The 55,909-nt window shown below is 69.5% G+C and carries 54 protein-coding genes and 1 pseudogene (2 of these 55 cut by a window edge); 34 read left to right on the plus strand and 21 right to left on the minus strand.

The window, feature by feature from the left end; genetic code table 11:
* Positions 1 to 525: the 3' portion of a hypothetical protein gene (locus APR04_RS22185; protein WP_253874382.1), read on the plus strand. It extends 246 nt beyond the left edge of the window; the window shows 525 of its 771 coding nt (coding positions 247-771); its start codon lies off the left edge, out of view; it ends in the stop codon at positions 523 to 525.
* Between the two features lie 35 nt (positions 526 to 560).
* Here the strand turns inward: APR04_RS22185 and APR04_RS22190 are convergent, their stop codons facing one another.
* Entirely contained in the window at positions 561 to 1,310 is a 750-nt protein-coding gene (locus APR04_RS22190) for an MBL fold metallo-hydrolase (RefSeq protein ID WP_301312842.1), read from the minus strand.
* Between the two features lie 351 nt (positions 1,311 to 1,661).
* On the opposite strand from APR04_RS22190, the gene lnt reads away from it, so the two are divergent.
* Entirely contained in the window at positions 1,662 to 3,329 is a 1,668-nt protein-coding gene (gene lnt, locus APR04_RS22195) for an apolipoprotein N-acyltransferase (protein ID WP_308292386.1), read from the plus strand.
* Positions 3,330 to 3,402: 73 nt separating this feature from the next.
* On the opposite strand, the gene APR04_RS22200 is transcribed toward lnt, so the two are convergent.
* The gene (locus APR04_RS22200; RefSeq protein WP_253874384.1) at positions 3,403 to 4,008 is read right to left on the minus strand and encodes an acyl-CoA-like ligand-binding transcription factor; all 606 of its coding nucleotides are present in this window, start codon (positions 4,006 to 4,008) and stop codon (positions 3,403 to 3,405) included.
* A gap of 78 nt (positions 4,009 to 4,086) precedes the next feature.
* Between APR04_RS22200 and APR04_RS22205 the strand changes: the two genes are divergently transcribed.
* From APR04_RS22205 to APR04_RS22230, 6 genes are all read left to right on the plus strand, one after another.
* Complete coding sequence (locus tag APR04_RS22205) at positions 4,087 to 4,947, plus strand: SDR family NAD(P)-dependent oxidoreductase (RefSeq protein WP_253874386.1); 861 nt, start codon at positions 4,087 to 4,089, stop codon at positions 4,945 to 4,947.
* A 138-nt stretch (positions 4,948 to 5,085) separates the two neighbouring features.
* Positions 5,086 to 6,396 carry a cytochrome P450 family protein gene (locus tag APR04_RS22210; protein ID WP_253874389.1) on the plus strand — a complete coding sequence of 437 codons (1,311 nt, stop codon included), beginning with the start codon at positions 5,086 to 5,088 and terminating at the stop codon, positions 6,394 to 6,396.
* A 68-nt stretch (positions 6,397 to 6,464) separates the two neighbouring features.
* Complete coding sequence (locus APR04_RS22215; RefSeq protein ID WP_253874391.1) at positions 6,465 to 7,679, plus strand: sulfotransferase family protein; 1,215 nt, start codon at positions 6,465 to 6,467, stop codon at positions 7,677 to 7,679.
* 130 nt (positions 7,680 to 7,809) lie between these two features.
* A complete protein-coding gene (locus tag APR04_RS22220; protein WP_253874394.1) occupies positions 7,810 to 8,265 on the plus strand; it encodes a GNAT family N-acetyltransferase in 456 nt (151 codons plus the stop codon).
* A 430-nt stretch (positions 8,266 to 8,695) separates the two neighbouring features.
* A complete protein-coding gene (locus tag APR04_RS22225) occupies positions 8,696 to 12,076 on the plus strand; it encodes a glycosyl hydrolase (RefSeq protein WP_253874396.1) in 3,381 nt (1,126 codons plus the stop codon).
* Positions 12,077 to 12,135: 59 nt separating this feature from the next.
* A complete protein-coding gene (locus APR04_RS22230) occupies positions 12,136 to 15,510 on the plus strand; it encodes a glycosyl hydrolase (RefSeq protein WP_253874399.1) in 3,375 nt (1,124 codons plus the stop codon).
* A 274-nt stretch (positions 15,511 to 15,784) separates the two neighbouring features.
* Here APR04_RS22230 and APR04_RS22235 read toward each other — a convergent pair whose 3' ends face one another.
* The 4 genes from APR04_RS22235 to APR04_RS22255 all read right to left on the minus strand — a co-directional run bounded on the left by APR04_RS22235 (position 15,785) and on the right by APR04_RS22255 (position 20,612).
* Entirely contained in the window at positions 15,785 to 18,145 is a 2,361-nt protein-coding gene (locus APR04_RS22235; protein ID WP_253874402.1) for an alpha/beta hydrolase-fold protein, read from the minus strand.
* Positions 18,146 to 18,271: 126 nt separating this feature from the next.
* A complete protein-coding gene (locus APR04_RS22240; protein ID WP_253874404.1) occupies positions 18,272 to 18,832 on the minus strand; it encodes a hypothetical protein in 561 nt (186 codons plus the stop codon).
* Positions 18,833 to 18,918: 86 nt separating this feature from the next.
* A complete protein-coding gene (locus APR04_RS31125; RefSeq protein WP_308292387.1) occupies positions 18,919 to 19,857 on the minus strand; it encodes a cold-shock protein in 939 nt (312 codons plus the stop codon).
* A gap of 155 nt (positions 19,858 to 20,012) precedes the next feature.
* Positions 20,013 to 20,612 (minus strand): TetR/AcrR family transcriptional regulator, encoded by a 600-nt coding sequence (locus tag APR04_RS22255; protein WP_253874406.1) that lies wholly within the window; start codon positions 20,610 to 20,612, stop codon positions 20,013 to 20,015.
* A 65-nt stretch (positions 20,613 to 20,677) separates the two neighbouring features.
* On the opposite strand from APR04_RS22255, the gene APR04_RS22260 reads away from it, so the two are divergent.
* The 8 genes from APR04_RS22260 to APR04_RS22295 all read left to right on the plus strand — a co-directional run bounded on the left by APR04_RS22260 (position 20,678) and on the right by APR04_RS22295 (position 26,887).
* The gene (locus APR04_RS22260) at positions 20,678 to 21,604 is read left to right on the plus strand and encodes an oxidoreductase (RefSeq protein ID WP_253874408.1); all 927 of its coding nucleotides are present in this window, start codon (positions 20,678 to 20,680) and stop codon (positions 21,602 to 21,604) included.
* Positions 21,601 to 22,080 (plus strand): nuclear transport factor 2 family protein, encoded by a 480-nt coding sequence (locus APR04_RS22265; protein ID WP_253874410.1) that lies wholly within the window; start codon positions 21,601 to 21,603, stop codon positions 22,078 to 22,080. The genes APR04_RS22260 and APR04_RS22265 overlap by 4 nt, the downstream gene beginning before the upstream one ends.
* 302 nt (positions 22,081 to 22,382) lie before the next feature.
* A complete protein-coding gene (locus tag APR04_RS22270; protein ID WP_253874412.1) occupies positions 22,383 to 23,402 on the plus strand; it encodes a sugar phosphate isomerase/epimerase family protein in 1,020 nt (339 codons plus the stop codon).
* 600 nt (positions 23,403 to 24,002) lie between these two features.
* Entirely contained in the window at positions 24,003 to 24,323 is a 321-nt protein-coding gene (locus tag APR04_RS22275; RefSeq protein WP_253874414.1) for a hypothetical protein, read from the plus strand.
* Positions 24,320 to 24,601 carry a hypothetical protein gene (locus tag APR04_RS22280; protein WP_253874416.1) on the plus strand — a complete coding sequence of 94 codons (282 nt, stop codon included), beginning with the start codon at positions 24,320 to 24,322 and terminating at the stop codon, positions 24,599 to 24,601. The genes APR04_RS22275 and APR04_RS22280 overlap by 4 nt, the downstream gene beginning before the upstream one ends.
* A complete protein-coding gene (locus APR04_RS22285) occupies positions 24,598 to 25,218 on the plus strand; it encodes a TetR/AcrR family transcriptional regulator (protein WP_253874418.1) in 621 nt (206 codons plus the stop codon). The genes APR04_RS22280 and APR04_RS22285 overlap by 4 nt, the downstream gene beginning before the upstream one ends.
* A 58-nt stretch (positions 25,219 to 25,276) precedes the next feature.
* Positions 25,277 to 25,831 carry a PH-like domain-containing protein gene (locus APR04_RS22290; protein ID WP_253874420.1) on the plus strand — a complete coding sequence of 185 codons (555 nt, stop codon included), beginning with the start codon at positions 25,277 to 25,279 and terminating at the stop codon, positions 25,829 to 25,831.
* A gap of 123 nt (positions 25,832 to 25,954) precedes the next feature.
* Positions 25,955 to 26,887 (plus strand): nucleoside hydrolase, encoded by a 933-nt coding sequence (locus tag APR04_RS22295; RefSeq protein WP_253874421.1) that lies wholly within the window; start codon positions 25,955 to 25,957, stop codon positions 26,885 to 26,887.
* Here APR04_RS22295 and APR04_RS22300 read toward each other — a convergent pair.
* Positions 26,875 to 27,933 (minus strand): LacI family DNA-binding transcriptional regulator, encoded by a 1,059-nt coding sequence (locus tag APR04_RS22300; RefSeq protein WP_253874422.1) that lies wholly within the window; start codon positions 27,931 to 27,933, stop codon positions 26,875 to 26,877. The genes APR04_RS22295 and APR04_RS22300 overlap by 13 nt on opposite strands.
* Before the next feature lie 128 nt (positions 27,934 to 28,061).
* Here APR04_RS22300 and uriT point away from each other — a divergent pair, with 128 nt between their 5' ends.
* A complete protein-coding gene (gene uriT / locus APR04_RS22305) occupies positions 28,062 to 29,507 on the plus strand; it encodes a uridine transporter UriT (RefSeq protein WP_253874423.1) in 1,446 nt (481 codons plus the stop codon).
* A complete protein-coding gene (locus APR04_RS22310; RefSeq protein ID WP_253874424.1) occupies positions 29,504 to 30,451 on the plus strand; it encodes a ribokinase in 948 nt (315 codons plus the stop codon). Before uriT ends, APR04_RS22310 begins: the two co-directional genes overlap by 4 nt.
* A 34-nt stretch (positions 30,452 to 30,485) precedes the next feature.
* On the opposite strand, the gene APR04_RS31130 is transcribed toward APR04_RS22310, so the two are convergent.
* The gene (locus APR04_RS31130) at positions 30,486 to 31,436 is read right to left on the minus strand and encodes an AraC family transcriptional regulator (protein WP_253874429.1); all 951 of its coding nucleotides are present in this window, start codon (positions 31,434 to 31,436) and stop codon (positions 30,486 to 30,488) included.
* A gap of 119 nt (positions 31,437 to 31,555) precedes the next feature.
* On the opposite strand from APR04_RS31130, the pseudogene APR04_RS22320 reads away from it, so the two are divergent.
* Together APR04_RS22320 and APR04_RS22325 are read left to right on the plus strand one after the other, a co-directional pair.
* Positions 31,556 to 31,640, plus strand: a pseudogene (locus APR04_RS22320) (short-chain dehydrogenase); the annotation flags it as partial.
* Positions 31,641 to 31,670: 30 nt separating this feature from the next.
* Entirely contained in the window at positions 31,671 to 31,991 is a 321-nt protein-coding gene (locus APR04_RS22325; RefSeq protein WP_253874431.1) for an SDR family oxidoreductase, read from the plus strand.
* A 37-nt stretch (positions 31,992 to 32,028) separates the two neighbouring features.
* On the opposite strand, the gene APR04_RS22330 is transcribed toward APR04_RS22325, so the two are convergent.
* The 4 genes from APR04_RS22330 to APR04_RS22345 form a co-directional block, all read right to left on the minus strand.
* The gene (locus tag APR04_RS22330) at positions 32,029 to 32,538 is read right to left on the minus strand and encodes a small multidrug efflux protein (protein ID WP_253874433.1); all 510 of its coding nucleotides are present in this window, start codon (positions 32,536 to 32,538) and stop codon (positions 32,029 to 32,031) included.
* Between the two features lie 181 nt (positions 32,539 to 32,719).
* Positions 32,720 to 33,211 carry an SRPBCC family protein gene (locus APR04_RS22335; RefSeq protein ID WP_253874435.1) on the minus strand — a complete coding sequence of 164 codons (492 nt, stop codon included), beginning with the start codon at positions 33,209 to 33,211 and terminating at the stop codon, positions 32,720 to 32,722.
* Positions 33,208 to 33,858 carry an SRPBCC family protein gene (locus APR04_RS22340; protein WP_253874443.1) on the minus strand — a complete coding sequence of 217 codons (651 nt, stop codon included), beginning with the start codon at positions 33,856 to 33,858 and terminating at the stop codon, positions 33,208 to 33,210. Before APR04_RS22340 ends, APR04_RS22335 begins: the two co-directional genes overlap by 4 nt.
* Before the next feature lies 1 nt (position 33,859).
* On the minus strand, positions 33,860 to 34,228 hold the full coding sequence (locus APR04_RS22345; protein ID WP_253874454.1) for an ArsR/SmtB family transcription factor: 369 nt from the start codon (positions 34,226 to 34,228) through the stop codon (positions 33,860 to 33,862).
* A gap of 347 nt (positions 34,229 to 34,575) precedes the next feature.
* Between APR04_RS22345 and APR04_RS22350 the strand changes: the two genes are divergently transcribed.
* The 3 genes from APR04_RS22350 to APR04_RS22360 all read left to right on the plus strand — a co-directional run bounded on the left by APR04_RS22350 (position 34,576) and on the right by APR04_RS22360 (position 36,713).
* On the plus strand, positions 34,576 to 35,367 hold the full coding sequence (locus APR04_RS22350) for a MerR family transcriptional regulator (RefSeq protein ID WP_253874456.1): 792 nt from the start codon (positions 34,576 to 34,578) through the stop codon (positions 35,365 to 35,367).
* On the plus strand, positions 35,364 to 36,116 hold the full coding sequence (locus APR04_RS22355) for a GOLPH3/VPS74 family protein (protein WP_253874458.1): 753 nt from the start codon (positions 35,364 to 35,366) through the stop codon (positions 36,114 to 36,116). Before APR04_RS22350 ends, APR04_RS22355 begins: the two co-directional genes overlap by 4 nt.
* A gap of 192 nt (positions 36,117 to 36,308) precedes the next feature.
* Positions 36,309 to 36,713 carry a nuclear transport factor 2 family protein gene (locus APR04_RS22360; RefSeq protein WP_253874460.1) on the plus strand — a complete coding sequence of 135 codons (405 nt, stop codon included), beginning with the start codon at positions 36,309 to 36,311 and terminating at the stop codon, positions 36,711 to 36,713.
* Between the two features lie 133 nt (positions 36,714 to 36,846).
* Here the strand turns inward: APR04_RS22360 and pdxR are convergent, their stop codons facing one another.
* Positions 36,847 to 38,298, minus strand: coding sequence for a MocR-like pyridoxine biosynthesis transcription factor PdxR (pdxR, locus tag APR04_RS22365; RefSeq protein ID WP_253874462.1), 1,452 nt, complete (start codon positions 38,296 to 38,298; stop codon positions 36,847 to 36,849).
* An 84-nt stretch (positions 38,299 to 38,382) separates the two neighbouring features.
* On the opposite strand from pdxR, the gene APR04_RS22370 reads away from it, so the two are divergent.
* Positions 38,383 to 39,222: a DMT family transporter gene (locus APR04_RS22370; protein ID WP_253874464.1), complete on the plus strand. Its 840-nt coding sequence runs from the start codon at positions 38,383 to 38,385 to the stop codon at positions 39,220 to 39,222.
* 119 nt (positions 39,223 to 39,341) lie between these two features.
* On the plus strand, positions 39,342 to 40,193 hold the full coding sequence (locus APR04_RS22375; protein ID WP_253874466.1) for an MBL fold metallo-hydrolase: 852 nt from the start codon (positions 39,342 to 39,344) through the stop codon (positions 40,191 to 40,193).
* Between the two features lie 437 nt (positions 40,194 to 40,630).
* On the opposite strand, the gene APR04_RS22380 is transcribed toward APR04_RS22375, so the two are convergent.
* Positions 40,631 to 41,221: a helix-turn-helix domain-containing protein gene (locus APR04_RS22380; RefSeq protein WP_253874468.1), complete on the minus strand. Its 591-nt coding sequence runs from the start codon at positions 41,219 to 41,221 to the stop codon at positions 40,631 to 40,633.
* 110 nt (positions 41,222 to 41,331) lie between these two features.
* Between APR04_RS22380 and APR04_RS22385 the strand changes: the two genes are divergently transcribed.
* Positions 41,332 to 42,570, plus strand: a complete 1,239-nt coding sequence (locus APR04_RS22385; RefSeq protein WP_253874470.1) for a DUF1684 domain-containing protein — start codon at positions 41,332 to 41,334, stop codon at positions 42,568 to 42,570.
* 99 nt (positions 42,571 to 42,669) lie between these two features.
* On the opposite strand, the gene APR04_RS22390 is transcribed toward APR04_RS22385, so the two are convergent.
* Complete coding sequence (locus tag APR04_RS22390) at positions 42,670 to 43,542, minus strand: hypothetical protein (protein ID WP_253874472.1); 873 nt, start codon at positions 43,540 to 43,542, stop codon at positions 42,670 to 42,672.
* Positions 43,543 to 43,835: 293 nt separating this feature from the next.
* On the opposite strand from APR04_RS22390, the gene APR04_RS22395 reads away from it, so the two are divergent.
* The 4 genes from APR04_RS22395 (at position 43,836) to APR04_RS22405 (ending at position 45,597) form a co-directional block, all read left to right on the plus strand.
* On the plus strand, positions 43,836 to 44,552 hold the full coding sequence (locus APR04_RS22395) for a haloacid dehalogenase type II (RefSeq protein ID WP_253874481.1): 717 nt from the start codon (positions 43,836 to 43,838) through the stop codon (positions 44,550 to 44,552).
* 15 nt (positions 44,553 to 44,567) lie between these two features.
* Entirely contained in the window at positions 44,568 to 44,690 is a 123-nt protein-coding gene (locus tag APR04_RS30695; protein ID WP_301312844.1) for a hypothetical protein, read from the plus strand.
* A gap of 74 nt (positions 44,691 to 44,764) precedes the next feature.
* Complete coding sequence (locus tag APR04_RS22400; protein WP_253874484.1) at positions 44,765 to 45,343, plus strand: RNA polymerase sigma factor; 579 nt, start codon at positions 44,765 to 44,767, stop codon at positions 45,341 to 45,343.
* 8 nt (positions 45,344 to 45,351) lie between these two features.
* Entirely contained in the window at positions 45,352 to 45,597 is a 246-nt protein-coding gene (locus APR04_RS22405; RefSeq protein ID WP_253874486.1) for an anti-sigma factor family protein, read from the plus strand.
* Between the two features lie 2 nt (positions 45,598 to 45,599).
* Here APR04_RS22405 and APR04_RS22410 read toward each other — a convergent pair whose 3' ends face one another.
* The 3 genes from APR04_RS22410 to APR04_RS22420 form a co-directional block, all read right to left on the minus strand.
* Positions 45,600 to 47,051, minus strand: coding sequence for a dihydrolipoyl dehydrogenase family protein (locus APR04_RS22410; RefSeq protein WP_253874488.1), 1,452 nt, complete (start codon positions 47,049 to 47,051; stop codon positions 45,600 to 45,602).
* Positions 47,052 to 47,219: 168 nt separating this feature from the next.
* On the minus strand, positions 47,220 to 47,870 hold the full coding sequence (locus APR04_RS22415; protein WP_253874490.1) for a CDP-alcohol phosphatidyltransferase family protein: 651 nt from the start codon (positions 47,868 to 47,870) through the stop codon (positions 47,220 to 47,222).
* Positions 47,870 to 48,553, minus strand: coding sequence for a TVP38/TMEM64 family protein (locus APR04_RS22420; protein WP_253874492.1), 684 nt, complete (start codon positions 48,551 to 48,553; stop codon positions 47,870 to 47,872). Before APR04_RS22420 ends, APR04_RS22415 begins: the two co-directional genes overlap by 1 nt.
* Positions 48,554 to 48,645: 92 nt before the next feature.
* Between APR04_RS22420 and APR04_RS22425 the strand changes: the two genes are divergently transcribed.
* Genes APR04_RS22425 through APR04_RS22440 form a run of 4 tightly spaced genes read left to right on the plus strand, consistent with a single transcriptional unit; the run spans position 48,646 to position 52,724 of the window.
* Positions 48,646 to 49,914, plus strand: a complete 1,269-nt coding sequence (locus tag APR04_RS22425; protein ID WP_253874494.1) for an ABC transporter substrate-binding protein — start codon at positions 48,646 to 48,648, stop codon at positions 49,912 to 49,914.
* A gap of 10 nt (positions 49,915 to 49,924) precedes the next feature.
* The gene (locus APR04_RS22430) at positions 49,925 to 50,773 is read left to right on the plus strand and encodes an ABC transporter permease subunit (protein ID WP_253874496.1); all 849 of its coding nucleotides are present in this window, start codon (positions 49,925 to 49,927) and stop codon (positions 50,771 to 50,773) included.
* Positions 50,770 to 51,621 (plus strand): ABC transporter permease, encoded by an 852-nt coding sequence (locus APR04_RS22435; RefSeq protein ID WP_253874498.1) that lies wholly within the window; start codon positions 50,770 to 50,772, stop codon positions 51,619 to 51,621. The genes APR04_RS22430 and APR04_RS22435 overlap by 4 nt, the downstream gene beginning before the upstream one ends.
* The gene (locus tag APR04_RS22440) at positions 51,618 to 52,724 is read left to right on the plus strand and encodes an ABC transporter ATP-binding protein (protein WP_253874500.1); all 1,107 of its coding nucleotides are present in this window, start codon (positions 51,618 to 51,620) and stop codon (positions 52,722 to 52,724) included. Before APR04_RS22435 ends, APR04_RS22440 begins: the two co-directional genes overlap by 4 nt.
* Here APR04_RS22440 and APR04_RS22445 read toward each other — a convergent pair.
* The 3 genes from APR04_RS22445 to APR04_RS22455 form a co-directional block, all read right to left on the minus strand.
* Complete coding sequence (locus APR04_RS22445; protein WP_253874502.1) at positions 52,704 to 54,131, minus strand: hypothetical protein; 1,428 nt, start codon at positions 54,129 to 54,131, stop codon at positions 52,704 to 52,706. The genes APR04_RS22440 and APR04_RS22445 overlap by 21 nt on opposite strands.
* A gap of 69 nt (positions 54,132 to 54,200) precedes the next feature.
* Entirely contained in the window at positions 54,201 to 54,974 is a 774-nt protein-coding gene (locus tag APR04_RS22450; protein WP_253874504.1) for a class I SAM-dependent methyltransferase, read from the minus strand.
* Between the two features lie 344 nt (positions 54,975 to 55,318).
* Positions 55,319 to 55,909, minus strand: partial view of a flavin-containing monooxygenase gene (locus APR04_RS22455; RefSeq protein ID WP_253874506.1) — the 3' portion only. It continues 516 nt past the right edge of the window; only the last 591 of its 1,107 coding nucleotides appear in the window; its start codon lies beyond the right edge, outside the window — the gene reads right to left on this strand; it ends in the stop codon at positions 55,319 to 55,321.

Raw genomic sequence — 55,909 nt, forward strand, 5'->3', positions numbered from 1 at the left:
GGAGCACCCGTCACCCACTCCGTGGCCGTACGCGTCTCGCGCGCGGCCGGCCTGCCTGCTCCGCTCCCGGACGTCTTCGGGCTGGCGCTGCACTGGACAGCCGGCGGTCGGTCCCAGGACCTCCTGCTGGCGGCGACCGGTCTGGGCCGGGTCACCCGCTTCCTGCTGGCACCCCGTGCCCGACCCCTCGAAGGAGGTTTCGGCACGCTCATGCCGTTCCAGGACCTCGACGGTCGGCCTGTGCTGCTCGCCGCCGCCGTCGCAGACGGTCGGCGCCGCCGCGGCGCCACGACCACATCGCTCGCCGGGACGGAGCTGGTCCTGCTCTCCGCCCGCCCCGGAGGGCCGTGGCGCCGGCTCGGCCTGCTGCGCTGCGGCCGGCCTACCGGGGTCGAGACACCACGCCTTGACCCGGTCCAGAATCCGCCGGGTGCGCTCAGCACCTACCCCTGGGCCGCAGCCCTGCGGGCTCCCGCCTATCGAGCGGCCCGCACGGGCCGGCGCCGGACCGACGACAGCCGATGAGCGCCAGGTCGGGTCGCGGCGAGGGCACCGCTACGTCAGTGGGCGCCCACCGTGCGCGCTCGTTCGACGGCGTCCGCGACACCACCGGTCCACGGCTCCCCATGACCGGGCAGCAGCGTCGTGCTGCCCGAGTCGTACGGGACCAGGCGGTCGAGCGACACGAGAGCCAGTGAGCTGTCGGCCGTGGCGGCGCCGGCGATGATCTGCGGGCCGCGTCTGCCGGTGTACGGATCGAGCGTCACGAGCGCGTCCCCGGTGAGCAGGACGTCGCGGTCAGGCAGGTGCAGAGCGCAGTGCCCGAAGGTGTGGCCCGGCGTGAAGATCACGTGGGGGGCGCCGGGAACGGGGAGCGTCCCGCCAGGCTCCACGTGACGCAGCCCCTTGACCCCGCGTACCCGCAGCGCGCCGGCGGAGACCATCGACGCGAGGATGCGCAGCGACGCCGGGTACCGCAACGGGTACATCGCCCGCACGTTCTCGTGGGCGTAGCGGTACGGGTGGGCCGCGATCGTGGTGTCCTCGTCGTGCAGCCAGATCGGCACTCCCAGGCGCGACTGGAGTGCGGCGGCCGAGCCGGTGTGGTCGAAGTGGGCGTGGGTCAGCACGACCGCTGCGATGTCCGAGGGACGGCGCCCGAGGTCGCGCAGCGCCTGGCCCAGCAGGTCCCAGGTAGCGGGCAGGCCGGTGTCGACCACCAGCACGCGACCGTCGTCGTCCGTGACGAGGTAGACGTTGACGTAGGCGTGCTCGATCCGGTGCACCCGGTCGGCGACCTCGCTCAGCATGATGCGACCTCCTCAGCGTCCGTTCGGGTCGGGCCCCTCGTGCGACCGTAGCCCCGGTGCGTCCCGCTCGACATTCCGCAGGGTTCTGCCGAGCCGGGAGCGGCCCGTGCCTCGGCGGCGTTTTCCTATCCCTCCGTGAAGACGGCAAGATCAGGGTGCACGACGTACTCCGGTGACGTGCCACAGGCCTACGATCCTCATGGCCAGGACCCGGTCACCGTCCCCGCGTACATCACCAGCCGCACCTCACCAGCCGCACCTCACCAACAACGGAGCCGCAATGCTCGGAGAAGGCCGACGCCACCTCCTCGCGACGATCGGGCACCACCCGAGCACGGACGGACCGAGCCGTTGAGGCGGACCCTGCGCCCAGCGGCCCGGCCCGCCGACGCCGCCGTCGGGCTGCGACGACGGCGGCCCGGCCCGGCCACCCACCCCGCGGTGGACACCGGACGCCCGCTCGTGCCGTTGCCGGCGGCGCTCGCCGCGGCAGTGGTCGGCGGGGTGGCGCTCGACGCGTCGTTCCCCGCACTCGGCTGGTGGCCTCTCGCGTTCGTCGCCGTCACGCTCGCGCTGGTCTCCCTCATCGGACGGTCCGTGTGGGGCGGAGTGCTCGTCGGCGCGGCCTTCGGTGCGGCGTTCTACTTCCCGCACCTGTCGTGGGCCGCACAGTTCCTCGGCGACAACCCCCTCGGCTGGGTGCCGTGGGTGGCGCTGGCGTCCGCCGAGACCCTTGTCCTCGCGGCACTCTCACCCCTCGTCGTGCTCGCCTACCGGTGGCTGCCGCGTTGGCGCGACACCCGGGCCGTGCGCCTCGGGGTGCTCCCGGTACTGGTGGCCGGGGCGTGGATGGCGCGAGAGCTCGTCCTGGGTTCCTGGCCGTATGGCGGTTTTCCCTGGGGACGACTGGGGATGAGCCAGTCGGAGAGCCCGATCGCCCCCGTCGCGTCCTGGCTGGGTGTGTCCGGGCTCGGGTTCCTGATGGTCGTGCTGTGTGCCGGGGCCGTCGAAGTCGTCCGGTGGGCTGCTCGCGAGCGGGCGCCGCAGGCCGGGGACAGCAGTGCTCGTCCGCGGCTCTCCGGCGGTCTGTCGCGGGCGATCCCCGTGGGATCGCTCGCCGTGGTCCTGCTGATCGTTCCCCAGTTCCCGACCGATGACGCCGGCACGATCCGGGTCGGCGCCGTGCAGGGCAACGGGCCCGCCGCCTACGCGGACGAGCGCGCAGCGCACGACGTGCTCTACTCCCAGCTGGCAGCCTCGGCGCCCCTGGAGAGCGAGCCGGTGGACGTGGTGCTGTGGCCGGAAGGCGGCGTCGACAGCGACCCGGCCGCCGAACCCGGCACCGCACGGGTCCTGAGCGCGGCAGCGGCCTCCTACGGCGCCCCGGTCCTCGTCAACGCCGCGTCCGGTGTCGGAGACCTCTTCTACAACACCTCGTTCCTCTGGACGGAGGCCGGCGCGGAGGCGACGCATGCGAAGCGGCACCCCGTCCCCTTCGGCGAGTACGTGCCGGACCGGGACGTGTACGGCGCGATCGTGCCCGGCCTCGTCGGCCTCCTCCAGCGCGAGTACACCCCGGGTGACGACTCGCCGGTCTTCCACCTCGACCAGGCGAGGGTAGGGCTGGCGATCTGCTTCGACGTGGCCTTCGACGACGTCATCGAGGAGGGCATGCACGACGGCGCACAGGTCTTCATGTTCCAGACGAACAACGCCGACTTCCGCGGCACCGACGAGAACCTGCAGCAGGTCGCCATCGCACGCATGCGTGCGATCGAGACCGGGCGCAGCGTTGTCAACGTGTCCACGACGGGCACCAGCCAGATCTTCGCGCCCGACGGGAGCACGGTCCAGGCGCTCGCGAGCGACGAGGCGGGGCTCATGGTCGAGGAGATCGAGCTTCGCGACGGCCTCACCGCCGGCATCGCGCTCGGTCCGTGGGTCCAGGGGGTCCTCTTGTGGGGCACCGTCCTGAGCCTCGCGGTCCTTGCTGTCCGCGTCCGGCGGTCTACGCACTGATCGCGGGCCCCGGCGAATCCTCATGACCGGTGGCGAGCCGGCCGCGTGACGCGCCGTCGTCCGCCTCGCTGAGTCACACCGAGCCGGTGGGCGCTCCCATGGCGCGGTCCAGGATCGTCGAGAGCGGTTGCGGCTGAGCGCTGGCGGTCCATGCGGTCAGCGCCGCCTCGACACACCCAAGGGCCGCTGCGATCACGGCGTGCGTACGCGGGTCGGAGTCGTCGGCCGGATCGGCGCCGATGCGACGTGCGATCTCCGGGCGGAGCAGCTCCTGCCATCGAGCGTTCTTCTCCCGGTGCCGAGCGGCCAGCGCAGGCGTGCGCACGATCAGACGAGTGAGCCGCCGGGTGCGCTCGTCGTGGCCCTCGTACTCCTCGATGAGCGCGTCGAGCGCGCGCCGCATGGCTACCCAGGGGGTTTCGCTCGGTGGCCGGGCGGCGAGGGCGTCCCGTAGGTGCTCACCGGCGTCGGCCGTCTCGCCGAAGAGCGCGTCTTCCTTCGAGGGGAAGTATCGGAAGAACGTGCTGCGCGAGATCTCGGTGGTCGCGCAGATGTCGTCAACGGTCGTCTCGTCGTAGCCGCGTTCGAGGACCAGGTCCTGGACAGCCGCAGCCACTTCAGCGCGCATGGCCTGACGCGCTCGCGCTCGCACGCCGGTCACCACCTCTTTCGGACTCATCGCTCGATGGTACTACTCGCCACTACTGGTACCGTGTCTCATGTTTGGAAGTCGGTTCCTCAAAGAGTGGAGAGTCACATGAGTCACAGCAAGGTGATCGTCATCACCGGCGCGAGCGACGGCATCGGGGCGGCGGCCGCGCGGCGGCTGCACGCGGCCGGCCACACCGTCGTCGTCGTGGGCCGATCGGCCGAGAAGACCCGCGCCGTCGCCAACGACCTCAAGGTCGACAGCCATGTCGCGGACTTCACCCGCCTCGACGACGTCGAGCGACTCGCCGGTGAGCTCCGTGCTGCCTACCCGCGGATCGACGTGCTCGCCAACAACGCCGGCGGCGTGTTCGGTACGCGGTCCAAGACGGTGGACGGCTTCGAGAAGACGTTCCAGGTCAACCACCTCGCGCCCTTCCTGCTCACGCGGCGGCTCCTGGACACGCTCGTCGCGTCGCGGGCTTCGGTGCTGCAGACGTCCAGCACCGTGCGGTTCGCCAAGGAGATCCACCTGGACGACCTCGATCACGACCGCGACTACGACCCGGTACAGGCCTACCAGGCGGCGAAGCTGGAGAACATCCTCTTCACGACGGAGCTGCACCGGCGCTACCAGGCCGACGGCCTCTCCGCGGCGTCCTTCTACCCGGGCAACGTCGCTACGAACTTCGCGTCCGACACGACCAGCCCGGTCATGCGGATCATGCGACGCCTCGGCCACTTCCCGGCCCTCGGGCGGTTGCTGCTGACCACGCCCGACCAGGGCGCCGACCAGATCGTCTGGCTCGCCGAGGGAACCCCGGGGACCGACTGGCAGTCGGGGTCCTACTACTACAAGCGCGAGGCCGGCACGCCGCGCAACCCGCAGGCCGTGGACGCCGGTCTCGCTCGCAGGCTGTGGGAACGCTCCGAAGAGCTGCTCGCCGGCCGGTTGAAGACTTCGCCCTGACGTCGACCAGCCGCCCCGACCGCACTCGAGACGACTCGCGGAACCGAGCGTGGTGAAAAGTGCATCCATACGCGGCTTTTGTCGCTATCGTTCCTGCTGTGTCAGAGGTCCTGGCCGGGCTGATCATGGAAGAGAACGATGACCAACTCGACTGCCCCTGCGATGGACCCCGGCTTGACGTTGGCCGGGTCGGGCTTCGGTCGGTCGCCGATGCGCCTGCACGACCCTGCGGACCTCCCGCTGCTCGCCGACGTCCTGGCGGCACGCGACGTCGATGCCGCCTGGTCCGGGCTGCGGGAACGTTGGGGTGACGTCGCCCCGGTCGATCTGGGGTCGGGCGCACGCGCCTGGCTGGTGACCGGATATCAGACCATCGTCATGCTCGCCCGCGAGTCCGGCATGGTCACGACCGAGACGAGCGCCTGGAACGGTGGGCCGGAGCGGTCCTTGCCCGCACCCCTGCGGTCATTGTTCCGGCCCTGGGCCGGGCAGACCGTCGAGACGGTCTCCGGGCCTGTGCATGCCCGGCTGCGCGTCCCGCTGGACGAGGTGCTCGCTCTGGTCGACGGGGCGGAGATCGGCAGAGTTACGCGAGACGTGTGCGACGAGATCGTCGCCCGGTGGGGCGACCTGGCCCGCAACGACCCGGCGCACGAGGTCGACCTGATGCGCGAGTACGTGGCACCGGTGACCCATCTCGTCTTCGGCACGGTCCTGGGTCTTGATACCGCGACCGGCCGCCAGGTGTTCGAGCTCGCCGATGCCCTCGCGGCCGGGCAGGGGGACGCCTCGAGCGTCGATGAGCTGAGCTTTCTGCTCGGCGGGCAGGTGATGGGCCGCGACGCGAGCGGCGGCCTCACACCGGCCGGCCTGCTGGCGCAACATCCGACCTATGAGGGCGCCGACGAGGCGGTGCTGGGCATGCTGTCCCTGGCGACCGGCGCGAGCCGCGGCCTGCAGGCGTGGCTGGGACAGACGCTGCTCCTCGCCCTGAGCGACGAAGGATTCCTCAGGAGGCTGGCCGGCGGGAGGCTCGGTACCGACGAGGCGCTGGACGAGGTTCTCTGGAACGCGTCGCCGGTGACCGCCCTTGCGCCGCGGTTCGCCGTCAAGGACGGCCACCTGTTCGGTGAGTCCGCGTACGTCGAGCGCGGGGACGCTGTGCTCCTGGCGGTCGGGGCGGCCGCCTCGGACCCGAAGATCCGTGGTGAAGGCACCTGGGACGAGCTCGGCAACCGGGCCCATCTGGCGTGGGGGGCGGGTTCGCACAGGTGCCCCGCACCGGGGCAGGCGCGCCTGATCGTCCGGACCGCGGTCGAGATGCTGCTTCGCCAGGTGGAACCCGTGCTGGCGACCGGCGTCGAGGAGATCCGCTGGGTGCCCGACTTCCGCTTCCGCCGTCCACAGTCGCTGCCGGTGACCTTCCGCCCCACCGGCGCCGGCGGCTGACCGTCGCTCTTCCGCGCTGCTGAGCGCGGCTGTCGCAGTATCACGTCGATGAGATCCCAGGAGAACTTGTGAGTCGCACCCCCCGCACGACACGTGTGCTGAACACCGTGCTCGCCCCCGTCGTCAAGGGATATCAGGACCCTGCCCGGTCCTGGGCCAAGGCAGTCGCGCAGGTCGAGAAGGAGGCCGGCGCCGCCGACCGGCAGTTCGCCGACGACCTCGGCATGGTCGTCGAGGCAGCGGCCGAGATTCCCCGGCTGTCCCCGCTGGGCTGGTTCCTCATCATGAGCGACGTCAAGGAGAGGTACGCCAACCGGTTGCGGGTCGACCGCGTGCTGTCCGAGCACCCGGAGGTGGCGGACGAGCCGATCACCGCGCCGGTGATCGTGTGCGGGCTGCCGCGCACCGCGACGACTCTGGCCCACCGGGTCCTGTCCGCCTCGCCCGACCACCGGGCCCCGCTGCTGTGGGAGATGCAGAAGACCGGCCTGGACGACCCGCAGGCGGCTCGGAAGCAGATCAAGCAGCTGGAGCAGCTCGCCTCCATGATGGAACGGTTCGCGCCCGACATCCCGCACATCCACCCGATCAGCATCGACCGGCCGGAGGAGTCGATGTTCCTCCTGCCGCACGGGAGCCACTGGCCGATCCTGCACGGTCTGATGCCGTCCTACAGCGCCTGGGCGGCCGAGCGTGATGTGACGGGCGACTACGAGTACCTGAAGCGGGGGCTGCAGGTACTGCAGCACGGGCGGCCGCACAAGCGGTGGTTCCTCAAGTACCCGGCGCACCTGCAGGACATGGACACGATCAAGAAGGTGTTCCCGGACGCCACGTTCGTGTGGACGCACCGCGACCCCGTCACGGTGATCGGTTCGTTCTGCAGTCTGGTGGAGACCTTCTGGGGGATGTACCAGCACGACACCGACCGCGAGGTGATCGGGCGGTTCGCCCTGGACCACCTGCTCACCCAGGTCGAGCGTGGCCTGGAGCTGCGCAGGCAGCTGCCGCCGTCCTCGATCGTGGATGTGCCGTACCACCGGCTCAGTGCCGACCCGTTCACGGAGGTTCCCCGGCTGTACTCGGCGATCGGGGCCACCTGGAGCGCACGCGACCAGGAGCACCTGGCCGAAGTGATCGCCAAGCCGAAGGGCACCCCCTCGCACCGGTACGACCTGTCCCGCTACCTGGACCCCGCCGACGTCGAGAGGACGTTCGCGCCGTACAACCGCCTGCTGGACCGCCTTGACCTGCGCGACGCGGAGCCCGCCGTCGAGCTGTGACGCGAGCAGCCGCGGACCGGGTCCGTGTCGGAGATGTTTGTTTTGTGTGGCTTTCGTCGAGCGATGCGGCCGGCGCCCGGGAACCCGTCCGAGCGCCAGTACGGTTGCGGGCGTGATCAATCGGAGAGCTATGACAACGACCGTCGCGGAAGAGCCGTGGGACAGCGCGGACGGGGTCCTGCTGCGCGACGCCATGCAGGCCGAGCTTGCCGTGCGCTATGACATGCCTGACCAGGAGACCGACAAGCCGACGGCGGAGACGGTCAGCGTGTTCCTGGTCGCACGCGACCAGGAGGGTGCCGCGATCGGCTGTGGAGCCCTACGCCTGCTGGAGGACGGCACGGCCGAGTTCAAGCGGATGTACGTGGATCCGGAGGCGCGCGGCACCGGGGCGGCCACCGGCATCTTGCGCGCGCTGGAGGACCACGCCAGGCAGCGCGGTGCTGACACGGTCGTGCTCTCGACCGGTATCAAGCAGCCCGACGCGATCCGGTTCTACGGGCGCGAGGGCTACCAGCTGTTCGACGGCTACGGGCCTTACGTCGGCCACCCGATGGCCAGGTGCTTCACTCGCCGACTCGGCTGACCTGCTCGGGTCGTGAGTGGCGCCCGGCCGCGCTGGGCGATCAGGAGCCACCGAAAGGGGCGACCACCGTGTCGCGTTCTTCGGTGCGGTCGCCCAGCGTCCCGGTCATGGCCTCAATGCCTTGACCGGTGCGACCAGAACTCCTTAGGGTTGCCCTGAACACGAATGAATCGATTCACGGATGGACCGGGCAACTCCTGGGAGGAGGACGGAAAGCCGATCATGCGACCGTCCGACAACGGCGTCGGGCGCGATCGTGGACGGGCGGCACGGTCGCCGCCACCCATGCCCTCGCGACGCGTCGACGATGCCGCCGACCGGGTCTGACGTCGACTGGCGGGCGACCGAGCGACTATCGGGCGACCAAGCAGGGCCAGAGCAACGAAGCCACCGGCCGCCCGGCTACGAACCATCACTCAAAGGAGAGCAGATGTTCAAGGAGACGCGCTGGCGCCGAGCCCTGATGACGGGGATCGTCGGCGTCGCCAGCACAGCACTCGTCGTAGCTGCATCAGGCACGAGCACCTCGGCCGCCACCGACCAGGCCGCCACCGACCCTCCCGCCACCGACCAGGTTGCCACCGCGACGGCTCCGCCCGCCGCAGCCTCCGCCTTCGCGGAGCGGCTCGAGCGCAGGTACGTCGACCCGGACCGTGCCTACAGCACCGACGTGCGGTGGTGGCTCGGGGACGCGTCGCACACCGACGAGACCCTGCTGGAAGAGATCCAGGCCCTCTACGACGCCGGGTTCCGCGGCGTCGAGCTGTGCATGCAGAACGACCCCGCTGCCGACGACGGCGACTACGCGTACGGCTCGCCGATGTGGGCACACAAGTGGAAGCTGATGATGCACACGCTCCTCGACCTGGACATGAGTGTCTATCTCACCTCCGGGACGAACTGGGCGACCGCGAACGTGCCCGGGCTGGACCCGACCAGCCAGGCGGCCATGCAGAACCTCACCATGGGCACCGGAACCGTGGAGGCGGGCGAGACCCTCGCGGCGCTGCCGACGCCGGGGGAGGACGTGCAGCACGACGGCGCGCGGCTTGTCACGGCCTATGCCTACCGAGTCGTCGAGGGTGACGCCGTCGACCCGGACAGCTTCATCGACCTGTCCGAGGCGGTCGTCCAGGGCGAGGACGCGTGGGAGCAGCGCCTGGACTGGACCTCGCCGGACGACGGGACCTACCGAGTCTTCGGCATCTGGACGCAGGGAACGTTCCAGACGTCCGAGCCGTCCGCGGAACCGGCGTACACGACCAACTACTTCGACGAACGGGGCGTCGAGGCGCTCAAGGAGTTCTGGGAGGAGAACTACCTCAGCGACCCGGAGCTTGCCGCGAAGATCAGGGAGGGTGACGTCCAGCTGTTCATGGACTCGCTGGAGATCCACCCGGGCGGCGGCAGCGAGTTCCAGGGCCCGATCTCCCACGCGGCCCAGTTCACGTTCTGGTCGGAAGACATGGCCGAGGAGTTCCGGGAGCGGAAGGGCTATGACATCACGCCCCACCTGTTCCTGATCCGTGGCATCAAGGCCAACGTCTACGACCCGTATCACTCGGTCGCGAAGACCGGGATCTACCGGCTCGACGGCGCGGAGGAGCGCCGCCAGAAGATCATCAACGACTTCCAGGACGTGCAGACCCAGCTCTATCGCGAACGCATGCTCCAGCCGCTGAAGGAGTGGCTGAGCTCGGTGGGCATCGAGACCCGGGCGCAGATCTCCTACGGCAAGCCCTTCGAGAGCTCCGAGCCGATCATGGACGTCGACTACCCCGAGGCGGAGAACTTCAACCAGTACAACCAGGTCGACATCTTCCGCCTCTGGTCGGGAGGCTCAAAGCTCGAGAACAAGGTGCTCTCGACGGAGACCGGCGCGCAGATGCCCGCCTACAACGGGACCGCGCAGAAGAACCTGCAGGACGCCTACTCCGCGTACGCGGCCGGCTTCCAGCGCGTCGTCTGGCACGTGTGGGCCGCCCAGTACGGGTACGGGAACCACGAGTGGCCCGGGTACGAGCCGTTCGGTCAGCTCCCGAACTACTTCCGCTACTTCGGGGGCCGGGACCCGGCGGCCGGCGACTACGACGAGCTCAATGCGCACCTGGGGCGCGTCCAGCAGCTGCTGCAGACGGGCAGGTCCCGCACCGACGTCGGCTTCGTCCACCAGAACTGGTTCCAGGGCGTGCGCTTCGGCGGCGGCACGGGGAGCGACAACTCCCAGATGAACTGGCAGCTCGCGCACCAGGGCGTCTACTACCGGTCGACGGAGCTGCAGGACAACGGGTACACCTACGACTACTTCAGCCCCGCCTTCCTCTTCGACGAGGACGTGTCCTTCGACAGGAGGACGAAGACGGTCGAGCAGGCGGGGTACAAGGCGGTCGTCCTGTACCAGGACCAGCTGGACCTCGATGCGGCGAAGCGAATCCTGAGCTGGGCGAGAAAGGGGCTGAAGGTCGTCGTCCTGGAGGACGCCGCGTCGCGGACCCCGTTCGCCGACGGCCAGGACGACAAGCTGCAACGGGTGATGGCGAGGCTGAAGGCACTGGACACCGTCCGGACCGCGCACGTCGAGGACATGCCGGCCGGTGGCTACTTCAGCAGCGATCCGGGCGGCTACGACGACGACGTCCTGGAGCAGCTGCAGGATCTGGGGGTGGAGCCGTACAGCGGGTTCACGGAGCCGAACCTGCAGCTCCTGACGCAGACGCGCCAGGACGACGAGGGCAACCAGCTCGTCTTCGCCTACAACTACGACAACGGGTCGTACCTTGACAGATCGCACAAGGAGAGCGTCCGGAACGCCGAGGTGGGCGACAGCATCCAGACCGACATCGTGCAGGACGGCGAGCTCGTGCCGTACCGGATCGACGCGTGGACGGGCGAGGTGACGGAGCTCGCCGACTACCGCTGGGAGGACGGCAAGACGATCGTGCCGGTTGACATCGCCTACAACAGCGTCGACCTGCTGGCCTTCGAGAAGGCTGACGACGAACGCCTCCACATCGCGAGCACGAACGCGAGCTCCGCACACGCGATCCCGGACGGCGTGGCCGTGCGCGCCGTCGAGAGCGGCGAGGTGAAGACGCGGCTCAGCACCGGCCGGACCCACAACGACAAGGTGACGGTACCTGCACCGTACGACATCCCCGGCTGGCACCTCACGGTCGATTCCTGGCGGCCGAACGCGGAACCGGGCGACCTCGTCCGGACGGAGACGATCGACGACGTCACGACCGAGAACCGCAAGACCTCGACCGACATCACACAGATCGAGGTGGAGCTCGACAGCCTCAAGACGTGGGAGCAGATTCCCGAGATCGGCAGGAAGGTCTCGGGGACCGGGCACTACGAGGCGACGTTCGACTGGGACGCAGGCACGGCCAGCGGCGCGTACCTCGATCTCGGCGACACCCTCCAGTCGACGATGGAGGTCTGGATCAACGGGGAGAAGGTCGGTGGTGACGTCTCGACCACCCCGACGAAGGTCGCGAAGGACGTCGGCGGGACCGTCGACGACGGCACCGGAAACAGGATCCCCCTCGAAGGAGCTGACCTGTACACCGGCGGCGTCAGCTGGACCGATCCGGTCGCTGACGTCAGCGACCACCTGGTCGACGGCGAGAACGAGATAGTCATCGAGTACAGCTCGGTGCTGTCGAACGTCCAGCTCGACCGTGGCGTCGTAGCACCCACGCAGAACAGTGGCGGCTGGTGGGGCTACGACGCCGAGTACCTGAGCTTCGGCCCGCAGCAGGCGACGCTGATCCCCTTCGTCGAGCTGGCGTACGGCGGCAGCTCGTAGTGCGCCGCGTGCTGAGACCGGATCACGCAGCGCACCGCCCTCTACGACGGGAGAACGAGATGTCACACAGGAACGCACAGGTGGTGAGGACGCGTGCCGGACGGTCGAGGAAGACGCTGGCGCTGCTTCCGATCGTTGCGCTGGCGCTGTCGGCGGGGGTGTCCCTCCCCGCGGCCGCTGGCGACGTGGCCGTGCCGCCGTCGGCGGTGACAGCAGCGGCGACGGGATCGGATTCCGGTTTCGCCAAGGAGCTGGAGAGCAGGTACATCGACCCCGACCGCGTCTACAGCACGGACGTGCGCTGGTGGCTGGGCGATGCCTCGCACACGGACGAGACCCTGCTGGAGGAGATCCAGGCGCTCTACGACGCGGGCTTCCGGGGCGTCGAGCTGTGCATGCAGGACGACGCAGCGGCCGACGACGCGGACTACGCCTACGGCACCGAGATGTGGGGCCACAAGTGGAACCTGATGATGAACAGGCTCCTCGACCTGGGAATGGGGGTGTATCTGACCTCGGGAACGAACTGGTCCACGTCCAACGTCCCCGGGCTGGACCCGACGAGCCAGGCGGCGATGCAGAACCTGACCCTCGGTACCGGCACCGTCGAGGCCGGCGGGACGCTGACGTCCCTGGTCGCGCCGGTCGAAGAGGATCGGCACGAGGGCGCCGCGTTCGTCTCCGCGTACGCGTACCGGGTCGTGGAGGGCAGGACGGTCGACCCGGAATCCTTCGTGGACCTATCGGAGCAGGTGACCCAGGGCGCTGACGTCTGGTCCCAGGAGCTCGACTGGACGCCGCCCGACGACGGGACGTACCGGGTGTTCGGCCTCTGGACGCAGGGCACCTTCCAGACCTCGACCCCGTCCGCCGAGCCCAGCTATGCGACCAACTACTTCGACGAGCGCGGGGTGGAGGCCCTGAAGACCTTCTGGGAGGAGCACTACCTCGCCGACCCCGCGCTCAGGGAGAAGATCCTGGACGGGGACGTCCAGCTGTTCATGGACTCGCTCGAGATGAGCACCGGGGACGGCTTCACCTGGTGGACCGAGGACATGGCCGAGCAGTTCCGCGAGCGCAAGGGGTACGACATCACGCCGTACCTGTTCCTGATCGAGGGTGTCGGCAACGAGTGGAGCAACCCGTACCACTCGGTGGCGACGGCCGGGACGTACAAGCTGGATGGTGCCGAGGACCAGCGCCAGCGGGTCATCAACGACTACCAGGACGTCCTGACCCAGCTGTACCGCGAGCGGATGCTGCAGCCGATGAAGACGTGGCTGAACTCCGTCGGCATCGAGACCCGGGCGCAGATCTCCTACGGTCAGCCGCTCGAGATGTCCGAGCCGTCGATGGACGTGGACTACCCCGAGACGGAGAACCGCAACCAGTACAACCAGGTGGACATGTTCCGCTACTGGACCGGTGGCGCGAAGCTGGAGAACAAGGTGCTCTCCAGCGAGACCACCGCGCTCGAGTTCGGTGCGAACGCCACGCAGCAGCTGCGTCTGCAGGACGCGTACTCGCAGTTCGCCTCCGGGATCCAGCGCACGGTCTGGCACATCTGGAGCGCCGGCTACGGGTACAGCGGCTACGACTGGCCCGGGTACGAGGCCAGCCGCTTCAGAGGGTTCGCGCTGATGGCGGACCGCTTCCCCGCCTCAGAGACCTATGACGAGCTCAACGCGCACCTCGGTCGCGTGCAGCAGCTGATGCAGACGGGCGAGTCGCGCACGGACGTCGGATTCGTCCAGCAGAAGTTCGTGCACGGCATGGCGTACGGCGGGGGTACCGGTGACGACAACCGGGCCATGAACTGGCAGCTCGCGCACCAGGGGCTGCAGTACCGGTCGACCGAGCTCCAGGACAACGGGTACACGTACGACTACTTCAGCCCCGATTTCCTGTTCGACGACGACGTGTCCTTCGACAAGAAGACGCAGACGATCGAGAAGGCCGGGTACAAGGCCGTCGTGCTGTACCAGGACTGGCTGGATGTCGACGGCGCCAAGCGGATCCTGGACTGGGCGCGGAAGGGTCTGGAGGTCGTCGTCCTGGAGGACGCAGGGTCGCGGACCCCGTTCAACGACGACCGTGACGGCAAGCTGCGCCGTGTGATGGACAAGCTGAAGGGACTGGACACCGTCCGGACCGCCTCCGTCGCGGACCTGCCCGACGGCGGCTACTTCAGCACGGATCCCGGCGGTTACGACGACAACGTCCTGGAACAGCTCCAGGACCTCGGGGTGGAGCCGTACAGCGGCTTCTCGGAGCCGAACCTGCAGCTGCTCACGCAGACGCGCCAGGACGACGACGGCAACCAGTACCTGTACGCCTACAACTACGACGACGGCTCCTACGCCCACAACTCGCACAAGGAGAGCGTCCGGAACGCCGAGATCGGCACGAGCATCCAGACCGACATCGTGCAGGACGGGCTGTTCGTCCCGCACTCGATCGACGCGTGGACGGGCGAGGTGACCGAGCTCGCCGACTACCGGTGGGAGAACGGCAGGACGATCGTCCCGATCGACCTGGACTACAACGACATCAGGCTGCTGGCGTTCGAGAAGGTCGACGACGAGCGGTTGCACGTCGAGGCGACGAACGCCGACTCGGCCCGCGCGGTCTCCGACGGGGTCGTGGTCCGGGCCACGCAGAGCGGAGAGGTCACGACCGAGCTGAGCAGCGGCGCGTCCTTCGAGGACGCGGTCGAGGTGCCGGCCGCGTACGACATCAGCGACTGGGACCTGACGGTGAGGTCGTGGCGGCCGAACGAGGAGTCCGGCGACCTCGTCCGCACCGAGACGATCGGCGGACTGACGACGACGAACCGGAAGACCTCGACGGACATCACCCCGATCGACGTGGAGCTCGACACCTTGGCGACCTGGGACAAGATCCCCGAGGTCGGGAAGGCGGTGTCGGGGACCGGGCACTACGAGGCCACGTTCGAGTGGGACGCGGACGCCGCCAGCGGTGCCTATCTCGACCTCGGGGACACGCTCGAGTCGAGCATGGAGGTCTGGATCAACGGCCGAAAGGTCGGCGGCGACGTCTCCACGAACCCGACCAAGGCCACCCGGGACGTCGGCGGCGTCGACGGCCCGACCATCGACGACGGGACCGGCCGGCAGGTGCCTCTGGTCGGCGAGGAGCTCTACACCGGCGGCGTCAGCTGGATGCGGCCGCGCGCGGACGTGAGCGAGTACCTCGTGGACGGCGAGAACGAGATCGTCATCGACTACTACTCCGCGCTGTCGAACGTACAGCTCGACCGCGGAGCGGCGCGTGTCACGAAGAACGCCAGCGGCTGGTGGGGATACGACATCGACTACCTGAGCTTCGGCCCGCGGCAGGCGAAGATCGTCCCCTTCGTGGAGGTCCAGTACGACGACACCTCCCCTGAGCAGGAGGCCTCCGACCGGTCCTGAGCCGCGCCCTAGTTGAAAGTGCAACGGCGTGGAGCCGGACCGGGACCTCGGATGGTTCCAGTTCACCGACCCCGACGAGCTCGCCTCGTAGGCTCACCGAGCCGGCTGAACGCCCTGTCGCCCCCGACGAACCGGGACGCCAGGGCGTTCGGCTCACCCCAGGACGTCACCTCGCGGGGAGGCGGCGGTCCGGAGGGGGCACGGCCCACCAGGAGCGGCGGTGCGCCGACGGGGTGGACCCGCCGACCGCACCATGCTCGGCGCCCCCGCGCCGCTATGCGTCGGCACCCTCCGTGAACAGTCGGGGGAGGAAGTCGATGAGCGACTTCTGCCAGACGTCCCAGCTGTGCGGACCCGGGACGATGGGCGCGAACTCGTGGTTCACCCCGCGGCTCTCCATGGCCGCGATCAGCTGCATCGTCGCGCCGAAGGTGAAGTCCTGCACGTCACCCGAGTAGACGCGCAGCAGCTGCGTGCCCTCGTTGATGGCCTCGACGTCCGCGTTGGCCGGCGGCGCACCGAACGCCGACATGGCGCCGATGTAGCCGAACTCGCCCGGGTGTGCCCAGAGCGTGCTGAGCGTGTGGCCCGAGCCCATCGAGAGGCCCGCCAGAGCGCGCTGGTCACCCTGGGAGCTGACGTTGAACTGTTCCTCGGCGGACGGCGCGATGCGCGTCGTGATCTCCGTGGGGAAGTCCACGCCGTTTCCGTTGGCCATGACGACCACCATCGGCACGATGTTGCCCCGCAGGTAGTGGTTGTCGAGGATGCGTTGGACGTATCCCACCTCGACCCAGTCGCTCCACGTCTGCCCGCCACCGTGCTGCAGGTAGAAGACCGGGTACTCCTCGGCACGGTCCGCGTCATAGTCCGGGGGCGTCCACACGTTCGCCGAGCGCTGCTCGCCGCCGCCTGCGGTGCTCGGGTAGGTCATGACGCTGACCTCGCCGCGTGCCTCGGCCGGCACCTCCGCGGTGTACTGACCGCGGATCGTGTCGCCCTCGGCGGTGAAGGTGCTCCACATCGGCTCCGAGAGCACCGTCGTGGGGTTGTCGGCGTCCTTGTGGTCGACGCCGTCGACCACGAACTTGTAGTAGTAGGAGCCGCCCTCGACGGCCAGCGAGAGCCGCCAGGAACCGTCGTCCTGCTTGACCATGTGGGTGCGCGGCCAGCTTCCGGCCGGGCCGAAGTTGCCCCAGACGGTGATGTTGTTCGCATCGGCAAGCTCCGGGCCGAGCTCGAAGGTGACGACGCTGTTCTCGTCGACCCACGGCGTCGGGGTCGTGCCCGGCGCCGGCAGCTCGTGCTGCACGAACGGCAGGTGTCCCTCGCTCGGTCCCTCGTCGTCGACCTCCTGGAAGATGCGTCCAGCGAAGTCGTGCAGGTTCTTCTGCCACGTGTCCCACGTGCCGCCCGTCACGGGGTCCGACCCGTCGGGCTGGAACTCCACGCCCGCGTTCGTCAGCGTGTCGGCCAGCGCGACCGTGTCGTTGTACGCGGGGTCGGTGACGTTACCCGCGTACAGGCGGATGACGTCGGTCGAGCCGTTGATCTGCTTGGCCTTGCCCCGCGAGAGCGCCTTGTCGTAGCCGCCCGAGAACGAGCCGACGCCTCCGAACTCTCGCGGCTTGGCGACCAAGGCGCTCAGGGCCAGCTCGCCACCGCGGCCGATTCCGGCGATCGCGCGGCCCGACCCCTCGTCGGAGACGTTGAACGCACGCTCGACGGCGGGCAGCAGCTCCTTCGTCACGCCGGCGGGGCTCGGTGCGTCGGCGTCTCCCATGACGACCACCATCGGCTCGGCGTCCCCGTCGAGCGTGAGGTTGTCCATGATCTGGCCGAGCCGGCCCAGCTCCACCCACTCGCGGTGGCTCTGCCCCTCGTCCTGCAGCAGGTACAGCACCGGGTACTGCTCTGCGCGTTCCGCGTCGTAGTCCGGTGGCGTCCAGACGAGCGCTTCCTTCTCGTGCTTCGGTCCCTTGCCGTACTCGACCGTCTCGAGGTCGCCGCCGCCGGCCACGTCGTCGAGCCACTCCGCACCCGGTCCGGGGACGAACATGGTGCTGTAGGTGGGCTTCGACGTCACTTCCTGGGGCGCGTCGGGGTTGCGGAAGCCGACCGCGTCCTGGTTCGTAGCGGGGCGCGCGGCGTACTGGTAGTAGTACAGACCGGGCTCGAGGGGTCCGAGCGTGGCGGTCAGGTTCGACCCGCTGGTCCCCATGTTGAGGTCGGTCCAGGCCTTGCCCGGGCCGAAGTTCCCCTGCACCGCGACGGGGCCGTCCCCGATGCCGGTCGCCTCGGTCACCGCTGCGCGGGGCACCGTGAAGCGGTAGACATCCGAGATCGGGTTGTTCGGCACCTCGCTCACCCAGGGGTCAGCGCTGACCGCTTGCGCGGCAGCGGACGGCGCGACGAGCAACGCCCCCGTCACCACCGCGGTCGCGGCCGCAGCCGCGAGCGTTTGTCGTCCTCGTCGGATCGTGTGGGCCGGCCTTGCCTGAGATTCCATCCCCGTTGGCTTGCCTCTTGCAGGGCTCGCCTGAGCGACGGGTGCCAGGCCTGCGAGGACGGCGAACGTGGCCGAGGCGACTGCTTCCTGGCCGAGGTGAGCGGCGGTGCGGAACCTTCGAGTCATCTGCGTGCTCCTTTGCACGAGTGCGATCCGGTCGGGCTGGACTTTAACGTTAAAGTTGAGGCGCGACAAGGCCTCCTCGTCACCAGGCGCGACGTCGGGTTCCAGAGACTGATGGACCTGGCACTCCTACGAGGAATAGTCGCTCTCGTCGTACTGGTCGAGGGACAGCAGCCGGCGGATCGCGTCCGCAGCGGCCTGATCGTCGTGCTCCAGCGCGGCCAGCACTGCGGTGACCATGTCCTCGGACGTCGCCGCGATGGTAGCCGCCTCCCACGACGGAACCGCCTGCTTACCCGCGTCGGCCAGGCTCAGGGCGTGCCGCTCGACCTTGGCCGGCCACCGCGCTCCGCGCAGCACCTTCATCTCCGCGCGCAGCGCTGCCAAGGTCGCTGTCGCGTGCTCCCGCTGGACATCGACGGGTTGCCCCGTGTTGATCGCCGTCTCCAGCTCCTCGAGCGCCTCGTTGTACGGGCGGACGATCTCCAGGTAGCGGACGGCGGCCTCCTCGGCACCGAGACGCGGCGGCTCCGACGGCGGCGCGGAGGCCGGACCGGACGTCTGAGGCGTCGGCGTGGCCGGTTCCGCCGTCTGAGCCGTCGGCGCGGCCGGTTCCGCCGCGCCGTCCGCGGTGCTTGCGCACCCGCTCGCGAGCAGCAGGACCAAGGAGGTGGTGATCAGGCGGCGCATCATGCTCCATCAAAAAAGGGGCAGGCAGGACACCGAAACCTAGCGCAAACCGGCGTCACCGTGGCCCGGGACCGGGCCCCGCCGGCTCACACCAGCTCGACACCGTCGGCCTGCGGCCCCCGGTCACTCTGACGCACCTTGAAGCGGACCCGGTCACCCTCCTCCAGGAACTCGGTGCCCCGCACGACCGAAACGTGGACGAACAGGTCCGCGCCCCCGGCGTCGGGGGTGATGAAGCCGAAACCGCGCTCCGTGTCGTAGCGCGCGACGGTGCCCTCACCTCCGCGCACAGGCCCGCCGGATGCCGCGGGACGGCCCGATCGGCCGCGGTCCGTGGCCGCGCGAGCAGTCCCGGAGCCGCGCACGAGCTGCACGTTGCGGGCATTCGGCCCCTTGTCGCCGTCGACGACGTCGTACGTCACGCGTGCACCCTCGGAGAGCTCGGTCAACCCGGAGCCGAGCGCACGGACGTGGACGAAGACGTCCTCGCCACCCGAGTCGGGAGCGACGAACCCGAAGCCCTTGGTGTCGTCGTACCAGGACACCGTGCCGTCGGCGCCGTCCGCGCCGGTGGATGCGGACTTCGCAGCCTCCGCCCCGAGCGGTAGCAGATGGTCCGCCTGCAGGCCCTTCTCCCCGTCGACGACGAGGAACGCCACCCGCTGCCCCTGCGAGATCACACCGCCCCCGACGATGGCCGAGCTGTGCACGAAGATCTCGCCGCGACCGTCGTCGGGCGTGACGAAGCCGTATCCCTTGGCCGGCTCGTACCAGGTGACGGTGCCGAGCACGCCAACGGGCGCGTCAGCGGCCCGGTCGCCCGTGACACGGACGCGGCGCGCCTGCGGGCCACGCTCACCCTCGCCCACCTCGAACTCGACGGCCTGCCCCTCGCGGAGTAGCTTCGGTCCGTCGTCGCCGACGACCTCGGACGCATGCACGAACAGGTCCTCGGCCTCGTTCCCGAGGTCGATGAAGCCGAACCCTCGGTCGGCGTCGAACCATCGGACAGTTCCCTCGGGCACCTAAGACTCCTCATCTCGCAGACATTGCTGTCTTCCAGTGTCCCTGACAGAACCACAGACGGGTGCGTCCAGCCGTTTCCGGCGTAGCACTCGGCTTGCATCCGCACTTTCCGTAGGGCGCGCCTGTGGCGCGTGAACCGGGGCGCGCCGCGGCTTCACGGAGCGGTTCCCCGGAGGAACTGGTCGACCGCGATCTCGATGAGCTCTTCCAGCCGTTCGGCGTCGATCAGCCCGTTGTTGACCAGCGTGGCGAGGCCGTTGATCGTCGCGTACAGGATGATGCCGATCTCCTCGATCGATCCGACCCGGAGGAGTCGCCGCTCCTGTCCTTCGCGGAGCAGGTCGACGAGCGGCTCGAACGCGACCTCGGCCGAGCGAGGCACACCTGTCCCTTCCGGCCGGTGCTTGGCCGCGTTCATCAGCTCCAGCAGGGCACGGTTCTCCATCGCGAAGTGAGCGAATGCCGATGTCGCCCGCTGGACGCGGGCGGCGAAGTCCGGGTCGCCGCTGGTGACGGCACGGCGGATTCGCTCGCCCAGGCGGACGTACCCGTTCTCCGCGAGCGCGTCGAGCAGGTCCTGGCGTTCGGGGAAGTGTCGTCGGGGCGCGCCATGGCTGACGCCCACCTCCCGGGCGAGATCGCGCAGCGACAGCTGCGCTGGGCCGTGGCTGCGCAGGCTGTGCTCGGCGGCTTCGAGGAGTGCGGCGCGAAGATCGCCGTGGTGGTAGCGGCGCTGCTCGGTCTGCTCGCTCATGGGATTCATCGTAGGTGGACATGTAGGCATTGACAACACAAGTAGGCGATGCCTACATTCGTGTCGTGACCTCATTCACCGCAACAGACATCCCGTCACAGGACGGCCGCACGATCGTCGTCACCGGAGCCAACGGTGGGATAGGTCGCGTCACCGCTTCCGTGCTCGCCGAGAAGGGGGCGCGTGTCGTCCTCGCGGTCCGCGACGTGGACAAAGGCCTGGCCGCGGCTGCGACGATGGCCGGCAGCCTCGAGGTGCGCCGTCTCGACCTGGCGGACCTGTCGTCGGTCCGCGAGTTCGCGGGGTCCTTCACGGAGCCCATCGACGTGCTGATCAACAACGCCGGCATCTCGATCCCACCGCTGACGCGGACCGTGGACGGGTTCGAGTCCCAGCTCGGGACGAACCACCTCGGCCACTTCGCGCTGACGAACCTGCTGCTTCCGCAGGTGAGCGGCCGGATCGTCACGGTCGGGTCGCTCGTGCACCTCGTCGGCCGGATCGACTTCGCCGACCTCAACTGGACCGACCGGAAGTACCGCCCCTACGGCGCGTACGGACAGTCGAAGCTCGCCAACCACCTTTCGGCCCACGAGCTGCAGCGCCGACTGACAGCTGCCGGCTCGTCGGTCATCTCGGTGGTGGCGCACCCGGGCATCGCGACGACGAACCTCATGGACGTCGAGGGCCGCGGCCTCCGGCATCGGATCGAGAAGTTCTTCGTCCAGTCGGTCGCCCACGCGGCCGAGGCGGGTGCGCTTCCGAGCCTCTACGCAGCGACCGCCGACGTCGCCGGCGACAGCTACATCGGCCCGAGCCGGATGATGGGTATGCGCGGTGCTCCTGCACCGGCCAAGCGTGCGGCGAAGACGAAGAACGCCGGGGACGCGGGGCGCTTGTGGGAGGAGTCCGAGAGGCTCACCGGCACTACTTTCCCGCTTGGGCGCATCCCATACCGACCAGTGATCGCAACGGAAGGAACATCCTCATGACCCTCGACACCGACCGCGCCGACATCATCGAGCTCTTCGGCCGATACGCCGACATCGCGGACACGAAGAACTTCGACGACCTCCCGCCCCTTGTCCACGCCGACCCCTTCACCATGGACTTCGAGTCCGTGACCGGGATGGCACCGCTGCAGACGTCGCTCGACGAGTACGTCGCGGCGCTGAGCGGCGCCTTCACGCCGTTCGTCGCCACCCACCACAGCATCTCCGGCCACGTCGTCACCGTCGACGGCGACCGCGCCACCGCCCACGCCCACGTCCGCGCCGAGCACTGGGTGCCGGACGACGTCGCAGCAGGTGGCCCGAACCGGTGGCTGGTCGTCGGCTTCTACGACAACGAGGCAGTGCGCACCGAGCACGGCTGGCGGTTCAGCAAGGTCAAGCTCACCGCCGCCTACCAGGAGAACACGCACCTCCTCGCCGGAGCGGCCTCCGACGAGTTGGCGGAGCAGCGCTGACGCGAACCATGCCCCCTGTCCACCCTGTCCACCCTGTCCACCCTGTCCACCCTGTCCACCCTGTCCACCCTGTCCACCCTGGCGGACATCGCGGGCACCGGGGTTCAGGCGGTCAGGTCGCATCTTTTGCGCTCTGTTTGTTATAAGTTCGATGGACTCGTATCGTTCCGAGTGCTTCGGCCCGTCGGCTCACACCCAGAGCGCGCAGGTGGTCGGGGTTGGAGCGGGCCGAGGCGACGACGCCTTCGAGCCGGCTCCTTCACAGAACCGGCCGTAGTCTGGCCTCGTGCAGAGGAGCACACGTGGAGAACACATCGAAGTTGAGTCGGCGCACGCTCTTGACGGCGGGTGCTGCCGCAGCAGGGGTGCTCGCGTCTGCGGGCCCCGCCTCCGCCGGCACCCTCGAGGGAGCCGTAGCCTCCCGGCGCCGAGGAAACGGATTCGGCATCCCCGAGGAGTCCATCGGGATGCAGATCTTCACCATGCGGAGTCTCGTCAGCTCTACCCTCGGGCTCGAGGGAGCGCTCGAGATCGCCGCGGACGCGGGCGTGAAGCAGGCCGAGCTGGCCGGCAGCTTCTACGACCGGTCGCCCGCTGAGCTGCAGCAGATCTTCCGATCCTTCGACATCAAGATCGCGAGCAACCACTTCGGCCCGCGCGGAGGGAGCGAGGTGCTGCCGTGGGCAACGCCGGAGGGCCGGTCCGAGATCTACCGCGATGCCGAAGCTCTGGGGTTCCCGCTGGTCGGGACCGGCAGCCTGGGCGGAATCATCGCCCCGGACAACCACACCCGAGATGAGTACCTGCGAGCAGCAGAACTCTTCAACCAGTGGGGCAGGGACGCGAAGCGCAACGGCATGGCCGGGTTCTTCTTCCACAACCACGACAGCGAGTTCGCGCTGGACGGTCAGGGAACGCCGCTCTTCGACATCTTCATCGAGAACACCGACCCCGAGTACGTGTTCTTCGAGCTGGACCTCGGCTGGGTCGCGGTGTCGGGCCAGGACCCGAAGAAGTACGTCCAGAGGTACCAGAGCCGCATCCCGTACTTCCACGTCAAGGACGTCAAGTGGGACCCGGCCGGCAACCGCAGCGCTGCCGCAGGCACCGTCAACGCCGGCCGGAGCTTCCGGTTCACGGATGTCGGCAAGGGCGACATCGACTGGGCGGACGTCCTGTCTCCGATCAGGAACTGGGGCAAGCACCGGTTCTTCCTGGAGCACGACGACGCTGGTGACCTTGCCCTCAACCCCGCGGGTTCGGCGAACACCATCTGGCGTGGCTGCTCGCACCTCCAAGAACTTCCGCGTCGTCGGCGCTGACGCGCGCGAGGTGCCTGAACCCACCTGACACCGCGACACCCTTCCTGGACCCCGCGAGGCGTGGTCCCGGGAGGGTGTCGCGTTGTCGGTGCTGCCCGCCCGCAGTCCGCCGTCCAGCGTGCGGCTGGAGGCTATCGGGCGCGGTCGAACAGCTTCAGCACGCTCTCGGTCACGACACCCAGAACGGTGTGGGCGACCAGCCCTCGAACGTGCGCCTGCCACGGCGGCGCTGGGCTGCTCTGCCGGTACCTGCATTCCGGTCACCTCACCGGCCTGCGCGACCATCGCGTGTGCTACGTCACGGCCACCCGGTCGCACGGTGCTCCTGCGCAAGCGCCGAGGGGTCTTCCCGGTCGTACATGAACCAACCGAGACGGTCCATCACCCAGATCCCGGCGGCTCCAGCGACTGCGCCCAACACCATGTCGGCCGCAACCGGTCGCGGTGGACGCGAGGTGCGGACACGTGTTGCGTCCTGGGGCTGCCTGCACCGGGGTACAGCAGACTGCAGATCTCCCGCCGACGGTCGTGGGTGAGCGCAGCCGGACGTGGCACCATGATAGGTTTCATGACGACGCGTCGTCATGATGGGAGTGCGTTGTGAGTGCAGCGACAAGTGAAGTGGTCTCGACCCGGCCCGCGCGGCTGAGTGGAGTGCGGAACGTCGGTATCCGGGGTGTGCGGGCTGCGGCATGGACCGTGATCGGCGCGGCGTGTGCCCAGATCGTGACCGCAGGCTTCAGCCTGTTCGCCTTGGAACGGCTGCCGCTCGGAGAAGCCTCCAGCCTGGATCCCCACCGGCTGCTGGGGTACGTCTCCGAGACCATCGGTGTGATCCTCGTGCTCCTGCTCATCGTCGGACGCCCGACGCGGCGTGCTGTGGGCGCCGGGCCGGACCCGGACGTCGGGTCGAGCCGATGAGCCTGGCCGCCGGAATCGGACCGACAGTCGGCGGGGACGGGGAGCGCGGTGTGTTCGGCGCGGTCCAGGAGCAGATAGCACTGCTGGTAGGGGAGGAACTGCGCCGGCTGGACCGCCGCACGAGCCTCACGCCGACCGAGCGCGCGGAGGTAGCTGTCGTGCTGCACCGGCTCATCATCCGGTTGGCCCTGCCGACACTCGTCGCACGGAAGCGCGATCCGCGTGTGACAGCCGATCTGCTCGGTCTGTCCCCTAGCGCCGGAGAGGGCGCCGCATGAGCCCGAAGCTGACTGGGGGAGCCACTCTCGCGGAGCACAAGGCCGCCACGCGCGAGGCGATGATCGACGCGTTCGCCGTCCTGCTACGTGAGGTGGGCTGGCAGGACCTGAAGCTGCAGGAGGTAGCCCGCTCCGTGGGGGTGGCCCGCACGGCGGTGTACAACTACTTTCCCGACCGGACCGCCTTGCTGCTGGCCTGGTCCGAGCGGGAGATGGCGCGCTTCATGGAGCTCGCCGAGCGAGAGCTCTCCGACCGCAGCGATCCTGTCGACCGCCTGCAAATCCTGGCCAAGCTGGTGCTGACGGAGTTCTCCTTGCAGCGTGGCGCGGGCGCCTCGGTGGCGGCGACGCTGCCACCCGGGGACCGTGCGGCGTTCTTCGAGCACGTAGCTCCGCTCGCCGCGCTCGTCGAGGACCTGCTGGTGCACGGCATGGACGAGGGCGTGTTCGCCCGGGCCGACCCGGCCGTGACCGGGCAGTTCATCATGGCGTGCCTGGAGACCCGGCGCACCGCTCTGCTGGCCGGCGAGAAGGTTCACACGGCCGTCGAGCAGGCGGTGCCGTTCGTGATGCGCGCGCTCGGCGCACCCGAGGACCGCTGGGCGGCTGGCACGTGAGCTCCGCCGTGCAGTCCTTCTGTCCGATCCATGAAGCAGTCCCTGAAGGAGTCACCGGATGAAGTTCCTGGCTGTTGCGCTGCTGGTCGCCCTGGCGATCTTTCTGGTGCGCTACGTCGCTCGCGTCGGCCCCCGTCGGCTCGCGCAGCGCACCACCGACGTCGTGCCGGTCCCACCCCCGGTCCCCGGGTCCGGCCTGGCCGCCGACGGTGTCGCGGGCGAGGCCGGGCCGGCACTGCTCGGCCCCTTCGAAGCCGTCTACGTCTCCAGCACCCTGCACGGCGACTGGCTCGCCCGCGTCAGCGCGCACGGCCTGGGGGACCGGTCCAGTGCTCGGGTGTCCGTCCATGACAGCGGCGTCCTGGTCGAGCGCCAAGGTGCCAAGGACCTGTGGCTTCCCGTGGACGCGATCCGCGGCGCCGGTCTGGCGCCGGGCATGGCGGGCAAGTACGTAGGCGCCGACGGTCTCGCCGTCATCACCTGGGCCGTCCCCGAAGCGGGTGGCGTACCGGAGGCCGTGGTCGACACCGGCCTGCGCACCCGTCGCGCGCGGGACCGCGGCGACCTCGTGGACGTCGTCCAGAAGCTGTACACCGCCCGGCGGTCCCGGTAACGAAGCACCCCCGGGTCTCCTCGCCTTGGCGACCCGGGGGAGGGCAGGAAGAGTTGACTCGCCCGGCGGCGGAGTGCAATCGTTTACGCAAAGCACGCCCCGAACCGCCTGCAAAGGAGCATCATGCCTACCCCGATCATCCTCGACTGCGACCCTGGCCACGACGACGTCTTCGCCCTCTGGCTCGCCGCAGGAAACCCGTCGATCGACCTGCGCGGCGTCACTACCGTGAGCGGTAACGGGCACCTGGAGCACACGACGCGCAACGCGCGGGTGGCTCTGACCGTCGCCGGAGTCGACGGCGTTCCCGTCGCGGCCGGGGCGGACGCTCCCTTGAAGCGGGCGCTGACGCCGGCCACCTGGATCCACGGCGAGAACGCCCTCGGCGGCCCGGAGCTGCCGGAGCCGACGGTCCCGCTCGACCCGCGCGGCGCCGTCGAGCTCATGGCGGACATCCTCGAGGCGTCAGCTGAGGCGGTGACCCTCATCCCCACCGGGCCGCTGACGAACGTGGCCCTGCTCCTCGACCAGAAGCCCGAGCTCCGCGAGAAGATCAAGGAGATCATCTGGATGGGTGGATCGACCGGGCGCGGCAACGTGGGCGCCTACCCGGAGTTCAACGCCTGGGTCGATCCTGAGGCCGCGGACATCGTCCTCCGGTCCGGTCTGCCGATCACTATGGTCGGGCTGAACATCTCCCACCAGGCACTCATCACCGAGTCGGTCATCCAGCGGATCGCGGGGATCGGCAACCGGACGAGCGAGTTCGGCGTCGAGCTGCTCAGGTTCTTCTGCGGCACCTACGACGCCGTCGAGGGGATGCCGGAAGGGCCGTTGCACGACCCGATCACCGTGGCGATCGCGATCGACCGAGCGGTGGCGTCCGTCCAGCGCTGCCACGTCGACGTGGAGACGTCGGGCGAGTTCACCTCGGGGGCGACCTGCGTGGACCTGCACGACATGCTCGGCAAGGAGCCGAACGTGGACGTCGCGATCACGCTCGACGTCGACCGCTTCTGGCACCTGGTGTCGGACGCCGTCGCTCAGCTCGCCTGAGCGTCGTCCCCTGCGGGGGCCGGTGTGTCGGGCGGCGCCAGAGGGCGTGCCGTGGACATCGACTCCCGCAGAGCCGGCGCGAGCCGGCTGTAGATGGCCGGCGCGTCGCGCTGCTTGGTGCGGCGCAGGAGCGCGCGCACCGCCTCGGCGGCGATCTGGTCGAACGGCTGCACCACGGTGGTCAACGCCGGGTCGCAGATGTCCGCGAGCATCGTGCCGTCGAAGCCCGTCACCATGACGTCCCGCGGTACCACGACGCCGTGGCGCTTGAGCCCGGTGATCAACCCGGTGGCGATCAGGTCGTCCCCGGCGACGATCGCGTCCGGCAGAGGGCGGCTGCGAGCGATCGTGCCAGCGGCGGACAGCCCGAACTCGAGGGTGAACCGGTCGAGGATCGGCTCGAGCACGGGCAGCCCTCGTCGCGCGATCTCCCGGTCGAACGCCGCCCGCCGCTCTCGCCCCGCGGACGTGGTGTCGTCGGAGGCGACCAGGACGATCTCGGTGGCCCCCCGTTCGCCGAGGTGGTTGACCAGCAGTGCGATCCCTCGCTCGTTGTCGACGCCCACGAAGTCGGTCGGCGCTTCCTCGACGCGGCGGTCGAGCTGGACCAGGGGGACGTCGTCAGCAGCCTCGGCCACGGCGTCGAGCGAGGCGGACGCGTCGGACGGGACGATGACGATCCCCTCGACGCGCCGCTGGACGAGCATGCGCAGGCGTTCGCGTTCTCGGGCGACGTCACCGTGGGAGTCCGCGATGATCAGCTCGAGGGAGTGCTCGCGCAGCTGCTCTTCCAGGCTGTGGACGAGCTGGCCGTAGAAGGGGTTGCTGATCACGGGCACGATCACGCCGACGGCGCCGTCGGTTCCCTCTCGCAGGGCGCGGCCAAAGACGTTGACGCGGTAGCCCAGCCGCTCGGCGACCCGCGAGACGTGCGCGGTGGTCGCCTTCGACACGCGGTTCTTGCCCGTCAACGCCCGTGACGCTGTCGCGATAGAGACGCCAGCGGCGTCGGCGACGTCCCGGAGGGTGACGGTGTCTCGCGCCATGTTCTTCCCCCACATGGTCGACGTCGGCAGAAGGCCCCTTGCTGGGTGCCGAGCACGAGTGTAACGTCTGCGTAATTGATTACGCAGATTGCTTGTCCGAACCGGCTGAACACAACGAAGTGGAAACCATGGAAACCCGCCCCACCCCCACCACGCCGCCCGTCGAGGCCGCTGCCGACGGAGGTCGTCGGACCGTCGTCACGTTGATGATCGCGCTGCTGTCGGCGTGTCTCGCGTTCCAGCTCAACGCGAGCATGCTGAGCCCGGCGCTCGTGACGATGGAGCGTGAGCTCCACGCGACCGGCGCACAGATCGCCGCGACCCAGACGGCGTTCTTCACGGCCGCGGCCCTGTTCACGCTCTTCCTCCCTCGGCTGGGGGACCTGGTGGGCCGGCGACGAGTTCTCGTCGGCATGCTCCTGGCGATGGCGGTCGGGTGCGTGATCGCCGCCCTCGCGACGAACGTCACGGTCCTCTTCCTCGGGAGGCTGCTCCAAGGCGCGTCCGGCCCCGTGGTCCCGCTGTGCCTGGTCATGCTGCGCGTGGTCGTCTCCGAACCCCGGACCTACGGCACGCTCATGGGAGTCGTCACGGCCGTGAACGGCGGCATCGCCGGTGTCGACGCCCTGCTCGGCGGCTACCTCGCGACGAATCACGGCTTCGCGTCGATCTTCTGGACGATGGCCGCCGTCGCGATCGTGTCGGCTCTCGTGGTGCGCTTCCTCGCACCGGAGTCGACCGCGTCCGACCGCCCGCGGATGGACTGGGCCGGTTCCCTGCTCCTGGTGGTGTCGGTCGGTGCGATGCTGGTCGCGGTCAACGAGCTCGGGAAGCTGGGCGCCGCGAACACCGTGCTCGTGGCGATCCTCGTCGTGGTCTCCGTCGCTTCCTTCGCGTGGTTCTGGCGTACCGAGTCGAAGGGCCGGCACCCGCTGGTCTCGATCCCTCAGCTGAAGGAGCGGGCCACCTGGGCGCTGGTCAGCACGTCGTTGCTCACGCTCTGCGGAATCTTCGCCATCATGAACGGGATCGTCCCTGCGCTCGCGCAGGACAGCGCACTGGGGCTGAGGATGAGCGCGGAGGAGGTCTCCTGGTGGGTCCTCATGCCGTACGCCCTCGCCGGACTCCTGATGGGCCCGATCAGTGGTCGGCTGGCCGCGACCCTGGGATACCGCACCATGCTGCAGATCGGGGTCGGCGGCACCATCGTCGGCCTCGTCCTGCTCGCCCTCAACGTGGGCTCCGAGTCGCGGGTGGTCCTCCTCGGCCTCTCGGTCGCCGTCGGCGTCACCTATGCGGGAATCGCGAACATCATGCTGAACGGGCTCGGGGTGACGTTGTCCCCCAAGGCGCGGCCGGGCTCGCTCCCGGGCCTCAACACCGGCGGGATCAACCTTGGTGCCGGGGTCAGCTTCGTGGTCATCTACGCCGTGCAGACGGCGTTCGCCTCGACGCCCGGCGGGCCGTCGGCAGGGTATGTCGCAAGCCTTCTCACCGGCGCGCTCATCCTCGTCGGTGCTCTGTTGATGTCTTTGCGCATACCCCGTCCCGTGGAAGCTGAGGTCCAGCGATGACGTCGCAGCCAGGTACGAGCATGATCGTCGTCGTCGGGTCCATGAATGCCGACCTCAGCGTCCGAGCCAGCCGGCTGCCGCTCCCGGGGGAGACAGTCATCGGCTCAGATATCGACGTCCGCCCTGGAGGCAAGTCCTCGAACCAGGCCGCAGCCGCCGCGAGGCTCGGCGCCACCGTGGCGATGGTCGGAGCCGTGGGCGACGACCAGTACGCGAAGATCCTGCTCGACTCCGCTGCTGCGGCCGGTGTCGGCATCTCGGACGTCGTCACGCTCCCCGGCGCCGCGACGGGCACGGCGATGATCGTCGTCGATGCCGCGGCCGAGAACACGATCGTCGTGTCGCCGGGCGCGAACGACCAGCTGCGTCCGGAAGACCTTCCCGAGCGCCTTGTCTCGGACGCCTCGGTACTCTGTCTGGCGCTCGAGACCCCGATCGAGACCGTGCTCCGCGCCGCGGAGATCGCCGAGGAGGCGGGAACCACCGTCGTCCTGAACCTCTCTCCGTACCGCGAGGTCCCGCCGGAGCTTCTGCGTGCGACGACCGTGCTGGTCGTCAACGAGCATGAGCTGGCGTGCCTGTCCGGAGCCTCGGAGGACGTGGTGGACGGAGAAGTCGCGCAGCGAGTCCTTGCGGCCATCGGGATCACGAACGCCGTCGTCACGCTCGGGGCTGACGGCGCTCTCGTGGTGACGCCCGGCGGCGTCACGCACCTCGCGGCCCCCCGGGTCGAGGCCGTCGACACCACGGGTAGTGGTGACGCTTTCACGGGGGCTCTGGCCACGGGGCTGGCCGAGGGAAGGTCGCTCACCGACGCCGCACGGCTCGGGAACGCCACGGGCGCCTACGCGGCGACCCGCGCGGGGGCGCAGACCTCTTACCCCAGCCGACGCGAGGCGGAGGAGCTGCTCAGGTCGGCGATGCAAGCGTCACGGCCCGCGTAGCGGGCGCCGATAGCGCCGGCCAGGTAGGTGAGGCTCACTGCTGAGCGGGAGATGCCAGCTCCGGCTTCCGCGCTTGGTTGCGGTACTTCGCGGGTGATGAGCCGACCACGCGGCGGAACGCGGTGCTGAACGCGCTCTCGGACTGGTAGCCCGTGGCTCGTGCGAGCTCGGAGATCGAGAGCGTGTCGCGGTCGAGGGCGTCGCGGGCGAGGTTCATGCGCCATTGGATCAGGTACTCCAGGGGCGGGACCCCGACCTGGTTCTTGAAGGACTGGGCGAACGCGGAACGCGACATGTGGCTGATCTCGGCGAGCTCCTTGAGGCTCCAGGAGTGGGCCACGTCCGCGTGCACGGCCCGCAGGGCGGTACCGATGCCGTCTTCGTTCAGGGCGCCGAGCCAGCCGGTGGGCCGGTCTGTCTGGCCGGCGTGAGCGCGCAGCATGTGCACGAGCAGGACCTGCGCGAGGTGGTTCTGCACCAGCGGGCCGCCGGCGGCGGCGACCCCGACCTCGGTCGCCAGGAGTGCGATCAGCTGCCCGAGTTCCATGCCACGAGGGTCAGCCGCGCGGACGATCACGAGCGGCGGCAGAAGATCGGTCAAGAGGGCCGCGTTGCTGTCGTCGAACGCGACGTGCCCGACGCAGAGGTAGAGGTCATCCCCGGACTCCTGGCCGATCCGCACGAACCCGTCGTCGGCTTCCGCCAACACCGGCTCCGCAGGTCGCGGGCTTGCGTCGAGTGTGCCGGCCAGCACGTAGGGCGGCGGGTTGCCCAGCATGAAGGTGTCACCTTCCTGCAGGAGCACCGGCTCGTGCCCTTCGAGGATCAACCAGCACGTGCCGCGCACGAGGCCGCCGATCCGCACGTGCAAGAACGTGTCGAAGCGCAACGCCCACTCGCCCACGGCCCGGAGGTTGGGCCCGACCACTGTGCGGGGCTTGAGCAGGCCGATCGCGTCAGCCACTGGATCCCGAAAGCCGAGCACCGACACCTCCTGGACGATATGTAAAGAACGGTGGACTCTGGATTATGGATCCTGCTCCGCTGCTCCCGCAGTATCGATGTTGTAAGGATCGGCGCCGAGAGAGCAACGGAGAGAGACACATGGGACAGCTTGAGGGCAAGACAGCGGTCGTGACCGGCGGTAGCACCGGGATCGGTCTGGCCACCGCCGTACGGCTGGCGGACGAGGGCGCGTACGTGTTCGTCACGGGGCGGCATGGAGGCGTTCGGCGCCTATTCCGCGTCGAAGGCGGCGGTCCGGTCGTTCGCACGGACGTGGTCCAACGAGCTCAAGGGCCGGGGCATCCGCGTCAACGTGGTCTCGCCGGCGTGGATCGAGACCCCCGGAGGCACCGCCTCCTTCGGCGACGAGGAGACCGCCCGAGCCATGAAGGACCACGTCGCCGCGACGGTACCCAAGGGTCGTATGGGGCAGCCTGAGGAGGCTGCCGCGGCGGTGGCGTTCCTGGCCTCGGAACAGAGCAGCTATGTCGTCGGCTCGAACCTCTACGTCGACGGCGGCGCGAACCAGATCTGAGAAGGCTGGTCGAGCGGATGCTCCGTGGGCTCCTGCGCTACACGCCGACGACGAACGTCAGCGCGGCCCACATCGATACTGTCGAAGCCGTCGTCCAGAGGGCGATCGCCACGCCCTGCCACAGCAGCACCCAGCCCCGCGGCGTTCCGCCGGCGACGAGTAGCGCGGACGTGAACTGGGTCGGAATCGCCAGCGGGCCGAGGATGCTCGCTCCAGGCACGCCGAACCGCACGAGCCACCTCTTGAACTTCCGCTGTCCCTTCGACTCGGGCTTGGCCGGGCCACGCGAACCCTTCCGATCCAGCACCGCGGTACGTGCCCGGGAGCTGAGGAACACCACGAACAGCACGCAGACGAAGTTGCCCGATGCGGCAGCTATGGCAGCGATGACTGGATTGAGCCCGCCGGCGACGCCGATCAGTGCCGCAACCTCCCCCTCGATGAACGGGACCGCGGCGGCGAGCATGATGACCAACGGTTGGAAGATCTCGGGCACCTGAGCCACAAGCTCGTGAAAACTCCGGACAAGGTCCTCGATGGCGGTCATTGAAGCGTCCCTCTCTACGGTCGGCTCGGTTCGCCGACATCACCCGTAGTAGAGGCTGTGTTCCTGGAACATGGTCAACCCTGGCTCACTTCGAGCGGCACCCGGTCGTGGCGAACGAGCATTCGTCCATTCGCTGCGCGATGCGCTTCCGCTCCTGTGCCCCGTCGCTGACTGCGACAGATCAGTTCGCCCCCTGGCGAACGTCCATCCCCTGTTCGGCAAAAGCCTTGAAGTCCTGCATGTGCTGCCGCGACTGCTTGCGGAACGAGCCAGGCTGGAGCAGCGCCACCAGCCGCATCAGTGGTCCGTCGAACCGGAACTCGCTCTCGCTCTCCCACAGCGTCTTGTTCGGACCGGCTTCGATGATCCGGTCGCGCTGAGCCTGCCACATGCCTTCGCCCACGATCTCGCGGTCGTAGTGCACGACGACCGAGCTCGGGATGGCGCGCAGCTCTGCAGGGTCCACGCGTGTGATGGTCTCGGTGGCCTCCATCCTCTGCTTCCCCATCTGAAACACGACTCGCGAGGTGGTCCCGAGCCGGCCGTGCACCCCGTTCACCGGCTCGTGCAACACCAGGCCCCGCAGCCACTTCGGCATCTGCGCCGGGTCGGCGATCAGCTGGGCCACCTTCTCGCGGGGCAGGCCGATCTCGATCGAGATGGTGTACTTCATCGCTCGTTGCCTCCGGGGGCGTAGAACGCGGTGGTGGCCTCGACCGCGGCCGCCACGTGATCCGGATCGCCGCCGCCGGCCAGGTGAGCTTCACCCCATGCCACGGCGCTACGCCTGGCAAACTCGCGGCCCGCGGGCGAGGTCGGGAACTCCTCGTGATCGGGGGCCTCGCCGTCGGCCAGGAACCGGGCCAGGGTGAGGAGACGCAGGTCCCAGCCCACACCACCGGCACCGGGGCCGTAGGTCGGGAACATAGGCTCCCCGACTGCCGCTGCATGGACGAGTTCGAGCTCGGTGCCCCCGGTGGGGCCCGGGGACAGGAGCACCTCGACCTCGCTCGTCCCCGGCCACTCGTTGCCCTCCGGCCCGAAGAGCCAGGACACCCGCAGCCGCCGCGGCGGGTCGCACCGGAGGATCTCGCCGTGCTCACCGCCGTCCAGCTCGAACGACCCGCCGGGCCGCAGGTTCCCGGTGACCGGCTTCAACCAGCGGCCCAGCCGCTCAGGGTCGGTGATGGCGTGCCACACGTCTTCGACCGGTGCGTCGTAGCGACGCCGCAACTCCATCGTGTACGCGTCGCCGGCGGGCAGGGTGGCTGTACCCATGGTCCGGCGCGCAGCGGCCAGCTCGTCCAGTACGTCCTTCATGTCATGCTCCTTTCGCCGGCGAATCGGCCTCGCCAACACTTGGGGCCCTGGATGCACGTCTTCCACGGGCCAGCTCCGTGTCCAGGGCATCGAGCCGCTGTTCCCAGAACCCGCGAAACCGGTCCAACCACTCGTCGACCTCGCTCAGCGATGTGGGGTCGATGGCGTAGAACCGGCGGGCTCCCTCGGCTCGGACCGACGCGAACCCGTTCTCACGCAGAACGCGCAGATGCTGCGAGACAGCCGGCTGGGACAGGGCGAACTCGGCCCGGATCACGTCCGTGATCGCGCCAGAGGTCTGCTCACCGTCGGCGAGCAGCTCCAGAATGCGCCGGCGCACCGGGTCGCCGAGGATGTCGAACGCGTGCACAGAACGATCGTAACAGGCGCGGCTTATATAAGTAAGCGCTGGTACTTCTGGTCGGCGACTGCGCGTGCCATCGAGCCGCCCGGAGGTCAGCGGGTACCCATTCACCGTTTGACCATGTGGCAGGAACAGAGGATGGACTTCTTCGTAACCGCCGGCCTCGTACCGACCGGTCACCGCAACTACGCGGGTAGTGGCGAAGAGGAGAACGAACGTGTCTGATAAGCCTCGGCCTCATCGCCATCGCGGTGGTCGTGTGGATCCGGACCCGGCGCACGGGGCCCGCGAAGACACCGGCTGCCGGAGCGGGGGTTCGTACTTGCGCTCCGTGAGCGCGGAGAGGATGGGATATGCCGTGGAGTACGCGCGAGCTAGCAGAGCTAGCGGGCACAACGGTGAACACGGTTCGTCATTATCACCGAGTCGGCCTGCTCGACGAACCTGAGCGTCGCTACAACGGATACAAGCTGTACGGGGTCGGGCACCTCGTGAGTCTCCTTCGGATTCGACGCCTCGCCGACCTGGGCGTGCCGCTCTCAAGGATTGGCGATGTCAACGCAGGAGCCGATCACACACCGGATGCTCTCCGTGACCTCGACGCCGAGCTCCAGGCGAGCATCGAACGCTTGACGAAGGCTCGGGGAGAGATCGCCGCGATCCTCCGTGAACAGTCTCCCGCGCACACGCCTGCCGGGTTCGCGTCCGTGGCATCGCGGCTGTCCGAAGCGGACAGCTCGATGATCCACATCTACACGCAGCTGTACGACGAGGAAGCGCTCGCCGATGTTCAGAAGATGGCTGAGGCCGACTCCGGCGATCTCAGCGCTGACATCGACCAGCTTCCAGCCGATGCGGACGAGAAGACACGGCGGGCGCTTGTTGAGAGGCTCGCGAGGACCCTTAGACAGAACTTCATCGACTATCCGTGGTTGACCGATCCTGCCGCGCACCTCTCCAAGAGCGGACTCGTCACGGCGGAGACGTTCGTGGAGGCGGTGGCGGAGCTGTACAACCCAGCTCAGCTGGATGTCCTCGTCCGCGCCAACGCGCTCGCACGTGAGCAGCTGCCCGGTGGACAGGCAGACCCGAACAATGCCGACGGTCTGACACAGACGAAGCACCAAGAAGGGATCGAGCAATGACTGAGCAACGACCCGCGCGTGCGGCTGCCTCGAACGACTCGAACGACTCTGCCGCGCTCCGGACCCCGACTCTGGCCGAGGACCTTCTCTTGCTTCTCTTCCAGCCGAGTTCTGGTCGCCAGGGGGGTGCGGGAAACATCGCCGGCGAGGCCACGCTCTACTGGGTTCTCGCTGGCGCAGTGCTCGCAGACCTTGGGCTCGGCGGCCACGTTCGAACCGGCGCCACGCGGATCGGCACGATGACCGTGGGGGCCGTCGCCGACAACCCCCCATCCGACCAGCTGCTTCGTTCGAGCTGGGAGTATGTCGCCCGCAAGTCGCGAAGCGTGCAGACGGTCCTCGCTGCGACGGGACCCGCCTTGCGCGAACCGTTGCTGGACCGACTCGTCGAACGCGGAGACCTTCGCCGCCGCACACAGAAGGCGCTCGGCCTGTTTCAGACCTCAGTGCTCCAGGAGGGGGACACCGGGCGCCGTGACGTCCTGCTAGCTGAGGTCCGCGCGGTGCTCGTCGACGGCGTGGAACCCACGGAACGCACCGCGGCGCTCGCAGCGCTCCTTTATGGCAGTGGAACACTGCCTCAGTTCGACCGCGATATCCCATGGACCTCTCCCGTCATCGCCCGCGCCGAAGAACTCAAGGACGGCAGCTGGGGAGCGGACGCTGCGGCAAAGGCCGTGGCGCGCACCGTCACCGCGACCATCGTGAACAACGTCATCATCGCCGCGGCTGTCCTACCTCGCGGATAGCGCGGCGAGGTCTACGTCTCGCGTCGACCTGGCGCACCTCGGCACTCGGGTGGGTGCGCAAGGAGCGAACCGCCCGCGTGGTCGGGAAAGCATGAGGCGCCGGGCGATCCCCGGTCGGACCGCCGTACACACACGCGTCTGCCGTGAGCGAATGTCCTGGTGTGGGGCATGTCCGCTCGGCACGCTGTGTCCATGATGATCGCCGACCACGCTGACAGCCTCCGTCAAGCCGAGAGGCGCCTGCAGGCCGCCCAGCTCGCGTCCGACGTCGACGCCCTGGATGGCCTGATCGAGGACATGGCTCTGTTCACCGGGCCGGACGGGAGCGTCCTGTCCAAGCGGGACGACCTGCATGCGCACGCATCTGGCTATCAGGTGATGAGTCGCGTCGAGGAAGAGGACCTCAGAGTGCTGGTGGCTGCCCGCACCGGGGTCACCTGGTTCCTCGGCACTCTCGAGGGCACCTTCGGCGGTGAGCGTCTGGCAGCCCGGATGCGCTACACCCGGACCTGGACACACGACGACCGAGCAGGGTGGAAGATCGTCGCAGCGCATGCCACGATCGTCGCCGACGGCGACGCCCCGGCCGAGGAGTAGTCCACCACCCGGTCGGGCCTCGCAGGGATGGCGGCCAAGGCCTATCAGGGGCGGTCAAGCAGACCGCTCAGGCCGTGCAGCTCGTCACCAAGCACCTCGGTACCGAAATCTCCGAGCGGGTCGCGATCCTGACTCAGCCGGTTGTCGGCTGATGCACGGCTCGGGCGATGGTGCGGATGCCGTGCCTGATCTGGTCCTGGCTGACGTTTCCGAATCCGAGCACGAGGGCGGGCGGTAGCGTATCCGGCTCGGCTGTCGTGTTCCCGGCCACGACCCGATAGTGACCGAGTCCGTTGACCCGGACGCCCATGGTCGCCGCGGTGGACACGACGGCGCCCTCGGATGTGCCGGCAGGAAGCCGAAGCAGGGCGTGGCAGCCCGCGGCCAGGCCGCGTAGCTGACCCGGCCCGAACGCGAGCTCGGCCTCGGCTGCCAGAGCGTCCCGGCGCGCCCGGTAGGTTCCGCGCACGCGGCGCAGGTGCCGGTCGAATCGGCCTGTCTCCATGAGAAGCGCCAGCGCCTCCTGGTCCAGCCCGGGGGCTCCGCGACTGCTGAGCCGCTTCTCCTTGACGATCCCCGACACGAACCGCCGCGGCGCAAGCACCCAGCCCAGCCGGATGGCGGGTACGAGTGTCTTGCTGACCGATCCCAGAGCGATCACCCGACCCGGGTTCAGGCCTTGGAGAGAGCCGACCGGTTGACGGTCGTAGCGGAACTCGGCGTCGTAGTCGTCCTCGAGGACCACTCCGTCGACGTCGTCCGCCCAGGCGCTCAGATCGCGCCGCCGTGCAGGCGCGAGTGCAACACCGGTCGGGCATTGGTGGGCCGGCGTCACCAGGACAGCTCGTGCTCCGCTCGCGCGCAGGCGGTCCACGTCGATGCCGTGGTCGTCGACCGCGACCGGCACCGCGTCAAGGCCCGCACGCCGGGCGATGACGTCATGTTCGCGCGGGCCAGGATCCTCGAGCGCGATGCGCCGGATGCCATGCTGTGCCAGCGTCGCCAGGGCGAATGCCAGTCCCTGACGGAAACCGGAGACGACGATCGCGTCCTCGGCGACCGCGCAGCCCGAGCGGACGCGGCGATGGTAGGCAGTGATGACCTCCCGCAGGTGCATCGAACCGGCCGGGTCCTCGTCACCCAGCTCCGCGGTCGGAAGCGTCCGCGTCGCCTCCGACACCGCCCAGCTCCAGTCCGTCAGCGGCGCCGAGCCGAGGTCCGGGATGCCGTACTCGAAGTCGACGTCGACCGACCGGCGCGGGGGCGAGGCCGACGCTGCGCGGGTGTCGGGCGTCTGCCGGCTCGGTCCGCCGGTCGGCATCGCGGCGACTCGCGTCCCGGCGCCTACTGACGCCTCCAGGTACCCCTCGGCCACCAGCTGCTCGTAGACGTCGACCACCGTGCCGCGCGAGACGGCGAGGAGCTCCGCAAGGCGTCGTGTCGAGGGCAGCCGTTCACCGGCGGCAAGCCGTCGATCACGGATCGCCGTCCGCAGCTGGTCCTGGATCTGTACTCCGAGCGGGGCTCCGCCGCTCTCCAGCATCACCAGAAGGTCCGGGCCCCCGCGCGCCCACTCCACCGTCACGCGATCAGCGTACCTAAATGGTCCACTCATCAGGTCACCGAGTGGCTCTACGCGCTGGACCGCTCGCATCCTAGGTTCGATGTTGTGAACCTCGGAATCCTCCTGGCACTCTCGTCCGCCATCGCATATGGCGCCGCGGACTTCATCGGCGGCGTGGGCGCGCGCCGGCACTCCTCGTGGCGGATCGTTCTCGTGGGGCAGGCAGCCGGCGCGGTCGTCATGCTGAGTGCCGGCCTGGCGCTGCCCGGCAGCCCGGTTCCGGCGGATTTCGCCTGGGCGCTTCTGGCCGGGGTCGGGTCGGCGACCGGCAGCATCTTCCTGTTCCGCGGACTCGCACGCGGCCGGATGGGCCTCGTCGCGCCGATCTCGGCGGTCGGAGCCGCCGCCCTGCCAGTGCTGGCGGGGGTGGCATTCGGTGACCGCCCCAGCTGGCTGGCGTGGGTCGGCATGCTCGGGGCCCTGCCGGGGATCTGGCTGGTCTCGCGCGAGACCACACTGGATCGGCCGACCCGCGGGCGCGGCGCGCTCGTCGACGGCGCGGTCGCCGGAGTGGGCTTCGGCATCCTCTTCATCGCACTTGCTCAGATCTCGGACGACGCCGGCCTCCTGCCGCTCGCCGCCAACCAGCTCATCGGCGCGATCCTGACGGTGGTGGCCGCCGCAAGCCTTCGACAGCCCTGGCGTCCCCGCCGCGGTGTGCTCGGATGGGGCATCGCGTCCGGTGTGCTCGGCGCCTTTGGCACCCTCGCGTTCATGGTCGCCACCGGTGCGACCAGCCTCGGGATCGCAGGGGTCCTTGCCTCCCTCTACCCCGCCGTCACCGTGCTGCTCGCGGCCGGCGTGCTCAAAGAGCGGATCGGCTCTGGACAGCGCCTCGGGATCGGGATCTGCACCCTCGCCGTCGCCACCCTTGCACTCGGCTGAACCGACGACACGACACCAGGAGGAACGAATGAGCGCCGAAGTCAATGTCTGCTACCGACCCGGGAGGGCATCATGAACACCGTCAAGCCCGTCGCAAGCCACGCGCGAAAGGAGAGCCCATGTTGACGCAGGTCGCGGAGGGTGTGCTGGTCCACCAGAGCGAGCTACTCCTGAACAACACCGTCGTCGTGCGGGGCTCGGCCGGCGTGCTGCTCATCGACGCCGGGATCACCGGCGAGGAGATGGCATGCCTCGCGAGCGACCTTCGGGAGCTGGGCCAGCCTGTCGTGGCGGGCTTCTCGACGCATCCGGACTGGGATCACGTGCTCTGGGATGCCGCGCTCGGCGACGCGCCCCGGTACGGCACAGCCCGCTGTGCAGCCATCATGCGAGACCTGCGGTCGAACGGGGACTGGAAGGCCCGCGCTGCCGAAGGGCTGCCGCCGGAGATAGCCGAGGACACGCCACTGGACCTCTTCGGCCTGATCACGGGCCTGCCCGCCGGAACCTCGCAGATCCCGTGGGATGGCCCCGAGGTTCGAATCATCGAGCACCCGGCGCATTCCCCGGGCCATGCGGCGTTGGTGATCGTGGAGCGCGGCGTTCTCATCGCCGGCGACATGCTCTCCGACGTCTTCGTTCCGATGCTCGATGAATTCACCAGCACAAATGACCCGGTCGAGGAGTACCTGGTCGGACTGCGGATGCTCGAGGGCGTGGCGGACGAGGCGGATGTTGTCATTCCGGGTCACGGCTCCATCGGCGGGGCGGGCCAGGTGCGCGCACGGATCGAGCTGGATCGCGCGTACGTGGACGCCTTGCGCGACAGCCGTGATCCCAGCGACCCGCGCATCGGCCCCGCGGCCAAGCCTGGCTGGGAATGGGTGAGCGACATCCACGCCGGCCAAGCCCAGAGCGTCGCTCAGAGAAGCAAGCGCGACGGACTCCCGGCTAAGAGATCGCGCGGGTAGGGCGAGGGGTGGTGTGGCTGAGAGGTCCCAAGAACTATTGGACAGTTGATTCCGATGATTCTTACGCAGCGATATTCGCCGTGTGCCAGGCTTCTTTGAATTCATTCGATGTTCGGTAACCGAGCGTGGAGTTCCGTGCGCCGATCCTCGGATGACGACGAACGGCTAGAACAGCGGTGACATGGTTTTGGGCAAAGTTCCTTCTATCGAGAACGGCAAGGCGCGGTGCCGGCTACTTCTATATCGGCAATCAATGGTATGTCGTCGAGGGTCGTTGTGGAGAACCCTGGGTGCTGAATGAAGCATTCCTTCGTGACCGGATCGGGACGGCTCCTTGTAGCTGTCGCGACGCGCCGCGTGGGAGAACACCGAACTTGTTCGCCACTTCGGCAAACGTCACAGAATGACGGCTGTGGTTGCCCGGCTGGAGAGCTCGTTCATTTCCGGGAGGTGGTGCGGGCGCGGATGTGTGCGCGTTCGCCTTGTCGTCCGATGAGGCAGAGGTATTCCACGGGCTGGGTGGTTGCGGCGCCGAACCAGTGTGGTGTGCGGGTGTCGAACTCGGCGGCTTCACCGGGCGAGAGGACCATGTCGTGTTCACCGAGCACGAGCCGTAGTTTTCCGTTGAGGACGTAGGCCCATTCGTACCCCTCGTGGGTCTTGGGGGCGGGCTGATCCGAGGGGCGGCCTCCGGGAACGATGAACTTGTAGGCCTGGACACCCCCGGGGCGCCGGGTCAACGGCAGGACGGTCTGCCCTCCCTTGCAGTGGATGGGGCGTAGGTGAATACGTGGGTCACCGGTGGCTGGGGCGTCAACCAGCTCGTCGAGCGTGACGCCGTGGGCTCTGGCCAGAGGTAGCAGCTGTTCCAGGGTCGGTCGCCGGGAGCCGGACTCCAGTCGGGACAGCGTGCTGACGGAGATGCCGGTAGCGGCCGACAGCTCGGCGAGCGTGATCTCACGTTCGTGGCGGAGCCTGCGCAGCCGGGGTCCGACGGCGTCGAGGCCCTCGCCTTTCTCGTCGTTCATGGCTGCGAGTTTGCCAGAACAGCAACAATGTTTGCGCATTTCCGCGCGGTCCTCACAGGGTGGCACCTGAAGGGCGCTCGTTCCGGGCGTCAACAGGAACAGGAGGATCTATGTCCACTGAGGACTCTGGCGACCTGGGTGTACCGGGGGAGTACGCGACCTGGCGGAAGAACCGTTGGGAGGAGATCGCCGGCCCGGGCGGCAAGGCGGGCACCGTCCAGCTGGCCATGCTCTCGCATCCCGAACCAAGGCTGCAGGGCCTGCCCGGTCGATGGGAGGTGAGTGCCTCGGGGGTCTTGACCCTCACCGCCACCGCTGCGGACGGAGTGTCGATCGGCGGGCGACCGGTGACCGGTGCGGTGGAAGTGACATCCGGCAGCCAGGTGGAGCTTGCTGACGGGCGGGTGTGTTTCGTCCAGGGACGGGGCGGAACCTACGGCATGGTCGTCTGGGACCCTGCCGCACCGGTTCTCACGAGGCTGCGCGATATCGCGAGCTATCCCTACGATCCGAGCTGGGTCGTCGACGCCGAGTACCGGGCGGTGCCCGGTCGTACGGTCGAGGTGGGACGACTGACCAGCCCGCGGAGCAAGGAGACCGTGTCTGCCCCGGGCGACCTGGTCGTCGAGCTCGGCGGCCAGGAGCACACCCTGGTGGTGCTGGAGTCCGTCCCCGGCCTGCGTCTGGCGGTATTCACCGATCCAAGCAGCGGCACCGACACACCCGAGATCGGTCGGTGGTTGACGCTCCCGCCGGACGGGGGCAGCACCCTCCGGGTCGACTTCAACCAGGTGATCCTGCCGCACCATGTGTTCTCCACGGCGTTCCCGTGCCCGATCCCGCTTGAAGCGAACCATCTTCCGGTCGTCGTCGACGCCGGGGAACGTGCACTCGTCCTCGACGAGAACAGCAGGAGCACTGTGACCGAGCCCGACAAGAAAGGACAGGACGGAATCATGGGACCGGAACTGACCGAGAAGGCGGTCCAGTACCTGCGGCATCTGGAGAAGTTCGACTTCGCGAGCATGCGAGCGATGTGCACGGACACGGCCACCGTGTGGCACAACGACGGCAAGGGCGAGCAGACGATCGAGGAGAACCTCGAGCAGCTCGAGCAGATGTCGAGCGGCGGGGGTGTCGTTGCCTTGCGGTACGAGATCACCCGTCAGTTCCAGAAGCCCGACGAGGTGCTCCAGCAGCACGTGCTGCACATCAACATGCCCGACGGGTCCGGCACCGAGCTGCCCGTGGCGATGTACTTCGGTTTCAAGGGCGGTCTCATCGACCGCATCGAGGAGTACGCGAACATGACGTCGCCCAACGAAGGCACTGTGAGCGACGACAGCTGATCCAGTGCTGCGGGATCTCCGGCACCTGGGCGCGACCGGCGCCCAGGTGCCGATGACAATCTTGGTCTGCCGAGAAGCGTTCAGAGACGCCGGTGACCTCTAACCCACCCGGTGCTGGAAGAGTTGGCACACTCCGCACGCCCGCTGGGCGAACTCGTCGACCGTGACCGGTTCCAGCGACGCGACGAACTCCTCCTGCGGCACCCCGAGCAGGTCGGAGCCCTCGACCGTCACATAGGCCCCGTGCACCAAAGGCTCACCCTCGAAGAAGGGACTGCCGGGCGGATCGAGAATGACGAGGACCTCCTGGTCCCGGTCGTAACCCGGCCGTAGCGCGATCTGCGCGGAGCCCTCGGAGCAGTCGATCTCGCGAGGCACCCAGGGTGAGTCTTGCTGTGGTGCGAGGAGCGTGATCTCTGGACAGGCGGCTGCCTGGGCCCGGACGTCGGCGTGATGCAGGACGCCGATGACAGCTCGGTCGGCCACCGTCGTCAGACCCAGGAGCAGCACCGCAGCTCCGGTGGCGAGCCACCGTGACCGGCGGGCCAGACCTGGCGCGGTCAGCAGGCCGACGATGGCGGGTGCCGCCAGCGCCGTCACGATCGTCGGTACGGCCCGGTCCGATCCGGGCCAGGCTCCGGCCCCGGCGAACCACACGCCGGCGATCGCCAGCGGGACCACGGTGAGGGCGTGGACCCATCCGAGACGCAGCCGTCGGGCAATGACGATGTGCAGGACGAATGACAGGGCCAGAGCTACGAGGAGTCCGAGAAACCAGGCAACCAGGATTCCCCACCCCTCACCGGAGCCGGAGTCGTCGATGACGGCGAGCACTCCGAGGAAGGCCCCGTAGACAAGGCCGGGGATGCCGACGGAGATGCCGAACGCGCGATACGCGTCGAGGAGATGGCGGCCCAGCGTCCGAGTTCCGCCACCGGCCGGATCCTGAGCCTTCACGTCGCTGGTGACCATGCCCCGAATTCTTGCGCAGAGATTCGTCTCCGTCGCGGAAATGTTCGCATTGAACCGCCGCAGCGGGCGCGGATCGTGCTCCTGGCAGATGAGGCCGCTCGAACACGGCTACGGCCGAGCCGAGCCAGCAAACGGCGGCCGTACGTCGTCAGGCAGCGGACCTCGAGAAGGAGATCGCCGACCTCGTGGTGCGGCGATGGCGGAGCAGCGTCGGCGAGGTGGTGGCATCGTGTTGTGGACGCGGAAGATTCCGGCGCCGCGGTTCCAGGACGGGCGGGTAGGAGGAGCAGACGTTGAACGTCGCGATCCCCAGCGTTGACCATCCGGTGAGCCCAGAAGGCCCGCGCAGGCCGCGGCTCCTGGTCTTCGACGTCAACGAGACCTTGTCGGACATGGAGCCGATCGCCGGGAGGTTCGAGGCGGTCGGCGCCCCGGCGCATCTGGCCAAAGCCTGGTTCGCGGGTCTGCTGCGTGACGGGTTCGCGCTCACGGTCGCCCAGGAGAACCCTTCCTTTGCGCAGCTGGGCGCCGAGGGACTCCGGTCGGCTCTGGCGGGGATGCCGTTGAACCGCCCGGTGGAGGAGGCCGTGGACCACATCATGGCCGGGTTCTCGAGGCTGACAGTTCATCCGGACGTACCCGGTGGTGTGCGGGCGCTGGCAGAGCTGGGCATCCGGCTGGTCACTCTGAGCAACGGGTCGGAGTCGGTCGCGCAGCGGCTGTTGTCCGATGCGGGGGTGGGCGATGCCTTCGAGGATTTCCTGTCCGTGGAGCAGGCCGGCATCTGGAAACCGGCGCCCGGTGCCTATGCGTTCGCGCTGGAATCCTGCGGGGTGGACCCGATGGACGCGATGCTGGTGGCTGCTCATGCCTGGGACACCGACGGAGCGCACCGAGCCGGCTTGGCCGCCGCCTGGATCAACCGGACCGGCGGACGCTACCCGGAGTACTTCCGGCCGCCGGACCTGGAGGCTATCTCGCTGCTCCACCTGGCGGAACAGCTCCGCTAGCCCCAGGCCGAGCCGGTGTCCAGCGAAACCAGGACGACCGACCTCGCGTGCCGCGTCTACCGCGTGGACGGGCGCCTCGCGCCGTACCCCTCGTTGGCGCAGGTCCGCGAGCGGCTCACGAACCGGTCCACCGGCTGACCCGCGTAGGTTGGGAAGATGCTGATCGGAATGCCTGCTGACACCGGCTGCCGCGCCGTCCTCGTCGAGCAGCGGTGAACCGGGCCGGGAACGCTGCCCTGCCCGACGCCGTCCCGGACGGGCCACTGTCACCGTTCGACACGTACGTGGTGCCGGAGATACCGGTGCTCTACCGCGTCGGCCTCGCGCTGACGCACCAGCACGCCGACGCCGAGGACCTGGTCCAGGAGACCTTGATCCGTGCCTTCCGTGCGATCCACCGGTTCGATGGGGCTCATCCGCGGGCCTGGTTGCTGACGATCATGCGGCACACGCACCTCAACCGGCTCCGGGTCCGTAGTGCCGTGCTCCTCGCCGACGGTGACGGTGTGGGCGACGGCCTGGACCGGGTCGGCCCGCCGGTACCGGCGGCGGAGGACGTCGTGGTCAGTGGTCTCTTCGAAGCGGCCACGGAGAAGTCGCTGGCGGCACTGTCGGACAAGCACCGGCGGGTCGTGCAGCTCGTCGACCTCGGGGGACTGTCTTACCAGGAGGCTGCGGACGAGCTCGGAGTTCCGCGTGGGACGGTGATGAGCCGGCTGCACCGGGCTCGCGCGCGCATCCGGGCGGACCTCGCCACAGCGGGGCTGGCGCCCCGTAGGAAGGGGATGTGATGATCCGGATGTCGCTTCTTGAGTGCTATCACGTGGCCAAGACGCTGCAGAGCTACCTCGATGGTGAGGCGGAGCCGGCCACGTCCGGCGTGGTCGCCGCACACCTCGAGACGTGCCGCCGCTGTGGCCTGGAGGCGGAGACGTACCTGGCGATCAAGGCGGCCCTCGCGGCAGGCAGCCAGGATCCGCCACCTGTCGACCCGGACGCCGTCGCCCGCCTCAAGCGATTCGCCGACGGGCTCTCGGCTTCGTAGCCCTACCTCTTGCTCCAGGCTCGCCGCAGTGCGACGAGCCCGGTCAGGAGCCACCGGGTCGTCGGTGCGGCGAGGCGGTCCTGGACCGCGGAGATCGCCGCGTTCCATACGCCGTCGCCATAGGTGGGGTACGGGTGGGTCGTGCCGGCGAGGTCCGTGGCGGTCAGCCTTTTCCGGACGGCGAGGGTGACCTCGGCGAGCGATTCCCCCGCGCGAGGACCGACGACGGTTCCGCCCAGGATCCGGCCGCGTGCCCCGAGGGCCAGGCGCGAGAACCCATCGGTGCGGCCTTCTGCCTGCGCCCGGTCGACGTCCACGTGCTCGCGCGTGAGCGTCCGCGGGTCCGGACCGCCGTCGTGCGCCCAGGTCGGGGTGCCGACGGCGGCGACTTCCGGATCGGTGAACGTCACCCTTGGGACAGCCGAGGCGTCCACGCGCCTGCGCACGCCAAGGACGGCGTTGCTCGCCGCGAGGCTGCCGTGCACACCGGCGACATGCGTGAACTGGGGATGCGGTGTGACGTCCCCCGCGGCCCAGATCCGCGCGCTGGAGGTGCGCAGCTGCGCGTCGACGGTCACGTACCCCTTCGGGTCGACGTCGACGCCGGCGGCGTCCAGCCCGAGTCCGCCGGATCCGGGACGGCGTCCTACCGCGACGAGCAGGGCGTCGTAGGAGACCTTGCGCTCGCCCGCGCCGTCGTCGACCACGAGCGTGCCGGCGGAACCCGGCTGCCCGTGGGCGGTGACCGCCTGGTGGCCGACCAAGACGTCGACGCCGTCGTGCACGAGCGCCGCGTGGACCAGTGCCGCAGCGTCCGGATCCTCGCGCGGCAGCAGGCGGGGCGCCATCTCGACGAGGGTCACGTGGGAGCCGAGCCGGGCGAACGCCTGACCGAGCTCACAACCGATGCTGCCGCCGCCCATGACGGCGAGGCGGCGGGGGAGCGTGTCGAGATCCCAGACGGAGTCGCTGGTCAGTGGTTCGGCCTCGGCCAGCCCGCGGACCGGGGGTATCGCGGGCTGCCCGCCCGTCGCGATGAGCGCCTGGTGAAAGCTGGTCCGGTGGCCATCGACGTCGACGGACGTGGGGCCGGTGAACACCGCGTCGCCCTGGATGACGTGCACCCCCGCCGCCGTCAGCGCCTCGGGTGTGTCCTGTGGCTCGATCGCCGCGATCGCCGAGCGCACGTGGCGCATCACCTCTGCGAAGTCCGACTCGACACCCGACACGTGCACGCCCAGTGTTGCCGCGCGGCGCGCCTCGGCAGCCCGGCCTGCGGCCGCGAGGAGCGCCTTGCTCGGCACGCATCCCGTCCAGAGGCAGTCTCCGCCGATGCGGTCCCGTTCGACGAGCGCCACCCGGGCACCGAGCCGTGCGGCGGTCTTGGCCGCCACGATCCCGGCGGTCCCCCCGCCGACGACGAGCAGGTCCCAGGGCTGGTGCGGTGCGGTCACGTGTGGCTCCTCGTCATTCGACCCGTCCTGGGCGGACGCGGTCACTGTGGTGGCAACCCGGTCCGGGCGGGCGCCGCTTCCATCAGATCGCGGTAGGAGTGCAGTCGCATGTGAGCAGTGGCGGGTTTGACGTCACGCTCGTACGACGGCTCAGGCCGGCAGGCTCGCTCAGTCCTCGGAACGCTCGGCACCGGCTGCGGGCGCACGCAGGATGCGGTATCCGGTCACCATGCGGTGGCTGCCGCTGAGCAGCACGAGACCGGCCCATACCCAGGCGACGGGGCCGGCGATGGCCGGCGCCAGGACCCAGAGGCTGTGCACCAGGATGGTCTCGGTGCCCTCGGCCAAGCCGCCGAGGAACGACAGGGACCGGCCGTCGTCCAGCCGCCGGCCGGTCCGTTCCGCGATCGAGGAGAACGCCAGGAACGCTGTGCCGTTGATGTAGTAGGCGAGCAGCACGGTCAGGAACGGCAGCACAGAGCCGCCCCAGCCGATCCCGACACCGAGCACGAAGGCGCCGTAGACCGTGAAGTCGGCGGTGATGTCGAGGAATCCACCGGCGTCGCCCGACGTCGTGCCCACACCACGCGCCCGGCGCCGGCGGGCCAGCGGTCCGTCCAGGCCGTCGGCGACGCGCGAGACCAGCCAGAGCACCAGCGCGACGGCCCACCAGGACAGCGCGGCGGCCCCTGCTGCCGCGAGGCCGAGGACGAGCCCTGCCATGGTGACGCGGTCCGGCGTGATCCATTGCCGGTCGATCCGGGCGGCGACGGCGTCCAGGGGTCCGGCCAGCAGGTTCCGTACGGGAGCGTCGAGCATCAGGACTCCTCGGTGGAGACGGGCCGTGCGTCGGCATCGGCTTCCTTGTCGCGTCCGGAGTCGGTCCGCGAACGGCGTCGGGCCAGCACAGCACCGCCCACGCTGAGGACGAGCAGCGCACCGGCGGCCAGCAGGAACTGCCAGGCGCCGGGATCGGTCCCGTAGGCGCCGACCGCGACGTAGGCCACCGTGCCGGGCAGGATCCCGACGGCGGTGGCGAGCAGGTAGGCGGTGAAGCTCACCGCCGTCAGCCCGCTGCCGTAGTTGATGGCGGTGAACGGGACCACGGGGATGAGCCGGGCGACGAGTACAGCCAGGACTCCGTGTCGTCTGACGAGATCGTCGAGCCGGGCCAGGCGTCGCCCGGCGAGACGTGCCACGCCCTCGCGCCCCAGGGCACGGCCGAGCCAGAACGACGCGGTAGCCCCGAGCATCGCCCCGGTCCACACGAGCGCGATGCCCAGCGGGAGGCCGAAGGCCAGGCCCGCCGCGCCGGACAGGACGTTCTTGGGCAGCAGGAGCAGCGTGGCGACCACGTAGCCAGCGATGAACAGGGCCGGCGCCCAGCCGCCGGCTGCCGCGACCTGACCGTGCAGCTCGGTCACCGTGGGCCACGGAACGACGATCAGGAGCAGCACTCCGACGAGCAGGAGCAGCACGAGCCCGGCCAGACGTCCCCACATGTTCATGATTATGGAAGCCCGCGGGCTTCCAGTTGTGTTCCGTTTCCGACCGGCCAGTCTTGTGTGACCGGCACGACGACGAGAGGTATCGGATGAGGCGCACGACGACCCGGAGAACGCGCGCACGAGCGCTGGGCACTCTGGCGACTGCGGCAGCGGTAGCACTCAGCGCCTGCGCGGCCCCCGTCAGCAACCGGACCGGCACCGCAGACGACGGGTACGCCTCCTGGGAAGACGTCGCGGCCGACGCGCGCGGACAAGAGGTGTCGCTATGGATGTGGGGTGGCGACGAGAAGGGCAACGCGTACGTCGACGACGTGCTTGCCCCAGCTGCCGCCGACCAGGGCGTCACGCTGCGCCGGGTGCCGGTCGCCGATACCGCTGACGCCCTGAACCGCGTGGTGTCCGAGCTGCAGGCAGGGCAGGACTCCGACGGCGCCGTCGACCTGGTCTGGGTCAACGGCGAGAACTTCCGCACCGGGCAGCAGGCCGGGGCGTGGGAGTGCGGATGGACCGATCTGCTGCCCAACAGCGCGTACCTCGACCCGACGGACCCCCTGCTGGCCGAGGACTTCGGCACACCGGTCGAGGGCTGCGAGTCGCCCTGGCACAAGGCCCAGTTCGCCCTGGCCTACGACGCCGCTGACGTCCAGCACCCGCCCACGTCGCTCACCGAGCTGTTCGACTGGGCCCGTGCGCACCCCGGGCGCTTCACCTATCCGGCGCCGCCCGACTTCACCGGCTCCGCCTTCCTCCGCCAGAGCCTCTACGAGGTGACCGGTGGCCCGGAGCAGGTCCCGGCAGGCCCCGATGACGACGGCGCCGCAGGCGCCACCTCGGCGCTGTGGGCCGAGCTGGCCGACCTGGAGCCGTCCCTGTGGCGCGGTGGTGACACGTACCCCCGGGATGCCGCCGCGCTGGACGACCTGTTCGCCGGTGACCAGGTGGACTTCACGATGACGTACGGTCCCGCTACGCTCGACGCCCGGGTCGCCGACGGCACGTTCCCGGAGACCACCCGAGTGCTCACCCTCGACGACGGGACCCTCGGGAACGCGAGCTTCCTGGCGATCCCCGCCAACGCCGCTCACCAGGCGGGCGCGATGGTCGTCGCGGACCTCGCTCTGGCGCCCGAACAGCAGCTCGCCAAGGCCGACCCCGCCGTGTGGGGCCAGTACCCCGTGCTCGAACTGGACCGCGTGCCGGACGACCTCGCCGAGCAGTTCGCCGACCTGGCGCCGTCCACGGTCGTACCGCCGTTCGACGAGCTGTCCCGTGGAGCCGATCCAGAGCTCTCGGCCGACTGGGTCGCGCCGCTCGAACGCGGCTGGCGCGACAACGTGCTGACCGGTCAGCGTTGAGCGGGCGCAGATGAACAGGCGGACGGCCTCCTCCCGGCGGGCAGCGCTCCTCGTCCTGCCGGCACTCCTGCCCACGGTGCTGGTGCTCGGCGCAGGGCTCGGCGCCGCCGTCATCCAGAGCCTGGGCCTCCTCCCGCTCGTCGGGAAACCCGAGCTGTCCTCGGCCGCCTACCGTGCCCTCGTCGTGGACGACGTGCTGACCGGCCTGGGAGTCAGTGTCGCGATCGCGGCGGCCAGCACGTCGCTCGCGCTACTGGTCGGGGCGACGGCCGCCGTGCTCGTCCAGCGCTCGCGGATCGGTGGCCTCGCAGCGGTCGCCGCGGCAGTGGTCCCGATCCCGCACCTGGTCGGCGCGGCCACCGTCGGCCTGCTGCTCGCCGACTCCGGGCTCGTCGCGCGGCTCGTCGGAGCACAGCCGGGCACCTTCCCCGCCCTGGTCGGCGGGCCGTGGTGGGTGGCGGTGGTCCTCGAGCTCGCCTGGAAGGAATCAGCGTTCGTCGCCGTCGTCGTGCTGAGCTCGCTCGCCACGACCGAGCGCGACCTCGACGAGGCCGCGGCCGGCCTGGGCGCGGGGCCCTGGCAGCGGCTACGCCGCGTCACCCTGCCCCTGGCGGCACCCGCGCTCGTCGTCTCGGGCACCATCTCCTTCGCGTACGTCGTCGGCTCCTACGAGGTCGCCTGGCTCCTCGGACGCACCTACCCGGAACCGCTGGCCGTCCTGGCATTCCGACTGTTCTCCGACACCGACCTGACCATGCGCCCGCAGGCGCTCGCGGTCGCGGTACTCACGGTCGCCGTCGCCGCGGGCGCCCTGGTGGCCGGCGCGGCACTGCTCCGACGCGTGGCGGTGCTCCGATGACCGCGCTCGTGACGCCCGCCCCTCATGGTCGCTCGGGTCGCCGCGTCCTGCGTGCACGGGTCGAAGCCCGTGCGGCGAAGTGGGGTCGTCGCGCCGGGACCGTCGCCGTCACCGCCCTCCTGCTGGTCCCTTTCCTGCCGATCCTGCTCTGGGCGTTCGCGGACCGGTGGCCCTACCCGGAGCTCGCTCCCACCGTCTGGGGCGTGGGTGGCTGGCTGACCGCGACCGCCCAGGGCGCCTGGCCCGCGCTGACCCGCTCGCTCCTGCTCGGACTGACCGTCAGCGCCATCGCCACGCCCCTCGGCGCGATGGCCGGCCGCGCCCTGGCGCGGGGCCGCGTCCCGTACGGCAAGATGGTCACCGCGCTCCTGCTCGCCCCGGTCGCGGTCCCACCGTTCGCCGTCACGATGGGGCTGACCACGGTGGCGCTACGACTCGGCGTCCCCGGAGTGGTCGCGCTGGTCGCCGTGCTCGTCGTCGCGGCCGTCCCATACACCACCTACATCATGCGCGCCGCCTACGCCGGGTACGACGAAGGCTTCGAGGAGACGGCACGCACCCTCGGCGCAGGGTCTAGGCACGTCCTCCTTCGCGTGCACCTGCCCCTGGTCGCACCTGCCCTCGCCGCGGCAGCCTTCCTCGCCTTCCTCGTCGGCTGGAGCGACTACGTGGTCACCCTGCTCATCGGCGCCGGCCGGATCGTCAGCCTCCCGCTGCTCCTGGGAGCCTCGGCCTCAGCCAGCGGCAACGACCCGACCATCGCCGTCCTGGCCCTGCTGGCCACGATCCCACCCGTGCTCCTCCTGACCGCGGTGACCGTACTGTCCAGACGAAGGACGCAGCGATGAGCGCAACCCTGACCATCACCGGACTCACCCGGTGGTACCCCGCCACCGGCGCCCCCACCCTCGACGCCATCGACCTCACCGTCCCCGCCGGAGGCTGCGTGGCACTCCTCGGTCCCTCCGGATCCGGCAAGAGCACCGCACTGCGTCTCGTCGCCGGACTCGACACCCCCGATTCCGGCACGGTGCTCATCGACGGACGCTCCCTTGCCGGCATCCCGCCCGAACTACGGCACACCGTCCTGGTCTTCCAGAGCCCTCGCCTGTTCCCGCACCTGAACGTGCTCGACAACGTCGCCTTCCCGCTCCTCGTCGCCGGCTCACCCCGCGGCCAGGCCCGCGACGACGCCGCACAGTTCCTCGACCTCGTCGGCCTGACCTCCCTCGCACACCGCCGCCCCGCAACCTTGTCCGGAGGACAGGAACAGCGCGTCGCCCTGGCACGCGCGCTCGCCGCCCGTCCGGACGTGCTGCTGCTCGACGAGCCGTTCAGCGCGCTCGACCCCACGGTCCGGGCCGAGATGCATACCCTGCTGGTCGAGCTGCGGGCTGCCGTCGAGCCGACGATCCTGCTGGTCACGCACGACCAGAACGAGGCGGCGGTGCTCGCCGACACCACCGCGGTCCTGCTCGATGGCCGCATCGCGCAGCACGACCGCATCGATCAGCTCTACGCACGGCCGGTCTCGCTGGCAGTGCACGGCTTCCTCGGCGGGCGCAACGCCGTCGCCGGGCGGGTGGACGACGGCGCGCACCACTCCAGGCTCGGGACGCTAGAGCTCCCGGCCGACGTCGTGGTACCTCGAGGACCGGCCACCCTGGTCGTCCGCCAGGAGGCTATCAGGCTGGTGCCGACCGACCGCCGGGCGGACCTGCTCGGGGTGGTGTCAGCGGTGACCGCCAGGGGCGCCCGGGCACTGGTCGAGGTGACGGTCGCCGGGATGAGCCTGACCACGGAGTCCGGACCGGGGGAGAGGTTCGAGCCGGGGGACCGGGTGGGGGTCGTCCTGCCGCTCGATCAGCGGCACGCAGTGCCGCCCGCTACGTCGATGCGTTCGGGAGAGTCGGGTTCTTCTCGGGATGTCTTACGGCGGGCGACCACGTGACGGGCTCGAGGTGACGTCCACCAGGGGCAGGAGCCGCCGCAGCGCGACGTTCTCGCCCGGATCGAGCACGCCGTGCTGGACGCAGGCCGGGACCAGCCGGTCGGTGTCGGGGTGGGCCATGGTGTACGAGCAGGCACGGAGCCGGTCCTGCGTGGCGCGCACGCCCGGGTCGGCGCTGAGGACGCCCTGTTCAAGCAGCTCCCAGGCGGGCGCGACGTCGGCGGCGTCCATGAAGTTGTGCATGACGAAGGTCAGCGGGCGTGGCAGGTTCCGCGCGACGGCGACCGGCCCGCCCGAGCGTCGCACCGCACGCCGGGCCCAGCCCAGAGCTCCCGCGAAGAGAGCCGGGTTGGCGGCGAGGGCGCGCAGCAGCCGGGGTACGAGCACTCGGGCAGGCGTCGCGCCGACCTGCATCCCGCCCAGGCGCTCGAGGAAGGCGTCCCGGACCGCCAGGTCCGCTGGGTCGGTGTCGTCCAGGAGCGGCACCCAGCGCTCGCCGACGCGCCACCCGTAGGCCGTGCGGTTGCATCGTGGGTCGCCGAACTGCAGTACCTGCCAGGGCAAGCGCGCACCAGCTCCGCGCTCGATCTCGGACCAGACGGCGTCCGGTGTCGCGGAGCGCAGGTCCTCGCGCCACCGGCGCGAGTCCCCGAGGTAGGCCGCGGGCTGGAACGAGAGCATCGAGAACCCGAGGGGCCGGCACTGCCGCACGACGTCGGCCACCTCGTCGAGGTTCGCCGGGGTGACAGTCATGTTGTGAGCGAGGTAGGACCGTACCCCGAGGTCGCGCCGGAGCCGGCTGAACATCTCCGTGAACTCGCGGCGGAACGGCGCGAGCTCGGCCTCGCTGCGCGGCCGTGGCAGGCCGCGGCGACCTCGCATGAGGGAGTCGAAGTGCCCGGCGAAGGACACCCGAGGAAGCCGCACGGTGCCGTCGGCGGACCGGACGAGCTTGCGCAGGTAGTCCTCGTCGACGTCGCCGTGGGTGAAGCTCATCGGCTCCCGACCGTGCCGGCGCATGATCAGCAGCGCCTCGGCGTGCGTGTCGGGGTCGAGCAGCGTGACCTCACCGCCGATGAGCTGGGTGTGGGCCCTGGGGCCGCGCTCCCGCCGGAGGTAGGCGAGCTGTGCCTCGACGTGGGTCAGCGTGTGCTCGGCGTCGATCCGAACCTTGTTGGCGTCCGCCGAGTGGTAGCAGGGGGTGCAGGTCAGGTTGCACTTCGGGAAGACGCCGTGCGTGCCTTCGCACCCCACGGCGTGCCGGCCGAGCAGCTGAGCAGGTGTGCGGACGTCTTCGGGCAGCCTGGCCCACCGCTCGGCCAGGACTGCTCGGCTCTCCACCGATACCGGGCGCGTGCTGGTCCACCAGTGGGCGAGCCGATCGAGCAGGGAATCCCGGTCGGTCATGTCTTCGTCCTCTCGTCACGGTGTCCGATGAGCTCGACGCACGGGCAGGTTCGTGGTCTTCCGAACGTCTCATCCCGGCTTGCGGGCCACCACCCGGAGCAGCGGCAGCGGCAGCTCCCGCCCAGGTCCCGCGATCCCCGCCAGCGCGGCTTCGGCGGCCATCAGCTGTTCAGGGCTTCGGCCGGGTGTGTACAGGGACTGCACCGCGAGGCGTGCGTCAGAGGGTGTCCGTAGGTGGAACGGAAACCGATGGGTCGTGGCCTGCGTAACCACCAGACCTGCCTGTTCCAGGAGCGCGGTGATCCGACGTCGGCCGACGTGCTGCGGCATCGAGCCAGGCCCACGGAGGTGAAGGCTGAGCAGGGCGAGCGGCCGTAGGTCCGTCAGGCGCAGCGGGGCCCGGGCGGGCAGGAGGAACGCGGCCGTTCCGTTCGGGCGCAGCACCCGTGCCACCTCCTCGATCGCTGTGGCAAGAGGCTGGACGAGCATGAGCCCCATCGCGGAGACGACGACGTCGACCGAAGCGTCGGACACAGGCAGGGCGCGTGCATCGCCGGTTACCACTGGACCCCGGCCAAGGGCCTGGGCTGCTCGTACCTCGGCCTCGGAGAGGTCGACACCAAGATAGGTCTTGGCACCGGACAGCCGTGGTCGCAGGGGAGCGTTGCCACAGGCGACGTCGAGCACGCTACCTGGCCGGTCAGCCAACGCGGCGGTGAGCCAGTCGTGGGGCGACCCGAGGAGAGGGTCGCAGGCGCGCTCGAACGCGGCCTCGGTGATGCCCGGTCGCTGTCCGTGGTAAGCCCCAAGATAGGCCGACCACGGTGTCGGGTCCGCGGTCACGGTCGCGCCCCGGAGAGGTCGTCGGCAACAGCGCGCAAGCGCTCGACGGTGTCGTCGGAGTCCGAGCCGCCTGCCCGGTGACACTCGGCAAGAGACCGCATCGACCGCAGCATTGGTTCCACCCTTCGTCGAGCTGCGCGGGCCGTCTCCGAGTCGGCAGAGGCTCCGATCGAGGTTTTGTACGGCGCCCGCTACCCCTGGAAACCCTTCCGCACGGCCGCCGATTCCACCGCCAGGGCCCGGAGCACGCTGAAGGACTGGCGACGGATCCCGCCGGGGCGCACGCACGCCCAGGTCGTGGAAGGGCTGGCTGATCGTGGTCAGCGGGGGAGGGGCGCTCCGGCTCAGTCGAACTGACCCGGCGTGCCTGTCTGGTGTCCCTCGACGTGTGGGCACCGTGCCTGGATGGTCGCGGCCAGGTGGGCGGCGTCGCGCCAGACGAAGCCGAGCAGCGCCGAGCCCGTGGTGTGCATCCACGGTAGGCCTAGGAAGTAGAGGCCGGAGATGGTGCTGACGCCACGGTGGTGGGCGGGGCTGCCCGACTCGTCCAGGGCGCCCGGTATCTGGATCCACGAGAAGTCGGTGAGGAATCCCGTGGCCCAGACGACTGCGTCGACATTCAGAGTGGTGTCGTCGGCGAATCGGACCGACTCACCTTCGGCGTATGTGACCCGCTCGTGCAGTGCGACGCCGGCGGCGGTGAGCCGGCGCAGCGGTAGGCCGATCACGGTGCTGTCGTTGGCGCGCATCCGGCGACCGCGCCAGCTCTCGCCCGGGATGTCGAGGACACCGAGAACGTCCTGCCACCAGAAGAGGTCGCGGCCCAAGGGGCGCTGCGGCACGCTGACGTTGTGCTGACCCCGTGACAGGTGCACGTCACGGCCGCTGTGGACCAGCTCCAACGCGATCTGATAGCCCGAGTTCCCGCCACCGAC

This window comes from Promicromonospora umidemergens, assembly GCF_024171995.1.
Classification (GTDB): domain Bacteria; phylum Actinomycetota; class Actinomycetes; order Actinomycetales; family Cellulomonadaceae; genus Promicromonospora; species Promicromonospora umidemergens.

What these genes read in the sequence shown, in the direction of transcription:
- APR04_RS22205 (WP_253874386.1), top strand. Translation starts at nt 4,087, where the DNA reads ATGAGTCACAGCAAGGTGATCGTCATCACCGGCGCGAGCGACGGCATC.
- APR04_RS22300 (WP_253874422.1), bottom strand. Translation starts at nt 27,933, where the DNA reads ATGGCGCGAGACACCGTCACCCTCCGGGACGTCGCCGACGCCGCTGGC.
- APR04_RS22445 (WP_253874502.1), bottom strand. Translation starts at nt 54,131, where the DNA reads ATGACCGACCGGGATTCCCTGCTCGATCGGCTCGCCCACTGGTGGACC.
- APR04_RS22325 (WP_253874431.1), top strand. Translation starts at nt 31,671, where the DNA reads ATGGAGGCGTTCGGCGCCTATTCCGCGTCGAAGGCGGCGGTCCGGTCG.
- APR04_RS22240 (WP_253874404.1), bottom strand. Translation starts at nt 18,832, where the DNA reads ATGCGCCGCCTGATCACCACCTCCTTGGTCCTGCTGCTCGCGAGCGGG.
- APR04_RS22360 (WP_253874460.1), top strand. Translation starts at nt 36,309, where the DNA reads ATGATGATCGCCGACCACGCTGACAGCCTCCGTCAAGCCGAGAGGCGC.
- APR04_RS22230 (WP_253874399.1), top strand. Translation starts at nt 12,136, where the DNA reads ATGTCACACAGGAACGCACAGGTGGTGAGGACGCGTGCCGGACGGTCG.
- APR04_RS22375 (WP_253874466.1), top strand. Translation starts at nt 39,342, where the DNA reads ATGTTGACGCAGGTCGCGGAGGGTGTGCTGGTCCACCAGAGCGAGCTA.
- APR04_RS22420 (WP_253874492.1), bottom strand. Translation starts at nt 48,553, where the DNA reads ATGTGGGGACGTCTGGCCGGGCTCGTGCTGCTCCTGCTCGTCGGAGTG.
- APR04_RS22220 (WP_253874394.1), top strand. Translation starts at nt 7,810, where the DNA reads ATGACAACGACCGTCGCGGAAGAGCCGTGGGACAGCGCGGACGGGGTC.
- APR04_RS22290 (WP_253874420.1), top strand. Translation starts at nt 25,277, where the DNA reads ATGAAGTTCCTGGCTGTTGCGCTGCTGGTCGCCCTGGCGATCTTTCTG.
- APR04_RS22440 (WP_253874500.1), top strand. Translation starts at nt 51,618, where the DNA reads ATGAGCGCAACCCTGACCATCACCGGACTCACCCGGTGGTACCCCGCC.
- APR04_RS22225 (WP_253874396.1), top strand. Translation starts at nt 8,696, where the DNA reads ATGTTCAAGGAGACGCGCTGGCGCCGAGCCCTGATGACGGGGATCGTC.
- APR04_RS22190 (WP_301312842.1), bottom strand. Translation starts at nt 1,310, where the DNA reads ATGCTGAGCGAGGTCGCCGACCGGGTGCACCGGATCGAGCACGCCTAC.
- APR04_RS22285 (WP_253874418.1), top strand. Translation starts at nt 24,598, where the DNA reads ATGAGCCCGAAGCTGACTGGGGGAGCCACTCTCGCGGAGCACAAGGCC.
- APR04_RS22310 (WP_253874424.1), top strand. Translation starts at nt 29,504, where the DNA reads ATGACGTCGCAGCCAGGTACGAGCATGATCGTCGTCGTCGGGTCCATG.
- APR04_RS22340 (WP_253874443.1), bottom strand. Translation starts at nt 33,858, where the DNA reads ATGAAGGACGTACTGGACGAGCTGGCCGCTGCGCGCCGGACCATGGGT.
- uriT (WP_253874423.1), top strand. Translation starts at nt 28,062, where the DNA reads ATGGAAACCCGCCCCACCCCCACCACGCCGCCCGTCGAGGCCGCTGCC.
- APR04_RS22280 (WP_253874416.1), top strand. Translation starts at nt 24,320, where the DNA reads ATGAGCCTGGCCGCCGGAATCGGACCGACAGTCGGCGGGGACGGGGAG.
- APR04_RS22330 (WP_253874433.1), bottom strand. Translation starts at nt 32,538, where the DNA reads ATGACCGCCATCGAGGACCTTGTCCGGAGTTTTCACGAGCTTGTGGCT.
- APR04_RS22390 (WP_253874472.1), bottom strand. Translation starts at nt 43,542, where the DNA reads ATGGTCACCAGCGACGTGAAGGCTCAGGATCCGGCCGGTGGCGGAACT.
- APR04_RS22425 (WP_253874494.1), top strand. Translation starts at nt 48,646, where the DNA reads ATGAGGCGCACGACGACCCGGAGAACGCGCGCACGAGCGCTGGGCACT.
- APR04_RS22335 (WP_253874435.1), bottom strand. Translation starts at nt 33,211, where the DNA reads ATGAAGTACACCATCTCGATCGAGATCGGCCTGCCCCGCGAGAAGGTG.
- APR04_RS22435 (WP_253874498.1), top strand. Translation starts at nt 50,770, where the DNA reads ATGACCGCGCTCGTGACGCCCGCCCCTCATGGTCGCTCGGGTCGCCGC.
- APR04_RS22210 (WP_253874389.1), top strand. Translation starts at nt 5,086, where the DNA reads ATGACCAACTCGACTGCCCCTGCGATGGACCCCGGCTTGACGTTGGCC.
- APR04_RS22385 (WP_253874470.1), top strand. Translation starts at nt 41,332, where the DNA reads ATGTCCACTGAGGACTCTGGCGACCTGGGTGTACCGGGGGAGTACGCG.
- APR04_RS22415 (WP_253874490.1), bottom strand. Translation starts at nt 47,870, where the DNA reads ATGCTCGACGCTCCCGTACGGAACCTGCTGGCCGGACCCCTGGACGCC.
- APR04_RS22235 (WP_253874402.1), bottom strand. Translation starts at nt 18,145, where the DNA reads ATGACTCGAAGGTTCCGCACCGCCGCTCACCTCGGCCAGGAAGCAGTC.
- APR04_RS22380 (WP_253874468.1), bottom strand. Translation starts at nt 41,221, where the DNA reads ATGAACGACGAGAAAGGCGAGGGCCTCGACGCCGTCGGACCCCGGCTG.
- APR04_RS22265 (WP_253874410.1), top strand. Translation starts at nt 21,601, where the DNA reads ATGACCCTCGACACCGACCGCGCCGACATCATCGAGCTCTTCGGCCGA.
- APR04_RS22255 (WP_253874406.1), bottom strand. Translation starts at nt 20,612, where the DNA reads ATGAGCGAGCAGACCGAGCAGCGCCGCTACCACCACGGCGATCTTCGC.
- APR04_RS22405 (WP_253874486.1), top strand. Translation starts at nt 45,352, where the DNA reads ATGTCGCTTCTTGAGTGCTATCACGTGGCCAAGACGCTGCAGAGCTAC.
- APR04_RS22430 (WP_253874496.1), top strand. Translation starts at nt 49,925, where the DNA reads ATGAACAGGCGGACGGCCTCCTCCCGGCGGGCAGCGCTCCTCGTCCTG.
- APR04_RS22355 (WP_253874458.1), top strand. Translation starts at nt 35,364, where the DNA reads ATGACTGAGCAACGACCCGCGCGTGCGGCTGCCTCGAACGACTCGAAC.
- APR04_RS22350 (WP_253874456.1), top strand. Translation starts at nt 34,576, where the DNA reads ATGCCGTGGAGTACGCGCGAGCTAGCAGAGCTAGCGGGCACAACGGTG.
- APR04_RS22295 (WP_253874421.1), top strand. Translation starts at nt 25,955, where the DNA reads ATGCCTACCCCGATCATCCTCGACTGCGACCCTGGCCACGACGACGTC.
- APR04_RS22200 (WP_253874384.1), bottom strand. Translation starts at nt 4,008, where the DNA reads ATGAGTCCGAAAGAGGTGGTGACCGGCGTGCGAGCGCGAGCGCGTCAG.